This is a genomic window from Arthrobacter sp. T2-23, assembly GCF_055398325.1.
Map to the genome: position 1 here is coordinate 793,486 of NZ_AP027917.1, position 54,284 is coordinate 847,769.

54 protein-coding genes (2 of these 54 only partly in view) are annotated in these 54,284 nt (G+C 68.8%); 12 read left to right on the top strand and 42 right to left on the bottom strand.

All coding sequences use genetic code 11. The annotated features are described in order from the left end of the window. Positions 1 to 707, bottom strand: the 5' portion of a protein-coding gene (locus ACZ5Z0_RS03655) for a histidinol-phosphate transaminase (protein ID WP_464109927.1). The gene continues 412 nt to the left of window position 1, outside the view; 707 of the gene's 1,119 nt are visible here — the first part of the coding sequence; its start codon is at positions 705 to 707; its stop codon lies beyond the left edge, outside the window. Between the two features lie 68 nt (positions 708 to 775). After that, positions 776 to 1,234, bottom strand: a complete 459-nt coding sequence (locus tag ACZ5Z0_RS03660) for a LysM peptidoglycan-binding domain-containing protein (protein WP_464109928.1) — start codon at positions 1,232 to 1,234, stop codon at positions 776 to 778. 383 nt (positions 1,235 to 1,617) lie between these two features. Here ACZ5Z0_RS03660 and lexA point away from each other — a divergent pair, with 383 nt between their 5' ends. Next, complete coding sequence (lexA, locus tag ACZ5Z0_RS03665; RefSeq protein ID WP_464109929.1) at positions 1,618 to 2,367, top strand: transcriptional repressor LexA; 750 nt, start codon at positions 1,618 to 1,620, stop codon at positions 2,365 to 2,367. 81 nt (positions 2,368 to 2,448) lie between these two features. Here lexA and ACZ5Z0_RS03670 read toward each other — a convergent pair whose 3' ends face one another. Both ACZ5Z0_RS03670 and hflX read right to left on the bottom strand, forming a co-directional pair. After that, positions 2,449 to 4,557: an ATP-dependent DNA helicase gene (locus ACZ5Z0_RS03670; protein WP_464109930.1), complete on the bottom strand. Its 2,109-nt coding sequence runs from the start codon at positions 4,555 to 4,557 to the stop codon at positions 2,449 to 2,451. After that, positions 4,550 to 6,127: a GTPase HflX gene (gene hflX / locus ACZ5Z0_RS03675; protein ID WP_464109931.1), complete on the bottom strand. Its 1,578-nt coding sequence runs from the start codon at positions 6,125 to 6,127 to the stop codon at positions 4,550 to 4,552. Before hflX ends, ACZ5Z0_RS03670 begins: the two co-directional genes overlap by 8 nt. Before the next feature lie 511 nt (positions 6,128 to 6,638). On the opposite strand from hflX, the gene ACZ5Z0_RS03680 reads away from it, so the two are divergent. After that, positions 6,639 to 7,253: a class I SAM-dependent methyltransferase gene (locus tag ACZ5Z0_RS03680; protein WP_464109932.1), complete on the top strand. Its 615-nt coding sequence runs from the start codon at positions 6,639 to 6,641 to the stop codon at positions 7,251 to 7,253. On the opposite strand, the gene dapF is transcribed toward ACZ5Z0_RS03680, so the two are convergent. The 6 genes from dapF to ACZ5Z0_RS03710 form a co-directional block, all read right to left on the bottom strand. Beyond that, the gene (dapF, locus tag ACZ5Z0_RS03685) at positions 7,234 to 8,190 is read right to left on the bottom strand and encodes a diaminopimelate epimerase (RefSeq protein ID WP_464109933.1); all 957 of its coding nucleotides are present in this window, start codon (positions 8,188 to 8,190) and stop codon (positions 7,234 to 7,236) included. The two genes, ACZ5Z0_RS03680 and dapF, sit on opposite strands and share 20 nt — an antisense overlap. Before the next feature lie 52 nt (positions 8,191 to 8,242). Further along, the gene (gene miaA, locus ACZ5Z0_RS03690; protein WP_464109934.1) at positions 8,243 to 9,145 is read right to left on the bottom strand and encodes a tRNA (adenosine(37)-N6)-dimethylallyltransferase MiaA; all 903 of its coding nucleotides are present in this window, start codon (positions 9,143 to 9,145) and stop codon (positions 8,243 to 8,245) included. A 3-nt stretch (positions 9,146 to 9,148) separates the two neighbouring features. After that, complete coding sequence (gene miaB / locus ACZ5Z0_RS03695; RefSeq protein ID WP_464109935.1) at positions 9,149 to 10,714, bottom strand: tRNA (N6-isopentenyl adenosine(37)-C2)-methylthiotransferase MiaB; 1,566 nt, start codon at positions 10,712 to 10,714, stop codon at positions 9,149 to 9,151. Between the two features lie 59 nt (positions 10,715 to 10,773). Continuing rightward, a complete protein-coding gene (locus ACZ5Z0_RS03700) occupies positions 10,774 to 11,244 on the bottom strand; it encodes a regulatory protein RecX (RefSeq protein WP_464110703.1) in 471 nt (156 codons plus the stop codon). Between the two features lie 169 nt (positions 11,245 to 11,413). Continuing rightward, positions 11,414 to 12,463, bottom strand: a complete 1,050-nt coding sequence (recA, locus tag ACZ5Z0_RS03705; protein WP_138769744.1) for a recombinase RecA — start codon at positions 12,461 to 12,463, stop codon at positions 11,414 to 11,416. 203 nt (positions 12,464 to 12,666) lie between these two features. Continuing rightward, a complete protein-coding gene (locus ACZ5Z0_RS03710) occupies positions 12,667 to 12,888 on the bottom strand; it encodes a DUF3046 domain-containing protein (RefSeq protein ID WP_138769745.1) in 222 nt (73 codons plus the stop codon). 41 nt (positions 12,889 to 12,929) lie between these two features. Here ACZ5Z0_RS03710 and ACZ5Z0_RS03715 point away from each other — a divergent pair, with 41 nt between their 5' ends. Beyond that, positions 12,930 to 13,451, top strand: a complete 522-nt coding sequence (locus ACZ5Z0_RS03715) for a MarR family winged helix-turn-helix transcriptional regulator (RefSeq protein ID WP_464109936.1) — start codon at positions 12,930 to 12,932, stop codon at positions 13,449 to 13,451. 92 nt (positions 13,452 to 13,543) lie between these two features. On the opposite strand, the gene ACZ5Z0_RS03720 is transcribed toward ACZ5Z0_RS03715, so the two are convergent. From ACZ5Z0_RS03720 to ACZ5Z0_RS03750, 7 genes are all read right to left on the bottom strand, one after another. After that, complete coding sequence (locus ACZ5Z0_RS03720) at positions 13,544 to 13,996, bottom strand: helix-turn-helix domain-containing protein (RefSeq protein WP_138769747.1); 453 nt, start codon at positions 13,994 to 13,996, stop codon at positions 13,544 to 13,546. 138 nt (positions 13,997 to 14,134) lie between these two features. Continuing rightward, positions 14,135 to 14,665, bottom strand: a complete 531-nt coding sequence (locus ACZ5Z0_RS03725) for a CinA family protein (RefSeq protein ID WP_464109937.1) — start codon at positions 14,663 to 14,665, stop codon at positions 14,135 to 14,137. Then, positions 14,662 to 15,234: a CDP-alcohol phosphatidyltransferase family protein gene (locus tag ACZ5Z0_RS03730; RefSeq protein ID WP_395858434.1), complete on the bottom strand. Its 573-nt coding sequence runs from the start codon at positions 15,232 to 15,234 to the stop codon at positions 14,662 to 14,664. The genes ACZ5Z0_RS03725 and ACZ5Z0_RS03730 overlap by 4 nt, the downstream gene beginning before the upstream one ends. 91 nt (positions 15,235 to 15,325) lie before the next feature. Then, on the bottom strand, positions 15,326 to 18,271 hold the full coding sequence (locus tag ACZ5Z0_RS03735) for an FtsK/SpoIIIE family DNA translocase (protein ID WP_464109938.1): 2,946 nt from the start codon (positions 18,269 to 18,271) through the stop codon (positions 15,326 to 15,328). Positions 18,272 to 18,482: 211 nt separating this feature from the next. Beyond that, entirely contained in the window at positions 18,483 to 20,171 is a 1,689-nt protein-coding gene (locus ACZ5Z0_RS03740) for a ribonuclease J (RefSeq protein WP_464109939.1), read from the bottom strand. Between the two features lie 61 nt (positions 20,172 to 20,232). Further along, entirely contained in the window at positions 20,233 to 21,141 is a 909-nt protein-coding gene (gene dapA, locus ACZ5Z0_RS03745; RefSeq protein WP_138769752.1) for a 4-hydroxy-tetrahydrodipicolinate synthase, read from the bottom strand. Between the two features lie 58 nt (positions 21,142 to 21,199). Next, on the bottom strand, positions 21,200 to 21,652 hold the full coding sequence (locus ACZ5Z0_RS03750) for a hypothetical protein (protein ID WP_464109940.1): 453 nt from the start codon (positions 21,650 to 21,652) through the stop codon (positions 21,200 to 21,202). A gap of 276 nt (positions 21,653 to 21,928) precedes the next feature. Between ACZ5Z0_RS03750 and rox the strand changes: the two genes are divergently transcribed. Beyond that, on the top strand, positions 21,929 to 23,365 hold the full coding sequence (gene rox / locus ACZ5Z0_RS03755) for a rifampin monooxygenase (RefSeq protein ID WP_464109941.1): 1,437 nt from the start codon (positions 21,929 to 21,931) through the stop codon (positions 23,363 to 23,365). A gap of 90 nt (positions 23,366 to 23,455) precedes the next feature. Beyond that, a complete protein-coding gene (locus ACZ5Z0_RS03760) occupies positions 23,456 to 24,715 on the top strand; it encodes a heparan-alpha-glucosaminide N-acetyltransferase domain-containing protein (RefSeq protein WP_464109942.1) in 1,260 nt (419 codons plus the stop codon). Positions 24,716 to 24,728: 13 nt separating this feature from the next. Here the strand turns inward: ACZ5Z0_RS03760 and ACZ5Z0_RS03765 are convergent, their stop codons facing one another. The 7 genes from ACZ5Z0_RS03765 to ACZ5Z0_RS03795 form a co-directional block, all read right to left on the bottom strand. Continuing rightward, the gene (locus ACZ5Z0_RS03765; protein WP_464109943.1) at positions 24,729 to 25,217 is read right to left on the bottom strand and encodes a hypothetical protein; all 489 of its coding nucleotides are present in this window, start codon (positions 25,215 to 25,217) and stop codon (positions 24,729 to 24,731) included. Then, positions 25,217 to 25,975, bottom strand: a complete 759-nt coding sequence (gene dapB / locus ACZ5Z0_RS03770) for a 4-hydroxy-tetrahydrodipicolinate reductase (protein ID WP_464109944.1) — start codon at positions 25,973 to 25,975, stop codon at positions 25,217 to 25,219. Before dapB ends, ACZ5Z0_RS03765 begins: the two co-directional genes overlap by 1 nt. A 105-nt stretch (positions 25,976 to 26,080) precedes the next feature. Continuing rightward, positions 26,081 to 26,548, bottom strand: a complete 468-nt coding sequence (locus ACZ5Z0_RS03775) for a molybdenum cofactor biosynthesis protein MoaE (RefSeq protein WP_464109945.1) — start codon at positions 26,546 to 26,548, stop codon at positions 26,081 to 26,083. Continuing rightward, positions 26,538 to 27,050: a MogA/MoaB family molybdenum cofactor biosynthesis protein gene (locus tag ACZ5Z0_RS03780; protein WP_464109946.1), complete on the bottom strand. Its 513-nt coding sequence runs from the start codon at positions 27,048 to 27,050 to the stop codon at positions 26,538 to 26,540. Before ACZ5Z0_RS03780 ends, ACZ5Z0_RS03775 begins: the two co-directional genes overlap by 11 nt. Further along, positions 27,047 to 27,547, bottom strand: a complete 501-nt coding sequence (gene moaC, locus ACZ5Z0_RS03785) for a cyclic pyranopterin monophosphate synthase MoaC (RefSeq protein WP_464109947.1) — start codon at positions 27,545 to 27,547, stop codon at positions 27,047 to 27,049. Before moaC ends, ACZ5Z0_RS03780 begins: the two co-directional genes overlap by 4 nt. Further along, positions 27,535 to 28,752 (bottom strand): molybdopterin molybdotransferase MoeA, encoded by a 1,218-nt coding sequence (locus tag ACZ5Z0_RS03790; RefSeq protein ID WP_464109948.1) that lies wholly within the window; start codon positions 28,750 to 28,752, stop codon positions 27,535 to 27,537. Before ACZ5Z0_RS03790 ends, moaC begins: the two co-directional genes overlap by 13 nt. A 27-nt stretch (positions 28,753 to 28,779) precedes the next feature. Beyond that, positions 28,780 to 30,291: a molybdopterin-dependent oxidoreductase gene (locus ACZ5Z0_RS03795; RefSeq protein WP_464110704.1), complete on the bottom strand. Its 1,512-nt coding sequence runs from the start codon at positions 30,289 to 30,291 to the stop codon at positions 28,780 to 28,782. Between the two features lie 138 nt (positions 30,292 to 30,429). On the opposite strand from ACZ5Z0_RS03795, the gene moaA reads away from it, so the two are divergent. The 3 genes from moaA (at position 30,430) to ACZ5Z0_RS03810 (ending at position 32,222) form a co-directional block, all read left to right on the top strand. Continuing rightward, positions 30,430 to 31,560 (top strand): GTP 3',8-cyclase MoaA, encoded by a 1,131-nt coding sequence (moaA, locus tag ACZ5Z0_RS03800; RefSeq protein ID WP_464109949.1) that lies wholly within the window; start codon positions 30,430 to 30,432, stop codon positions 31,558 to 31,560. Between the two features lie 7 nt (positions 31,561 to 31,567). Further along, positions 31,568 to 31,834, top strand: a complete 267-nt coding sequence (locus tag ACZ5Z0_RS03805; RefSeq protein WP_464109950.1) for a MoaD/ThiS family protein — start codon at positions 31,568 to 31,570, stop codon at positions 31,832 to 31,834. A gap of 106 nt (positions 31,835 to 31,940) precedes the next feature. Beyond that, positions 31,941 to 32,222, top strand: coding sequence for a hypothetical protein (locus ACZ5Z0_RS03810; RefSeq protein ID WP_464109951.1), 282 nt, complete (start codon positions 31,941 to 31,943; stop codon positions 32,220 to 32,222). A 32-nt stretch (positions 32,223 to 32,254) separates the two neighbouring features. On the opposite strand, the gene ACZ5Z0_RS03815 is transcribed toward ACZ5Z0_RS03810, so the two are convergent. The 8 genes from ACZ5Z0_RS03815 to ACZ5Z0_RS03850 form a co-directional block, all read right to left on the bottom strand. Further along, a complete protein-coding gene (locus ACZ5Z0_RS03815; RefSeq protein WP_464109952.1) occupies positions 32,255 to 33,160 on the bottom strand; it encodes an alpha/beta hydrolase in 906 nt (301 codons plus the stop codon). Continuing rightward, positions 33,157 to 33,849: a TetR/AcrR family transcriptional regulator gene (locus ACZ5Z0_RS03820; RefSeq protein WP_464109953.1), complete on the bottom strand. Its 693-nt coding sequence runs from the start codon at positions 33,847 to 33,849 to the stop codon at positions 33,157 to 33,159. Before ACZ5Z0_RS03820 ends, ACZ5Z0_RS03815 begins: the two co-directional genes overlap by 4 nt. Beyond that, positions 33,846 to 35,447: a class I adenylate-forming enzyme family protein gene (locus tag ACZ5Z0_RS03825; RefSeq protein WP_464109954.1), complete on the bottom strand. Its 1,602-nt coding sequence runs from the start codon at positions 35,445 to 35,447 to the stop codon at positions 33,846 to 33,848. The genes ACZ5Z0_RS03820 and ACZ5Z0_RS03825 overlap by 4 nt, the downstream gene beginning before the upstream one ends. Then, positions 35,444 to 36,676 (bottom strand): branched-chain amino acid ABC transporter permease, encoded by a 1,233-nt coding sequence (locus tag ACZ5Z0_RS03830; protein WP_464109955.1) that lies wholly within the window; start codon positions 36,674 to 36,676, stop codon positions 35,444 to 35,446. Before ACZ5Z0_RS03830 ends, ACZ5Z0_RS03825 begins: the two co-directional genes overlap by 4 nt. After that, positions 36,673 to 37,548, bottom strand: a complete 876-nt coding sequence (locus ACZ5Z0_RS03835; protein WP_464109956.1) for a branched-chain amino acid ABC transporter permease — start codon at positions 37,546 to 37,548, stop codon at positions 36,673 to 36,675. Before ACZ5Z0_RS03835 ends, ACZ5Z0_RS03830 begins: the two co-directional genes overlap by 4 nt. Next, entirely contained in the window at positions 37,545 to 38,318 is a 774-nt protein-coding gene (locus ACZ5Z0_RS03840) for an ABC transporter ATP-binding protein (RefSeq protein ID WP_464109957.1), read from the bottom strand. Before ACZ5Z0_RS03840 ends, ACZ5Z0_RS03835 begins: the two co-directional genes overlap by 4 nt. Next, positions 38,315 to 39,079 carry an ABC transporter ATP-binding protein gene (locus ACZ5Z0_RS03845; protein ID WP_464109958.1) on the bottom strand — a complete coding sequence of 255 codons (765 nt, stop codon included), beginning with the start codon at positions 39,077 to 39,079 and terminating at the stop codon, positions 38,315 to 38,317. The genes ACZ5Z0_RS03840 and ACZ5Z0_RS03845 overlap by 4 nt, the downstream gene beginning before the upstream one ends. Before the next feature lie 63 nt (positions 39,080 to 39,142). Continuing rightward, positions 39,143 to 40,339 (bottom strand): substrate-binding domain-containing protein, encoded by a 1,197-nt coding sequence (locus ACZ5Z0_RS03850; protein ID WP_464109959.1) that lies wholly within the window; start codon positions 40,337 to 40,339, stop codon positions 39,143 to 39,145. Positions 40,340 to 40,624: 285 nt separating this feature from the next. Between ACZ5Z0_RS03850 and ACZ5Z0_RS03855 the strand changes: the two genes are divergently transcribed. Continuing rightward, positions 40,625 to 41,098 carry a DUF1579 domain-containing protein gene (locus tag ACZ5Z0_RS03855; RefSeq protein WP_464109960.1) on the top strand — a complete coding sequence of 158 codons (474 nt, stop codon included), beginning with the start codon at positions 40,625 to 40,627 and terminating at the stop codon, positions 41,096 to 41,098. Between the two features lie 57 nt (positions 41,099 to 41,155). Here ACZ5Z0_RS03855 and ACZ5Z0_RS03860 read toward each other — a convergent pair whose 3' ends face one another. The 6 genes from ACZ5Z0_RS03860 to ACZ5Z0_RS03885 all read right to left on the bottom strand — a co-directional run bounded on the left by ACZ5Z0_RS03860 (position 41,156) and on the right by ACZ5Z0_RS03885 (position 48,747). Continuing rightward, the gene (locus ACZ5Z0_RS03860; protein WP_464109961.1) at positions 41,156 to 42,499 is read right to left on the bottom strand and encodes a M16 family metallopeptidase; all 1,344 of its coding nucleotides are present in this window, start codon (positions 42,497 to 42,499) and stop codon (positions 41,156 to 41,158) included. A 122-nt stretch (positions 42,500 to 42,621) separates the two neighbouring features. Further along, positions 42,622 to 44,871, bottom strand: coding sequence for a polyribonucleotide nucleotidyltransferase (locus ACZ5Z0_RS03865; RefSeq protein WP_464110705.1), 2,250 nt, complete (start codon positions 44,869 to 44,871; stop codon positions 42,622 to 42,624). A gap of 245 nt (positions 44,872 to 45,116) precedes the next feature. Further along, complete coding sequence (rpsO, locus tag ACZ5Z0_RS03870) at positions 45,117 to 45,386, bottom strand: 30S ribosomal protein S15 (RefSeq protein ID WP_138769772.1); 270 nt, start codon at positions 45,384 to 45,386, stop codon at positions 45,117 to 45,119. Positions 45,387 to 45,580: 194 nt separating this feature from the next. Further along, on the bottom strand, positions 45,581 to 46,870 hold the full coding sequence (gene kynU, locus ACZ5Z0_RS03875) for a kynureninase (RefSeq protein ID WP_464109962.1): 1,290 nt from the start codon (positions 46,868 to 46,870) through the stop codon (positions 45,581 to 45,583). Continuing rightward, positions 46,867 to 47,721: a tryptophan 2,3-dioxygenase gene (gene kynA / locus ACZ5Z0_RS03880; protein WP_464109963.1), complete on the bottom strand. Its 855-nt coding sequence runs from the start codon at positions 47,719 to 47,721 to the stop codon at positions 46,867 to 46,869. The genes kynU and kynA overlap by 4 nt, the downstream gene beginning before the upstream one ends. Before the next feature lie 21 nt (positions 47,722 to 47,742). Beyond that, positions 47,743 to 48,747 (bottom strand): bifunctional riboflavin kinase/FAD synthetase, encoded by a 1,005-nt coding sequence (locus ACZ5Z0_RS03885; RefSeq protein WP_464109964.1) that lies wholly within the window; start codon positions 48,745 to 48,747, stop codon positions 47,743 to 47,745. 260 nt (positions 48,748 to 49,007) lie between these two features. Here ACZ5Z0_RS03885 and ACZ5Z0_RS03890 point away from each other — a divergent pair, with 260 nt between their 5' ends. Next, entirely contained in the window at positions 49,008 to 49,811 is an 804-nt protein-coding gene (locus ACZ5Z0_RS03890) for a DUF937 domain-containing protein (protein WP_464109965.1), read from the top strand. Between the two features lie 232 nt (positions 49,812 to 50,043). Here the strand turns inward: ACZ5Z0_RS03890 and ACZ5Z0_RS03895 are convergent, their stop codons facing one another. Continuing rightward, positions 50,044 to 50,604 carry a P-loop NTPase family protein gene (locus tag ACZ5Z0_RS03895; protein WP_464109966.1) on the bottom strand — a complete coding sequence of 187 codons (561 nt, stop codon included), beginning with the start codon at positions 50,602 to 50,604 and terminating at the stop codon, positions 50,044 to 50,046. A 111-nt stretch (positions 50,605 to 50,715) separates the two neighbouring features. Between ACZ5Z0_RS03895 and ACZ5Z0_RS03900 the strand changes: the two genes are divergently transcribed. Continuing rightward, the gene (locus ACZ5Z0_RS03900) at positions 50,716 to 51,165 is read left to right on the top strand and encodes a hypothetical protein (RefSeq protein WP_464109967.1); all 450 of its coding nucleotides are present in this window, start codon (positions 50,716 to 50,718) and stop codon (positions 51,163 to 51,165) included. A gap of 19 nt (positions 51,166 to 51,184) precedes the next feature. Here ACZ5Z0_RS03900 and ACZ5Z0_RS03905 read toward each other — a convergent pair whose 3' ends face one another. Both ACZ5Z0_RS03905 and ACZ5Z0_RS03910 read right to left on the bottom strand, forming a co-directional pair. Continuing rightward, the gene (locus ACZ5Z0_RS03905; RefSeq protein ID WP_464109968.1) at positions 51,185 to 51,733 is read right to left on the bottom strand and encodes a hypothetical protein; all 549 of its coding nucleotides are present in this window, start codon (positions 51,731 to 51,733) and stop codon (positions 51,185 to 51,187) included. Positions 51,734 to 51,795: 62 nt separating this feature from the next. Then, on the bottom strand, positions 51,796 to 52,551 hold the full coding sequence (locus ACZ5Z0_RS03910; protein ID WP_464109969.1) for a class I SAM-dependent methyltransferase: 756 nt from the start codon (positions 52,549 to 52,551) through the stop codon (positions 51,796 to 51,798). Positions 52,552 to 52,676: 125 nt separating this feature from the next. On the opposite strand from ACZ5Z0_RS03910, the gene ACZ5Z0_RS03915 reads away from it, so the two are divergent. Continuing rightward, a complete protein-coding gene (locus ACZ5Z0_RS03915) occupies positions 52,677 to 52,940 on the top strand; it encodes a hypothetical protein (RefSeq protein ID WP_464109970.1) in 264 nt (87 codons plus the stop codon). Here ACZ5Z0_RS03915 and ACZ5Z0_RS03920 read toward each other — a convergent pair. Further along, positions 52,930 to 54,284 carry the 3' portion of an HNH endonuclease signature motif containing protein gene (locus ACZ5Z0_RS03920; protein ID WP_464109971.1) on the bottom strand. It continues 235 nt past the right edge of the window, so only the last 1,355 of its 1,590 coding nucleotides appear in the window; its start codon lies off the right edge, out of view; its stop codon occupies positions 52,930 to 52,932. The genes ACZ5Z0_RS03915 and ACZ5Z0_RS03920 overlap by 11 nt on opposite strands.

A 54,284-nucleotide genomic window follows, 5' to 3' on the forward strand; every position in this document is an offset into this window, starting at 1 on the left:
CCGGCCAGGGCAAAGGCCTTGCTCATGGTCCGGGACACGATCAGCCGCTCGCGTCCGGGCAGCAACGTCAGGGCGCTGGGCGTTCCGTCATGGGCGAACTCGTGGTACGCCTCGTCGACAATCACGATGGTCTGGCTGGCTTCCCCGGCCTCGTAGACGGCCTCGACGACGTCGAGACCCAGGCCGGTGCCCGTGGGGTTGTTCGGAGAGCAGAGGAAAACAACGTTGGGTTTTAGCTCCCGGACCTGCCGGGCGGCCGATTCGGCACTGAGCCCGTAGTCGTCGGCACGCACCCCCACGATGTACTCGGTGTCCGTGCCGGCGGCCAGCAGCGGGTACATGGAGTACGTGGGAGGGAACCCGAGCGCAGTGCGACCCGGACCGCCGAAGGCCTGGAGGATTTGCTGGAGGACTTCGTTGGAGCCGTTGGCGGCCCAGATGTTGGCGGCGTCGAGGCCGTGGCCGAGGTACTCCGCCAGCCCTTCCCGCAATTCGGTGAACTCGCGATCAGGGTACCGGTTCAGTCCGGCGGCAGCCTCGGTCACTGCCTCTGCGATGGCCGCGCGGACGTCGTCCGGGACGCCATGGGTGTTTTCGTTGACGTTCAGCAAGATCGGAACATCCAGCTGGGGCGCGCCGTAAGGCCGCAACCCCCTCAGATTGGTCCGGAGGGGCAGTCGGTTGAGGCGCTCTAGCTGGTCGGTCACGTGCCTAGTTTAAGTGAGACCACGCCCGGCCCCGAAACTGTGACCCCCAGAGGGCGGCCGGGGCCGTATTACTTGGAGGGCACGTAGAGCTGCTGGCCGGGGATAACGCGGGCGGCATCGAGGTTGTTGAGCTGCACAATGTCGGCGACCACGTCGCGGGGGTCGCGCTGCGGTGCCACGGCGCCGGCGATGGCCCACAGCGACTCCCCCGGCTGGACCGTCACGGTGACCGTAGGGGTGAGCGAGAGCTCCGCGGTCGAGTCGGCGGCTTTGGCCGGCGCGTTCAGGAAACCGGCGAGCGAAAGGACGAGCGCAGCCAGCAGAATCAACGGCAGGCCGAAGAAGACGAAGCGGCCCCGGCGGGTCAGCCGCAGCGGCGCCTGCCTGGGCGCGGCGGCAGGCACAGCCCGCTGCCCGCGGCCCGCTTCCTGCCCGTCGAAGATGCCGTGCGGGCCGAAAGCCTCGAACCGTGACGCCTGCACGGGAACGGAAACCAGTGAACCGGAAATAGCGCTTACTGCTGACATGAACTGAGCCCTCCTGGACTTATCTGTGCCGCCCGGCGTACTCCACGTACTCGCCGCCAATCGGCCGAACCATCTAAAGCAAACCTGGACCGCAAATCTTGATCACTACGTTCGAACACAGAACCGAACCGCATGATCCCGCTCCTGCGACTCACTTCGAACACATATTCGAACTTTGTAGTTTCTGTTTTAGCACTTATGAACGAACATTGTCGAGACTCGCTAGAACAAATGTTTGAAAAAGCGTGTCTGCTGGCCTACTTTTGAACCAGCAGAACCACTTGTGGTGATCAACAGCAGTTGATCAGCGGGGTCTGACATTTTCAGACCAGTTGGTCCCGGCAGCCCACGGCGGCCGGGCGGATCGGAAAGGCGTGGCGAACATGGCAGCACAAGCCGCCGGCGGGAGGGCCGCCCAGCGGAGCCCCCAGACCGGCCGGGCGCCGAAGGGCCTCACCGTCCGGCAAAAGAAGATCCTGGAGACCATCCAGCGGTCCGTGACGGACAACGGCTACCCGCCTTCGATGCGCGAGATCGGCGACACCGTCGGCCTCGCCAGCCTCTCCAGCGTCACCCATCAGCTCTCGCAGCTGGAAAAGCTCGGTTACCTGCGGAGGGATCCCAAAAGGCCCCGCGCCATGGAAGTCCTTTTGCCTCTGACGCTCGACGAGGGCGCTACCAAGGTCTCCGGGGTGGCGAAGTCCACCGGCCTGCGGGCCGTCGGCGGCGTTGCGGTCTCGGAACTCGCCAGCGCCACCGACACCGCAATGGTGCCCTTCGTGGGCCGGATCGCCGCCGGAGGCCCGATCCTGGCCGACCAGGTGGTGGAGGACGTGATGCCGCTGCCGCGCCAACTGGTGGGCCACGGCGAATTGTTCATGCTCCGGGTCGCCGGCGACTCGATGATCGACGCCGCCATCTGCGACGGCGACTGGGTGGTCGTCCGGCGCCAGAACGACGCCGTCAACGGCGACATTGTCGCTGCCCTGCTCGACGACGAGGCAACGGTCAAGACGTTCCGCCAGCGCGACGGCCACACCTGGCTGCTCCCGCAGAACACCCAGTACGAACCGATCCTCGGCGACCATGCCGTCATCATGGGCAAAGTCGTCTCGGTGCTTCGCTCCCTCTAGCGCCGCCGGCAGGCTGCGCCCGGCACAGAGAGGCCCCGTCCGAGTTTTCCGGACGGGGCCTTCGTCGTTGGGTGACCGGGGCTAGGTGGCCGTCTCCTTTGCCGGGGCTTCCTTGGCCAGGCGTGCGAGGGCGGCCAGGGCCACCGCCGGGTCGGTGGTGGGCCAGAACGGCGGCAGCGCGGCGCGCAGGAACCCGCCGTAGCGCTCGGTGGACAGCCGGGAATCCAGGACAGCCACCACGCCCTTGTCCGACGTCGAGCGGATCAGCCGGCCGGCGCCCTGGGCGAGCCGGATGGCCGCGTGGGTTGCAGATACACTCATGAAGCCGTTACCGCCGGCTTGGGCCACGGCCCGGGAGCGGGCGGTCATCAGCGGGTCATCCGGCCGCGGGAACGGGATCCTGTCGATGACCACCAGCCGGCAGGAGTTTCCGGGCACATCGACGCCCTGCCAGAGCGACATGGTGCCAAAGAGGCAAGTGTCAGGCTCGTCGGCGAACTGCTTTACGAGTGCCGTCATGGTCGACTCGCCCTGGCAAAGGATATTGAGGCCCAGCCGTGGCCGCATGGCCTCGGCTGCTTCTTCAGCGGCACGCCGGGAGGAGAAGAGGCACAGCGCGCCGCCGCCGGAGGCCCGGATCAGTTTTTCGAGCTCGTCGAGGGCTTCGGGGGACGTCCCGCGGCCCGGCTTGGGCAGGTGCTTGGCGACGTAGAGGATGCCCTGCTTCGGATATTCGAAGGGGGATCCGACGTCGACGCCGGTCCAGCTCGGTGCGCCGGGACCGACCAGGCCCAGGCCTCCGGCCGCCGGTTCGAAGGCCGAGCCGATGGCGAGGGTTGCCGAGGTCAGCACGACGGTGTGGTCGGCGAACAATCCCTCGCGCAGCCGCCCGGCGACGCTGAGCGGGGCGATGTTGATCAGCGCCGGCGCGGAGTCATCAGGCTGCGAATAGCCCTGTTGCGGGTCGAAGCTGCTGTTGCGGGAGAACCAGACCACCTCGCGGTTCTCCTTGGCCGCCAGGAGCCGTTCGCAGAGTTCCAGGATCACCATCAGGCGGGAGCGGGCGAGCTGCCGCCCGCCGTCGGCGGTGTTGGCGCTGTCCCCCTTGGAGTCCGAAAGCGCGGCGCGGCAGGCGTCACGCAACTGGTCCACGCAATCGAGTTGTTCGCTGTTCAGACCGTTCGGCATCAGCCCGCTGGGCACGCCCTCAATGGCGAGTTCGAGGTTGGACGCGGCATTATTCAGCGCGTCCACGGTGATTCCGGCGTGCTTGCGGGCGCCCGACGCGGCAGCGTGCACCATGGCGACGGACAGCTGTCCGGACACGGCGCCGGTCACCCGGTCCTGCAGTTCGTGGGCCTCGTCCACCACCACGACGTCGTACTCCGGCAACACCGCGAGGCCTTCGAAGGCGCTGACGGCCAGCATCGCGTGGTTGGTGACCACGACGTCGGCGTCGGCGGCGTTCTGCCGGGCCAGTTCGCTGAAGCATTCGGCGGCGAGCGGGCACTTCTGCGCGCCCAGGCACTCCATGGAGGTGACGGAGACCTGCCGCCAGGCGCGGTCGGTCACCCCGGGCATCAGTTCGTCGCGGTCCCCCGTCAGGGTGTCCTCGGCCCAGTCGCGGAGCCGGACCACTTCCTTGCCGAGCTGGGACGACGGTCCGCCCATCGCGGCCGCGAAGTGCGGCACGGAGGTGTCCTCGCCGAGGGAGAACAACTGGCCCTCGGACGGTTCCTCGGACGGGAAGCCGCCTTCGAGCTTGTGGCGGCACACATAGTTGGAGCGGCCCTTGACCAGGGCGACCTTCACCGGCCTGTCCAGGGCCGGGGTGATGGTCTTGAGCAGCCGGGGCAGGTCGCGGCCAACAATCTGGGTCTGCAGAGCCAGGGTGGCGGTGGAAACCAGGGTGGGCTTGTCGCTGACCAGCGAGTGGGCGATCAGCGGAATCAGGTAGGCCAGGGACTTGCCGGTGCCGGTGCCAGCCTGGACCAGCAGGTGGTCGCCGGTCTCTATCGCGCGGGCCACGTGTCGTGCCATTTCGTGCTGGCCGTCGCGGCTCTGGCCGCCCATGCCGGCGACCGCCCGGTCGAGCAGTTCAACCACGAACTGCTCGCCGGACGGGCTGCTGCCGGACGGGCGACTCTCGGACGGCGCGGCCTCCCCTTCGGCCACCGCTGGTTCAGTCATTGCTGACGAAGGAATCCAGTTCGGCGGCGAGCCCCTCGCGCACCATCACCACGGCACGGGTACCGGTCTCCTCGTGGTCGAGGCTGATGATCTCCGCGTCGGTGTCATGCAGCTTGCTGAGCAGGTCCCCACGGTTGTACGGGATCATCAGTTCCAGCTTCACGCTGGGCCGCGGGATGCCCTCGCTGATGGCCTTGAGCAGTTCCGGGATGCCTTCGCCGGTGCGGGCAGAGACCACAACATGGCGGGGCTCGCGCTGCTTGAGCCGCTCAATCACAAACGGGTCGGCGGCGTCGGCCTTGTTCAGGACGATGATTTCGGGCACCTTGCGCGCGTCGACTTCGCTGAACACCGCGCGGACGGCCGCGATCTGACCCTCCGGGTCGGGGTGGGAGACGTCGACGACGTGCAGGATCAGGTCCGAATCCGCGACCTCCTCCAGGGTGGAGCGGAAGGCCTCCACCAGCTGGGTGGGCAACGAGCGGACGAATCCGACGGTGTCGGCGAGGGTGTAGCCCAGCCCGTCCGAGGTTTCGGCCTTCCGGACGGTTGGATCCAGGGTGGCGAACAGCGCGTTCTCCACCAGGACGCCGGCGTCGGTCAGCCGGTTCAGCAGCGAGGACTTTCCGGCGTTGGTGTACCCGGCGATGGCCACCGACGGAACGGCATTGCGACGGCGGTTGGCCCGCTTCGTCTCCCGGGCCGGCTTCATCGCGGCAATTTCCCGCCGCAGCTTGGCCATCCGGGTGCGGATCCGGCGGCGGTCCAGCTCGATCTTGGTTTCACCGGGGCCGCGTGAACCCATGCCCGCTCCGGCGCCGCCCACCTGGCCACCGGCCTGGCGGGACATCGATTCACCCCAGCCGCGCAGGCGCGGAAGCAGGTATTCGAGCTGGGCCAGTTCCACCTGGGCCTTGCCTTCGCGGCTCTTGGCGTGCTGGGCGAAGATGTCCAGGATCAGGGCCGTGCGGTCGATGACCTTGACCTTGACGATGTCTTCGAGGCCACGGCGCTGGGAAGGGGCCAGTTCCGCGTCGACCACGACGGTGTCGGCGCCGGTGGACATCACGATGTCCTTGAGCTCCTGGGCCTTGCCGGAGCCGAGGAACGTGCCCGGGTCCGGCTTGGCGCGGCGCTGGACGAGCCCGTCGAGAACCTCGGAACCGGCGGTTTCGGCCAGGGCCGCGAGCTCGCGCAGGGAGTTTTCGGCGTCGGCGAGGGTGCCTTCGGTCCAGAGCCCTGCCAGCACGACGCGTTCGAGGCGCAGCTGGCGGTATTCGACTTCGGTGACGTCTTCGAGTTCCGTCGACAAGCCGGCGGTGCGGCGGAGCGCGTGGCGCTCCTCGAGGTCCTGCTGGTCGCCGTCGTAGCTGCCGTGTTCCTCGTCCAGCCGCGAGATTGCTTGCGCCTTGCCGAACACCGCCTTCGACTCGCCGGGGTGCCCGGTGCCGGGGCCGGCCTTGGGGGCGGGGGCGTCTTTGGAGAGGATCCGGTCGATGACAGCCTGAATTTCCGCAGGGGTCATGTCCTGGGAGGCTGAATCGGGTCCGGTGTTGGGCTGACTGGTCATGGTCTCCTTTGAAGGGTTTGCCCTTCCAGAATAGTGCTGTTCGGTGTCTTGTGGCGCGGTATTCGCGCTGGGCTGACGGCTGGGGGTCATGCGTGCCTCCTGGCGTGCCTGCGGCGGCGGTGCTGCAGGCTGGGGCGTTCTCCGAGTAGGAGCGCTGGGAAAAGGGAAAGGAACAGGCGTGGTGGCGCCGTGGGGAGGGAGAGACTGTCCGCCCGGCCGGGCTCGGGTGAGCACTGCCAAACTCCAAGGTTCGGGCGCCGTCGGTGGGTCCAGTTGAGGACGATCACGGGGGGCGCACAGAGCGGAAGGTGACTACCTGCGTCGCTGCGGGGACGGGACCTCGGCGAAGATGGGAGGCCCGTGCCGGCTACTTGAAGTTCAAGAACATGTCTTTAACGTTAGCAGACCATTCCCTCGCCCCGGACGGGCCGGGCCGCGGGTGACCGGCGTGTCTCCGGCGGGTCAGGGCCGGTTTCCCATACCGCCGGAGGGCCAACTAATCTGGCCAGTTATGGAGTCTGCACACTATTTCAGCGCCCAGCCGGCCGGGCCGTTCACCCGCAAGCCCTTGACCGTGGAGCTGGCCGGCGCGCAGCGGACATTGCAGACGTCCTCCGGAATTTTCAGCCCGGACGGCATCGACAAGGGAACCGCGGTCCTGCTCGCGGACGTCCCGGCCCCCGCGCCGCAGGGGAACCTGCTGGACATCGGGTGCGGCTGGGGTCCGATTGCGCTGACCATGGCCCTGAGGGCACCGCATGCCCGGGTCTTCGCGGTGGATGTGAACGAACGCTGTGTCACCCTGACGAATGAAAACGCCGCCCTGTTGGGGCTGGAAAACGTTACCGCCAGCGCCCCCGGGGATGTGGATCCGGAGCTGCGCTTCGACACCATCTGGTCCAACCCGCCCATCCGGATCGGCAAGGACGAACTCCACGCCCTGCTGCTCCTGTGGCTGCCGCGGCTGGCGCCGGGCGGTTCAGCGTGGCTGGTGGTGCAGAAGAACCTTGGTTCGGATTCGCTTCAGCGCTGGCTCGCTGCCGAGCTGGACAGCAGCTTCACCGTCACCCGCGAGAGCACCTCAAAGTCCTTCCGCATCCTGCGGGTCAGGAAAGCATCCCGCTAGCGACGATCACGGCGGGGCCGCTAAGTTCCACGTGCTCATGGCCGTCCGCGGCCATGAAGAACTTCACGCCGACGACGCCGCCGGGAACCTTAACGTTCCAGGCGTCCGGAGCGCCCGAGCCGGCCCAGTGCCGGATCGCGACGGCGGCGGCGCAGGCGCCGGTGCCGCAGGACAGGGTCTCCCCCACTCCCCTTTCGTGCACGCGCATGGTGATGGTCCCGACGCCGTCGTGGACGAGCGGTTCGGACGGGACAACGAATTCCACGTTGGTGCCGTGCGGCGGCGCGGGATCGACGCGGGGCGCCCTGAACAGTTCCGTCGAGTCGAGCTCGGCCAGCTCGGCCAGTGCGACGACGGTGTGCGGGTTGCCCATGCTCACGGACAGCGCGGGCCTGGCGACTTCCAGTCCGTCTGCGCTGACCAGTGAGTCCATGGCGCGGGCGGTGGCCTCGCCCGGGAAAATGAATTCCCAGGGTCCCATGTCCACGGCGTAGCCGGACGCGGTGCGCACCACGGTCTTGACGCCGCCGCGGGTTCCGATGGTCAGCGACTCCCCCGCCGGCAGGTCCACGAGGCCCTCATGGATGAGGAAGTGGACGAAGACTCGGACGCCGTTGCCGCACATTTCCGAGAGTGAGCCGTCACCGTTGCGGTAATCCATGAACCATTCCGCCGCGGGGTGCTGGTCGAGCAGCTCCCGTCCTTCCGGAAGCAACCGGGAGGGCACTGCGCGGATGAGGCCGTCCGCGCCGATGCCGCGGTGGCGGTCGCAGATGGCGGCAACCTGCTCCGGGATGACGGAAAGGGCGCCGTGCGGATCCGCAATCAGGACAAAGTCGTTGCCCGTTCCGTGCCCTTTCGAGAACTTCAGGCCGCCGAGTCCGGCGGTGTCTCCGGCGGCAGGGTGGTCAGCGGCCGCGGCAAGGGTTTCGTCCATGCTCCAAGGTTACCGGTCCGGCCGTGCCGGAACGGAAACGGCGGCGCCGGGCTCAGCGGCAGAGCGCCACGGACTTGGCCAGCAGCTCGGGGTCCTGCCAGTCCAGCCAATTGATTCGCGGGTCGGCGCGGAACCAGGTGAGCTGGCGGCGGGCGAACTGCCGAGTCGCGACGATGGTTTCCTCCGCGGCCTGCGCCACGTCCGACTCGCCGTCGACGACCTTGAGGAACTGCGCGTAGCCCAGGGCCCGGGAGGCGGTCTTGCCGCGGCGCAGGCCTTCGGCGTCCAGCCGCTGCACTTCCGCCAGGAGCCCCTGCGCCACCATGGTGTGGACGCGGGCGGCGAGGCGCCCGCGCAACTGGTCGCGGTCCACCTCAAGCCCGAGCTGCACGGCGGGCCGGAAGTACTCGCGGGAGGGCATAAGAGAGCTAAAGGCCCGCCCGGTGAGTTCGAAGACCTCCAGGGCACGGATCACCCGGCGCGCGTCACCCAGCCGGCCCGCGGAGATCGGATCCACTTGTTCCAGCCGGGCCCGCAGGGGGGCGAGACCGGCCGTGGCCTCCTCTTCCTCGAGGCGCCGCCGGATCGCCGGGTCGGTGCCCGGGAACTCGAGCACGTCGAGGGCGGCACGGACATACAGGCCGGAGCCGCCGGCGAGGACGGCCCGTTTGCCCCGGGCATGGATATCCGCGATCACGGCACGGGCGCGCTGCTGGAAGTCCGAGACGCTGGCCTCTTCGGTCACGTCGAGGATGTCGAGGAGGTGGTGCGGCACACCCCTGCGCTCAGCTTCGGTGATCTTCGCGGTTCCGATGTCCATACCGCGGTAGAACTGCATGGCGTCGGCGTTGACCACTTCCCCGTCGAGGGCAAGGGCCAGCGACACGGCGAGATCCGATTTTCCGGATCCTGTGGGTCCGACGACGGCGATGACCGGAGCTGTGGAAGTGTCCACGGACTAGCGGGCGCGCAGGGGCAGGCTTGGCATGCCCAGGGAAACGCCGGAGGTGCCACTGGACCTGCCGCCGGCTCCGGCTCTGGCTCCGCCGGGTGCCGGGGCGCCGCAGGAGTCGGCCTGGGACCTGTCCCAGGCGTCGCCGGCGCGGGAGCGGCGGAGGCTGTAGTCCTCTACCGACGCCGGGTCGGCGACGAGGTGGAACGCCGCGGCCTCGGTGATGGTCACGGTGACGAGGTCCCCGGGGCGGGGCGTTTCGGCGCCGGCCGGCACGGAGAAGTGCACGAGGCGCTGGTCCCGGGCGCGGCCGGAGAGCCGGTGGGTTTCCCCCGCCTTGCGGCCGGGCTGCGCGGTGACCATCACCTCGACTCGGCGGCCGAGCTGGCGGGCGTTCTCCTCGGCGGCGATCCGGTCCTGCAGAGCGGTGAGCCGTTCGAAGCGTTCCTGCACCACGGCCTTGGGCAGCTGGTCCGGGAGCTCAGCGGCGGGGGTGCCGGGCCGCTTGGAGTACTGGAAGGTGAAGGCGGTGGCGAAGCGGGACTTTTCCACGACGTCGAGCGTGGCTTGGAAGTCTTCCTCGGTTTCGCCGGGGAATCCGACGATGATGTCGGTGGAGATCGCCGCGTGCGGGATCTTCTCCCGGACTTTGTCGAGGATGCCAAGGAACTTGGTGGACCGGTAGGACCGCTTCATCTCGCGGAGCACCTTGTCCGAGCCGGACTGGAGCGGCATGTGCAGCTGCGGCATGACGTTGGGAGTTTCGGCCATGGCGTCGATGACGTCGTCGGTGAAGGCCGCCGGGTGCGGGCTGGTGAACCGGACGCGTTCCAGGCCGGGGATCTCGCCGCAGGCGCGCAGCAGCTTGGAGAACGCCTGCCGGTCGCCGAACTCGACGCCGTAGGAGTTCACGTTCTGGCCCAGCAGGGTGACCTCGATGGCGCCGTCGTCGACGAGGGCCTGGATCTCGGCAAGGATGTCGCCGGGCCGGCGGTCCTTTTCCTTGCCCCGCAGCGCCGGAACGATGCAGAAGGTGCAGGTGTTGTTGCAGCCGACCGAAATGGAGACCCAGCCCGCATAGACCGAGTCGCGTTTGGTGGGCAGCGTGGAGGGGAAGACGTCGAGCGATTCGAGGATTTCCAGCTGCGCCTCGTTGTTGTGGCGTGCCCGTTCCAGCAAGGCCGGCAGGGCCCCGACGTTGTGGGTCCCGAAGACCGCGTCGACCCAGGGCGCCTTCTGAAGGATCGTCTCGCGGTCCTTCTGCGCGAGGCAGCCGCCGACGGCGATCTGCATTCCCGGGTTGGCTTCCTTGACCGGGCGGAGAATGCCGAGGTTGCCGTAGAGCTTGTTGTCGGCGTTTTCCCGCACCGCGCAGGTGTTGAAGACAACGACGTCGGCCAGCTCGCCGTCGGAGCGCACGTAGCCGGCGGCCTCGAGCATGCCGGCCATCCGCTCGGAATCGTGGACGTTCATCTGGCAGCCGAAGGTCCGCACCTGGTAGCTGCGGGCCGGGGCCGTCTCATCCGGGAAAGGGTTTCCGCCGGGGGCTGGGGTAGGAATGGTCAGACTCACCTGTTAAGGGTACCGGGTCGCTGCGGCCGCTTTCGCGGGCCATGCTGCCGCTGGCGCCCTCAGGCCTCGCCGTCCCGTTCTTCGAGGGACGCGTCGACGGCCGCACCGACGATTCGGAAGGCCTGGGAGGGCTGGTAGCCCTTGCGTGCGAGCATCGAGGCCAGCCGGCGGACGGCCTTGTCCCGCTCCGCGCGGTCTTCCAGGCCCCGGGCGTTGCGCAGCTTGCGCTCCACGAGTTCCCGGGCCGCGGCTTCCTCGTCCTCATCGCTGAGCTGCTCGAGTGCGCCGGCGGCAGTCTCCTGGTCGATGCCCTTCTCAGCCAGCTCGCGGCGGAGCGCACCCTTGGCAAGCTTGCGCGTCTGGGCCCTGCTGCGGACCCACATGTCGGCAAACTCGGCGTCGTCGATCAGGCGGACCTCTTCGAAACGGTCAAGGACAGCCTCGGCGACGTCTTCGGGGATGTTGCGCTCGGCCAGCTTGCGGGAGAGCTGCAGCCGGCTCTTGGGCGAGTTGGTCAGCTGCCGCAGCACGACGGCTCGGGCGACAGCGGCGGGATCCGCGTCGGCATCCTGCTCCGGTGCCGGCGGAGCCGCCGGGGCGAACGGGCCGGGGTCGCCGGGGCCGTCAACGACGCCGGGGCCAGGATTCCGGGAAGGGAATCCTGACCCCTTGCGGCGTCGCGCGGCGGAGGCCCGGCTGTTAGAAGCCGTCAACGGCCTTCAGCTTCGGTGATTCCTCCGGGTCCGCGGCCTTGACCCCGACGCCGAGCTTTTCCTTGATCAGGCGCTCGAGTTCGGCAGCGAGCTCCGGGTTGTCGCGCAGGAAGCGGCGGGAGTTCTCCATGCCCTGGCCCAGCTGGTCGCCGTCGTAGGTGAACCACGAGCCGGACTTCTTGATCAGGCCGTGCTCGACACCCATGTCGATGATGCCGCCCTCGCGGGAGATGCCCTGGCCGTAGATGATGTCGAATTCGGCGATCTTGAAGGGCGGAGCCATCTTGTTCTTGACGATCTTGGCCTTGGTGCGGTTGCCGACGGAGTCCGCGCCCTCCTTGAGGGTCTGGATACGGCGGACGTCGATGCGGATCGAGGCGTAGAACTTCAGCGCCTTACCACCGGTGGTGGTTTCCGGCGAGCCGAAGAAGACACCGATCTTCTCGCGGAGCTGGTTGATGAAGATCGCGGTGGTCTTGGTCTGGCTCAGCCGGCCGGTGATCTTACGCAGCGCCTGGCTCATCAGCCGTGCCTGCAGGCCGACGTGGCTGTCGCCCATGTCGCCTTCGATTTCGGCGCGGGGCACCAGGGCCGCCACGGAGTCGATGACGATGACGTCCAGCGAGCCGGAGCCGATCAGCATGTCCATGATTTCAAGCGCCTGCTCACCGGTGTCCGGCTGGGAGACGAGGAGCGCGTCGGTGTCGACGCCGAGCTTGGCGGCGTATTCCGGGTCAAGCGCGTGTTCGGCGTCGATGAAGGCGGCGATGCCGCCCTGGCGCTGCGCGTTGGCCACGGCGTGCAGGGCAACTGTGGTCTTACCGGAGGATTCGGGGCCGTAGATCTCGACGACGCGGCCGCGGGGCAGGCCGCCAATTCCGAGGGCTACGTCCAGCGCGATGGAGCCGGTTGGGATGACCTCGATGGGCGCGCGGACTTCATCGCCCAGGCGCATGACGGAGCCTTTGCCGAACTGCTTGTCAATCTGGGCAAGCGCTGCGTCGAGCGCCTTCTGGCGATCCGGGGCTGCGGCCATGATTCACACCTCTAATACTTTCTCGCTGGAGAGTGGCCGTCGTGGCCGTTGCTATGTCATCACTGACGCTAGTGGCAGCCACTGACAAAGTTGCTGCCGTCGTCGCGTATGTGGAAAACGCTCTGAAAAAAGCATAGCCGGACCCGAACAGATATTCGAACAATCCTGCGGCGTGTCAGGCGGGAACCCGGGCGGGTCCGGACCTAGCCGCGCGGCTTGACGTCGCGGCCGAGCCGCCGCTCGGCAGGGACGTCCTGGACGTCGCAGAGCGCCAGCCAGACCTGCCGGGGCGGCACCCCGTCGCTGAGGGCCTGGTCCGCGGTGCGCCCACCGACGCCGGCGAGCACTAGGGAGCTGCTCAGGACACGGGAATATCCAGCCCCGAACTCGTCGTCCATCAGCCGCCAGAAGTCACTCAATCTCACCGGTCAAGTCTCTCACGGGCGCGGACCCTAGAATGGTTGCTATGAGCACCCCACGCGACGCCGCCCCGGACCCGGCGCGAATTTCCGGGACCGGCGAGGCCTCCCCCGAGGAGGCCCTGGCTGCCGTCGAACACCAGTTGAGCCTGCTCTGGCGGCGTGCCCGTTCCATGTCGCAGCAGCTCTCCCGGCAGGTCCACCCCGAGATGGAGCCCGCCGCCTACGGCCTGCTGTCCGTGCTGCGCACCAAGGGTCCGATCCGGCTGACCGAGCTGGCGTCCTGCATCGGCGTCGGCAAGCCTTCGGTGAGCCGCCAGGTCGCGTTCCTTGAAGGCCTCGGGCTGGTCTCGAAGCAGGCCGATCCGCTGGACGGCCGGGCCCAGGCCATCAGCCTGACGACCAAGGGCGAGGAGAAGATGCACCTGGTCCAGGATGCCCGCCGCGAGGTCTTCCGCGAGCGGCTGGCGGAGTGGCCCGCCGGGGAACTTGAAGCCTTTGCCGCCTACATGGCGAAGCTGAACGCCACGTACGAGCGCGACGGCTTCCCTCGGGACGAAGCCCTCTAAACAGCTCCGGCCCTTCGACAAACCGGCCACAACACGGAAAAGGTCCCCGGCACACCGCCGGGGACCTTCCCTTTGAAGGTAATGGACTGGGGCTAGCGCGCCCCGGAGAGCAGGCCGGTGGCCAGCTCGTCGTTCAGCTCGGTGTTGAGCTCACGGTCGAGGTCACGGCCATAGCGCTGCGCGAATTCCTGGGGCACGGTGTCCGGTACAGCGACACCCTCGGCCACGGCAACGCGGTCGCTGACTTCGCGGAGCATGCTGGACAACGGGACGTCGAGGGCCGAGCAGATCGAGGAGAGCAGCTCCGAGGAGGCTTCCTTCTGGCCGCGTTCCACTTCACTCAGGTAGCCCAGGGATACACGGGCACTGTGCGAGACTTCGCGGAGGGTACGGCCTTGGCGTTGGCGGACATCGCGCAGGACATCACCGATTTCGTGACGAAGTACAACCATCTTGCGCTCCTTCTGTTCGCTCTTAGCCTGATCGGCGAGGCCCACATCCTTCCAGCGGACAACGCCGTTTACGGATACGGGCTGCTTTACCATCTGTATCGCCTTGCTCCCTCGTATGTTTGGTTCGCTGTTGAGGGCGAACATTGTAATGACTTCATCCTAGGCGCCACCCTTATTCCGGGGCGACACAATGTAACAACTATTCGGAATCAACTTTTGTTCCCGGCAACTTTACCCGCGGTAGCTTGCCGCGGACAGGGCTTCGAGCAGGCGTTCCAGGGCGGCGCCACACGCCAGCGCCCGGATCTCCTGGCGGGATCCCTCGAAGCGGTACGCGAACGACGTCGCGCCCTCAGCGGTGGCGAGGCCGATGTAGACGGTGCCCACGTCCTTGCCGTCGTGCGGCTCCGGGCCGGCCACGCCGGTGGTGGCGATCCCGACGTCGGCTCCGCACGCGGCGCGCGCGCCGGCGGCCATCGCGGCGGCGACCTGACCGTCCACCGAGCCGGCCGCGTCGAGGATGTCGCGGGACACCCCGAGGACGTCTGCCTTGACCGAGTTCGCGTAGGCAACGACGCCGCCTTGCAGCATCGCCGACGCACCGGGCGTGTCGGCCAGCACTGCGGCCACCATACCGGCGGTGAGGGACTCCGCCGTGGCCACCGTCAGTCCGTGCTCAATGGCGGTGGCCACGGCCTGTTCGGCGAGGCGGTGGAGATTGGGGTGGAGCCCCGGGTGGGGGCTGGGCTGCTGAGTACTCATGGCGTTCCCTCCTGGACCTGCTGCTTGCGGGCCCGGATGCCGCTGGCACGCAGCTTGAGGGCCTCGATGACATATTCGCCACCGGTCCAGACCGTGATCGCCAGGGCCGCCATCATGACCGCGAAGGCCACGAATCCCAGCCAGGGCGCGATTGCGGCGAGCGGCATGACGTAGAGGAAGATCGCGGCGGTCTGGACCACGGTCTTGAGCTTCCCGCCGCGGGAGGCGGGGATGACGCCGTAGCGGATGACGAAGAAGCGCAGCGCCGTGACGCCCCACTCGCGGACCAGGATCAGGACCGTGACCCACCACGGCAGCTCGCCGAGCAGGGAGAGCATCACCAGGGCCGAGCCGATCAGCAGCTTGTCCGCGATCGGGTCGGCGATCTTTCCAAAGTCGGTGACGAGGCCGCGGCTGCGGGCGATGTCGCCGTCGAGCTTGTCGGTGTAGATCGCCACCGCGAAGGCGACGACGGCGGCCCAGCGCCACGGTCCGTTCTGTGCAGTCAGGCCCGGAGCGTCGGCGACGAGGAACCAGACGAAAAAGGGTACCAGCGCGATTCGCAGCATCGTGAGGATGTTGGGCAGGTTCCAGATCCGCGGGGCGGACCCGGCGTTGGTTTCGGCGCTAGTCACCTTCCTAGGCTACCGTCTTCGCCGGTTACCGTCCGGTGAGCGACCAGGCATCCTCGGAGCCGTCCTGGTCATCGGAGCCGCCGTCAGCGCCGTCGTGATAATCGATCGACTGGGTACGGTTGTCCAGGTCCGCGGCGACCAGGTCCTCCGCATAGCCGCCCTGGGCGATGTTGGCGTTGGCGTTCTCGCTCAGCGCAGCCGTCTGGGAATCCGCGGCGACCGGTCCGTCCTGGCCCTTCATGGCGGCCAGGACCGCTGCCAGGTCGTCCGGCTTGACGAGGACGTCGCGGGCCTTGGAGCCCTCGGAGGGTCCCACCACTCCCCTGGACTCCAGCAGGTCCATCAGGCGGCCGGCCTTGGCGAAGCCGACGCGCAGCTTGCGCTGCAGCATCGACGTCGAACCGAACTGTGTGGTGACCACCAGCTCGGTGGCCTGCAGCAGCACCTCGAGGTCGTCCCCGATGTCGTCGTCGATCTGCTTCTGCTGCGCCTCGGGCGCGACGTCGTCGCGGTAGACGGCCTTGAGCTGGCCCTTGACGTGCTCGACCACCTTGTGGATTTCGGACTCGGTGACCCAGGCGCCCTGCACGCGCATCGCCTTGGAGGCGCCCATCGGCAGGAAGAGCGCGTCGCCCTGGCCGATCAGCTTCTCGGCGCCCGGCTGGTCCAGGACCACGCGCGAGTCCGTTACGGAGGACGTCGCGAACGCCATACGGGACGGCACGTTGGCCTTGATCAGGCCGGTCACCACGTCCACGGAGGGCCGCTGCGTGGCGAGCACCAGGTGGATACCGGCGGCGCGGGCAAGCTGGGTAATGCGGACGATGGAGTCTTCGACGTCGCGCGGGGCCACCATCATCAGGTCCGCGAGTTCGTCCACGATCACCAGCAGGTACGGGTACGGCCGGATGACGCGCTTGGAGCCCTCCGGCGGGTGGACCTTTCCGGCCCGGACCGCCTTGTTGAAGTCGTCGATGTGCTTGAAACCGTAGTTCGCGAGGTCGTCGTAGCGGGCGTCCATTTCGCGGACCACCCATTGGAGGGCCTCGGCGGCCTTCTTGGGGTTGGTGATGATCGGGGTAATGAGGTGCGGGACACCCTCGTAGGCGGTCAGCTCCACCCGTTTGGGGTCCACCATGACCATGCGGACCTCGTCCGGCGTGGCGCGCATCAGGATCGAGGTGATCATCGAGTTCACGAACGAGGACTTGCCGGCACCGGTGGCGCCGGCCACGAGCAGGTGCGGCATCTTGGCGAGGTTGGCCACGACGTAGCCGCCCTCCACGTCCTTGCCGACGCCCATGACCATGGGGTGGTCGGTGCGGCGGGCGTTCTGGCTGCGGAGGACGTCGCCGAGCGAGACTGTCTCGCGGTCAGTGTTGGGGATCTCGATGCCGATGGCGGACTTGCCCGGGATGGGGCTGAGGATTCGCACGTCGGAGCTCGCCACGGCGTAGGAGATGTTCTTGGACAGGGCGGTGACGCGTTCCACCTTGGTGCCCGGGGAGAGTTCGATCTCGTACCGGGTGACGGTGGGGCCGCGGCTGAAGCCGGTGACCTGCGCGTCCACGTTGAACTGGTTCAGCGTCTCGGTCAGGGAGGCGACGATCGCGTCGTTGGCCTCGGTGCGTTCCTTGGGGATGGAGCCGGGCGTGAGCATGTCCGACGCCGGCAGGGTGTAGGTGACGTCGCCGGCGAGCGAGAGCTGTTCGGTGCGCTGCGGGATCGGGGTCGGCAGCGGGGCGGGAGCGACGGGGTTCGCCGGCACCTTCGGAGCGGCTGCGCCGGCGTTTGCAGAAGGGTTCAGGGAGCCGGCGGCAATCATGCCCGGGGTGACCAGGGGAATCGCCTCGGTGGCGTCCCCCACGGCGCCGGCAGCGCTGGCTGCCGCGCTGCCGAGCCCCTGGGCCGCCTTGATCTTCTCGACGGCGATCTCGGCCTGGGTGGGCCGCCGCACGCCCGGCGCCACGGCCTTGGCGCCCTTGCCGGGTCCCTTGGCGCCGCTGCCGCCGCCCTTCGCGTCGCCGGGCTCGTCGCCGTCGACGACGGCGTGTTCGAAGGCTTCGTCGCCGACGTAGCCTTCCAGCCGGGCGTCGGCGTCGTCGTCCTTGCCGAAGAGGCGCCTGCGCTTCTTTTTGGGCGCGGGGGCGTCGTTTTCGTACAGGTAGCTGCGGTCGTGGCCGCCCTGGTCTTCGTCGTACTCCTGCAGGTCGATGCCCATCAGGTGCTCGTAGGCGCCGCGGATGCGGGACGGGATGGCCCCGAACGGGGTGGCCGTAACGATCAGAAGCGAAGTGAAGGCCAGAAGGGCGTAGAGGGCAAGCGGCACCGCGGCGTGGATGGTGGCCAGCGGTGCGGCGGCGAGGTAGCCGAGCATGCCGCCGGCCCGGCGCAGGCCGTCAAAGCCGTCGGCGACGGTCGGCTGGCCGCCGATGACGTGCGCCAGGCCGCAGCCTGCGACGGTCATGATGAGGAAGCCGATGCCGATCCGGTTGTTGCCGCGGCCGTCGATCGGCTGGCGGAAGAGCCGGAAGGCGCAGACGAAGAGCATCAGCGGCAGCAGCAGGGACATCCAGCCGAAGGTGCCGTTGACGATCCCGAAGACCGCGTCGGGGAACCAGCCCTTGAAGCCCCACCAGGCGAAGGTGGCAATGAACGCGCCGAGGGCGAGGTTGAACAGCGCGGCGCCGTCGCGGCGGTCCGCGGGGTCGAGGTCGCTGACGTCATGGCCGATCCGGCGGACGCCGGCGCCCACCACGTGGCCAATCCCCAGCCAGGCCCCGGCCACCACCCGCACCAGCCAGGGCTGCCGCGGTTCGACGGCGGCCATCTGCCGGGTGCGCGCGGTCCCCTGCGTGCGGCTGGTCTTGGACGCAGCTGCGCCGGAGCTCCGGCCGGAAGAACTGCCGGTGTTGCCCTTTGAGCTGCCGCTTGAGTTGCCTCTAGGCGCGGAGGAGGTGCGTGTCGCCATACCCGCAACGGTACCGGACACCGGGCGGAAAACCGCGGATTTCCGGGGCGGGCGGGGATCATGTTGAACCCCCGGCCCGGGCGGATCCCGGCCGCGGGGCCGGGGCCTACAACGGAAACGGCCTCCCCCGTCGGCTCCGCGGAAGGCGGGGCCGGCGGGGAAGGCCGGTTCGGGCGGTGAATCTTGCCCGGGCTGGTGCCGGGGCTGGTGCCTAGGCTTCCAGGACCACCGGGATGATCATCGGCTTGCGGCGCAGCTTGCGGTTGACCCAGGTGCCGACGACGCGGCGGACAACCTGCTGGAGCTGGTGCGAGGTGTGGTCCCGGTTCTGGACGGCTTCCTCGAGGGCGGCGTTGATCTTGGGGATGATCTCGTCGAAGACCGAGTCGTCCTCGGCCACGCCGCGGGCGTGGATTTCCGGCCCGGAGACAACCTTGCCGGTGGCCCGGTGGATGACCGTGATGATGGAGATGAACCCTTCATCGCCCAGTGTCTGGCGGTCCTTGAGGTCCGCTTCGGTGACTTCGCCGACGCTGGAGCCGTCCACGTAGACGAACCCGACCTCGACCTGGCCGACGACGTCGGCCTGGTGGTCGCGGAGGTCGATGACCGTGCCGTTGTCCGCCAGCAGGATGCTCTCCTCGGGAACGCCCGATTCGAGGGCGATCTTGCCGTTTGCGATCAGGTGGCGGGTCTCGCCGTGCACCGGCATCGCGTTGAGCGGCTCGAGGATGTTGTAGCAGTAGAGGAGCTCGCCCGCGGCGGCGTGGCCGGAGACGTGCACCTTAGCGTTGCCCTTGTGGATGACGTCCGCACCGAGCTTTAGCAGGCCGTTGATGATGCGGAAGACGGCGTTCTCGTTGCCCGGGATGAGGCTGGAGGCCAGGATCACGGTGTCGCCCTGGCCGACGACGACGCGGTGGTCGCCGTTCGCCATCCGGGACAGCGCGGCCATCGGCTCGCCCTGGGATCCGGTGGACATCAGGACCACGCGGTTGTCCGGCAGGTTGTCGATGTTCTTGATGTCGACCAGGATGCCGGCCGGGACCTCCAGGTAGCCGAGTTTCGCGGCGATGGCCATGTTGCGGACCATGGACCGGCCCACGAAGGCCACCTTGCGGTTGTGGTTCGCGGCGGCGTCGAGGACCTGCTGGACGCGGTGGACGTGCGAGGAGAAGGAGGCCACGATGATGCGCTTGGAGGCCTGGCCGAAGAGCCGGTCCAGGGTGGGGCCGATCTCCTTTTCCGCGGTGGTGAACCCGGGGACGTCGGCGTTCGTGGAGTCGGACATGAACAGGTCCACGCCTTCTTCGCCGAGCTTGGCGAAGTGGCGCAGGTCGGTGATCCGGCCGTCGAGCGGAAGCTGGTCCATTTTGAAGTCGCCGGTGTGCAGCACGGTGCCGCCGGCGGTGCGCAGGAACACGGCGAGGGCGTCCGGGATCGAGTGGTTGACGGCCACGAATTCGCATTCGAAGGGGCCGAACGTCTGGACCTGGCCCTCGCTCACGATTGTGGTGTTCGGCTTGATCCGGTGCTCCTGGAGCTTCGCTTCGATCAGGGCCAGCGTCAGCTGGGAGCCGACGACGGGGATGTCGTTGCGCAGGCGCAGCAGGTACGGGACCGCGCCGATGTGGTCCTCGTGGCCGTGCGTGAGGATGACGGCGAGGATGTCGTCAACGCGGTTCTCGATGTAGGAGAAATCGGGCAGGATCAGGTCGACGCCGGGCTGCGTCTCCTCGGGGAAGAGGACGCCGCAGTCGACGATGAGCAGCTTGCCGTCGATTTCGAAGACGGTCATGTTGCGGCCGATCTCCCCGAGGCCGCCGAGCGGCACGATCCGCAGGGTGTTCTTGGGCAGTTTCGGCGGCGTGACAAGGCCGGGAAGGGCGGTTTGGGTCATAGTGCACTACTTTCCAGGCGGAGCAGGAGGTGTCGGTTCCTGACCAGGCATGGCTGCCGGATCAGGAGTAGACGAGTCCCGCTTCCGCCAAGTCCTCGCGGATCGTTTCGATCTCGGCTTCGCCCGGCTCCACGAGGGGCAAACGGACAACCGAGTTGGGCAGGACTCCCTGCCACTTAAGAACTTGCTTCGCAGCAACAGCTCCCTGGATATGGGTCATCACTGCACGGACCACGGGGTCCAGTTCGAAATGTATGGTGCGGGCGGTGGCAAAATCGCCTGCAAGTGCGGCATCGATCATCGCACGGAACTGCTTGGTGGCCACGTGTGCCGAGACGCTGACGAGTCCGACGGCGCCGGCGGCCATCCAGGGCAGGGTCAGTCCGTCGTCGCCGGAGTAGACGTCCAGCTCGGTGTTCGCCATCACACGGGTGACGGCGGCAAAGTCGGCCTTGGCATCCTTGAGCGCGACGACGCGGGGGTGGTCCGCGAGCCGGATCATGGTTTCGGGCAGGATCGGCACACCGGCACGGCCCGGGATGTCGTAGACCATAACGGGAAGGTCTGCCGCGTCGGCAACGGCTTCGATGTGGGCCTGGATACCGGCCTGGCTCGGCTTGTTGTAGTACGGGGTGACGATCAGCTGGCCGTGGGCGCCGGCCTTGGCGGCACGCTTGGCCATCTCGATCGAGTGCGAGGTGTGGTTGGTGCCGGTGCCGGCGATGACCTTGGCCCGGTCCCCCACGGCCTCGACGATGACGCGGAAGAGCTTCTCTTTTTCGTCGTCTTCCAGCGTGGAGGTTTCCCCCGTGGTGCCCGAGATAACGAGGGCGTCGTTGCCGTCGTCGACGAGCTTGGTGGCCAGTTCCGCGGACTGCTTAAAGTCGACCTCGCCGTCGTTGGTGAACGGGGTGACCATGGCGGTCACGAGGGTTCCAAACGTGTAAGAGCGAATGTCAGAGTCGGCCATAGGAAAAACGTTACCCTGTCCCCGGCTTGTTAGGACAATGGCGGCGGCGTGATGCGCGTCAAATTCGGCCCTCCTGCGCTGTGGCTGTCGGTGGTACGGGATGCGACGGCGGAACGGCGCAGTAACGGCTGACGGCGTCTTCCCGCAGGGCCTCCGCCCAGGCCGACAGCCGCTGGGCGGCGCGGACGTAGTGGAACAGTTCCGTGGGGGTGAGCGCCTCGAGGTCCGTTTCCGCTAGCCGGCGGGCCAGTTCTGCGCCGGGAACCTGAACGGACAGGGCCGTGCCTTCCTGGTGCCATTGGACGTCCTCCGCCGACTCCCCCGCGACCAGCCGCCGGAAGAGGAAATCGACGACGCCGGGGCTCATCGCTTTGAGGACGCCGTTCGCCTCGGCGGCGCCGGGGGCGCCGCCACCCTTAGCGCTGCCGGCCGGGTTCGAAAAGGCGTCTGGCTTTGAGAAACGGTCTGTATTTGAAGAACCGGTGGGAGCCGGCCCTGATGTGTGGTTCATGGTGCCATGCTATTCGAACATATATTCGAATACAAGATGTTCGAAGCGTCAGCCCGGTTCCACCCGGACAGCCCTGGCGGCTGTTCGAAGCCAAACATGCGCCCTGCACTTTCAGGATATGGCCCGGCAGGGGGCTTGCCGCAAGGGCCCTCCCACCGGCCACAATGGGTGGCCCGGCAAACGTGCGGGAGACGTTCAGTCCCGGCGGCGCCGCCAGCGAATCTGCCGGGCGCAGCGGCCGGGTCTGGAAGTGACTTTGAGGATAAGGGGTGGCGCATGGTCGACGTGATCATTAGCGGTGGCGGGCCCACGGGGATGATGCTGGCAAGTGAGCTGCGGCTGCACAACGTGGATGTGCTCGTGCTGGAGCGGGACGCGGAGCCGAGCCAACAGGTCCGCTCGCTCGGCCTGCACCCGCGCAGCATCGAAATCATGGACCAGCGCGGGCTGCTGGAAAGGTTCCTCGCGCACGGGAAGCAGTATCCCGGCGCCGGCGGCCGCTTCGCAGGCATCGACAAACCCCCGCCGGAGAACCTGGACACCGCACACGGCTACGTCCTCGGCCTGCCCCAGCCGGTCACCGACCGCCTGCTGGCCGAGCGCGCCGTCGAGCTCGGCGCACAGGTCCGCCGCGGCTGCGAGGTGGCGGGTTTCGAGCAGGACGCGGAGGGGGTGAGCGTCGACCTCGCCGATGGCACCCGGCTGCGCTCGGGCTGGCTGGTCGGCTGCGACGGCGGACGCAGCCTGGTGCGCCAACTGCTCGGTATTGGTTTCCCCGGCGAGCCGGCCAAGACCGAGTGGATCCTCGGCGAAGTGGAGGTGACCGCGCCGCCGGACGAACTCGCGAAGGTCGTCGACGAGGTCCGCAAGACCCACAAGGGTTTCGGCGTCGGCCCGGCCGGAAACGGCCTGCAGCGCGCCGTCGTCCCCGCGGCGACCGTTGCCGAGGACCGCTCGGTCCCACCGACACTGGCGGAGTTGCGGACGCAGCTGCGGGCGTTCGCGGGCACGGACTTCGGCGCCCACTCACCGCGCTGGCTCTCGCGCTTCAGCGACGCCACCCGGCTCGCCGACGACTACCGGCGGGGCAGGGTGCTGATTGCCGGCGACGCCGCGCACGTCCATCCACCGCTCGGCGGGCAGGGATTGAACCTCGGTATCCAGGACGCCTTCAATCTCGGCTGGAAACTCGCCGCCGAGGTCAACGGGTGGGCACCAGACGGGCTGCTGGAGAGTTATGGGGCCGAGCGCCGCCCGGTTGCCGAAGATGTGCTGTCCATCACGCGGGTCCAAAGCGAGCTGCTCTCTGCCGACCCCGGCCCGCGTGCTGTGCTGCGGCTGCTGACCGAGCTGATGGACTTTGAGGACGTCCGGCGCTTTGTGGCCGAGAAGATTACCGCGATCGGGGTGCGCTACGACTTCGGGGCGGGGCCTAGCCTGCTGGGCAGGCGCCTGCGCGACATACCGCTGCGGCGGGGCCGGCTTTACGAACTCACCCGGGAAGGCCGCGGTCTCCTGTTGGACCAGACCGGCGGGCTCTCGGTGACCGGATGGACGGACCGGATCGACTACGTCGCGGACGTCAGCGCGGAACTGGACTCGCCGGCGGTCCTGCTCAGGCCGGACGGCCACGTGGCATGGATCGGCGCCGACCAGGACGAGCTGCGCCGCCACCTGCCGACGTGGTTCGGATCCGCCACGGAGGGACGATAGGGCCGCCTGCGCGGCGCCACCCGTCGTCGTCGCGGCGCCATCCGTCGTCGGCGCCGTCGCCGGTCCGGCCGGACATGAGACGATCGTCAGATGACCTCGCGCGGAACGGCTCCAAGCTCCAGGACCGCCAGGGCCAAGGGCGCCGCGGCCCGGCTTGCGGGCGTTGATGCAGCCCGGGGCCTCGCGCTGCTGGGCATGATGGCGACCCACGTGCTCCCTACGTTCGAATCCGATGCACAGCTCACCCCCACCTGGATCGGCTTGACCTTCTCCGGACGTGCGGCGGCCCTCTTTGCCGTACTCGCCGGAATTGGCCTGGCGCTGTCAACCGGGAAGGAACGTCCCCTCGAGGGGCCGGAGTTGTGGGCGGCCCGCCGCGGCATCGCGCTCCGGGCCCTCGTGGTGGGGGCGGTCGGGCTCTCGCTCGGCGGACTGGACATCAACATCGCGGTCATCCTGGTCCATTACGCCCTGCTGTTTCTCTGTGTGCTGCCTTTTATCGGGCTGCGTCCGAGGCGGCTCTGGGCGCTGGCCGCGGGCTGGCTGCTGGCCACCCCGGTCCTGGCCTACCTGCTGCGGCCGTGGCTGCTGGCCGCCGACCCGCCCCTGCAGCTCGGCCACAACCCCGATTGGGAGGACCTGGCCACTCCGGCCCGGCTGCTCGGCGACCTGTTCCTGACCGGTTATTACCCGGTCCTGCAGTGGCTCGCCTACCTGCTGATCGGCCTGGCGATCGGCCGGCTCGCCCTCTCGACGACGGCGGTTCCGGCGCTGCTGCTGGCGGCCGGGACCATCACCGCGGTGCTCGCCAAGTGGTTGGGCGTCGTGCTGATGGAGGATTTGGGCGGCAGGGCGGCGTTGCAGGCAACGCTGGGCGACCCGGCGTATCCGCTGGAGAGCCTGTTGCAGGTCAATCTCGCGGGCATCGACCAGTCCGGTTCCGCCTGGTGGCTGGCCTCAAGTGCCCCGCATTCGGGCACTACGCTGGACCTGCTGCACACCTCCGGGGTCGCCGCAGCGGTGGTGGGCCTCTGCCTGCTGCTGGGTCGGCTCGGCGGCTGGATCCAGCTGGACCTGCTGCTTCCCATGCGCGGCGCCGGTGCATTGACGCTGAGCCTCTACGCGGCACACCTGTGCGTGATGGCATCCCTGTACGGGCATCCCCTCCCCGCGGGCTGGACCGTGGACGGGGTGTACTGGGCACAGGCCATCGCGGTACTGGGCCTGGGCGCCGCCTTCGCGGCGCTCTCCTGGCGCGGACCGCTGGAATGGCTGGGGCACGCGGCAAACCAACTGGGGCGTGGCCAACCGGGCCGAGGCCAACTGCGGAGTGCCCGGCGCGCCGGTTAGGTGCGCAACGCTGCTAGGCGCCGGCCGCTGGTGAACCGGCGCGGAAGAGACGGACGGCGTCGCGCATGGACGCGCGGGCCCGCTTGCGGTCTCCGGCGGCGTCGTAGGCACAGCTAAGCCGGAACCAGGATCGCCAGTCCCCGGGCGCCGCTTCGGCTTCCGCCCGGTACTTCTCAAACTCCAGGTCCGCGGCTTCGCGGATAATCCGGCCGGCCGGGGTGCGCGGCAGGGTGTCCTCGGGCAGGCCGCCTTCCGCCTCCAGGATCTTGGCCAGCCGCTCGGTCCGGGCGCCGAAGAGGAGTTCGCGCACCAGGGCCCAGGCTCCGACCATGGGCAGCACCAGGTAAGCCAGTCCGAGGGCTTTCGCCACCGGATTGGCATCGGAGAGCAGCAGCAGGGACCGCTGCAGGGACACCACCAGGTAGAACACCAGCAGGAGCGTCACCGCGCCCACCCAGATCTTGGTGCGGTTGGCCTTGAAGGACGACAGGACGTTGGCCATCAGAGACCCAGGTCCAGGTAGCCGTCCAGGCCCACGGTGAGCCCCGGGTGCGCCGCGACGTTGCGGACGCCCAGCAGCACGCCGGGCATAAAGGAGGCCCGGTCGAAGGAATCGTGGCGGAAGGTCAGCTGCTCCCCCGGGCCGCCCAGCAGGACTTCCTGGTGCGCGACCAGGCCCCTCAGCCGCACGCTGTGGACGCGGACGCCGTCGACTTCGCAGCCGCGCGCCCCCGGGCGTTCGCTCGTGGTGGCGTCAGGGCTCGCGGCGACGCCGGCACCGGCGCGCTCCGCGGCGATCAGCTGGGCGGTGCGCACGGCGGTTCCGGACGGCGCGTCGACCTTGTCCGGGTGGTGCAGCTCAATGATTTCGACCGATTCGAAGTACCGGGACGCCTTCGCGGAAAAGGCGGAGGCCAGGACCGAGCCGAGGGCGAAGTTCGGGGCAATGAGGACACCCACGCCGGACCGGCCCGCGAGGAGCGCCTCAAGGCGTGCCAGCCGCTCGGCGTCCCATCCGGTGGTGCCAACGACGGCGTGCATGCCGTGGTCGACCGCGAAGTGGACGTTCGCTTCGGTGCTTTCGGGCACCGTCAGGTCCACCACGATGCGGGCGCCGGAGTCCACCAGCGTGTCCAGCGAGTCATTGCGGCCCAGGGCGGCGACGAGCTTCAGGTCAGGGGCGGTTTCCACGGCTTTGACGGCCTCGGCGCCCATGCGCCCGTTGGCGCCCAGGACGGCGACGGCGAGTTGTTCGGTCATGCCACCAACCCTACCGCCGGGGCCCGCTCCCACCGGAACCGGGACGGCCGCGTTACCGCCTGCGGAGTCGGCCAGGTGGAGGTTACCCGCCGGCGCCGGCTGGTCTTACCCGCCCGCACCGACCCACTCAACGGTGCCGTCAGCGAAGAACTGTTCCTTCCAGATCGGCACCTGCTCCTTGATCCGGTCCACGAGTTCCGCGCACACCGCGAACGCCTGGCCGCGGTGCGCCGCCGAGACGGCGCAGACCAGGGCGGGGTCGCCGATCTCCAGCGTGCCGGTCCGGTGCGCGGCCCAGATCCGGACCGGCTGGGCCGGCCCGTCCCCCGCCGCGGGAGCGTGCTCGGCGACGAGCTGCGCGACGACGTCGGCCATCACCTGGTGTGCCGTGGGATGGGCGCTGTAGCCGAGCCGGACCACCGGTTTGCCGCCGTCGTGGTTGCGGACGACGCCGCTGAAGCTGACCACGGCGCCGGCCGTGTCCGATTCGACCGCGGCGATCGCCTGGTCCACCGAGATGGGCTCGGCGCTGAGGACGGCGTGTACAACTTCAAATACGGATTCAGTGCCCATGGCTGCCTTCCAGCTGGTCGCAGAGGTGTCCAATGATCGGGTCCAGCACGCCCAGGCCGTCCATAACGCCCTGAGGGGATCCGGGGAGGTTGACGACGAAGGTGCTGCCGGCGGCGCCGGCGTGGCCGCGGCTCAGCATGGCCATCGGCGTTTTGGCCGTGCCCGCGCTGCGCAGCCCCTCCATAATCCCGGGAATCTCCCGGTCCAGCAGCGGCAGCGTCTGTTCCGGGGTGGCATCGGTGGGGCTGAGGCCGGTGCCGCCGCTGGTGATGATGACGGCCGGGCGCTGGGTCAGCAGGGCGCGCAGGGCGGCGCCGACGGGCTCGCCGTCGGGCACCACGAGCGCGGGGAAGACCTCGAAGCCGTGTTCGGTCAGCCAGTCGACGATGACGGGGCCGGTGAGGTCTTCATAGACCCCGGCGGCGGCGCGCGTGGAGGCGATCACGATGCCGGCCTTCCGGCCGGTCGCCTCGCCGTGGCGGTGCGGTTCAGCGGTGCTCACAGTGTCCAGTCCCCGCTCTTGCCGCCGCTCTTGGCCAACACCTTGATGTCGGTCAGGACCGCGTGTTTGTCCACGGCCTTGATCATGTCGTACACGCTCAGGGCCGCGACGGTCGCCGCGGTGAGGGCTTCCATCTCCACCCCGGTCACGCCGCGGGTCTTGACCGTGGCGAACACGGTGACCGACGCGGCGTCGAGCTCGAAGTCCACGGTGACCTTGGCGATCGGCAGCGGGTGGCAGAGCGGAATGAGGTCCGGAGTCTTCTTGGCGGCCAGGATTCCGGCGACCCGCGCGACGGCCAGCGCGTCGCCCTTGGGCAGCTCGCCGGCGCCGAGCAGGGCCAGGACCTCGGCGGTGCTGTTGACCGTGGCGGTGGCCGTGGCCTCCCGCGTGGTCTCGGCCTTGTTGGACACGTCGACCATCTGGGCGGTGCCGTCCTGCCGGAGATGGGTCAGCACGGGTTTGTCGGGGGTATCTGCTTCGTTCACAGGATCCATACTTCCACCTCGTCGCCCTCGGCGAGCGCCGCGGTTCCCACCGGCACCTGCACCAGGGCGTTGGACAGGGCCAGGGCGTGCACCAGGTGCGATCCGGCGCCGCCCTCCAACCGGACCGTGCCGTCCGGGCTGAGGGTGCCGCGCCGGACCTGATGTTTGGCTTCCGGGGAGGTCAGTGCCTCGGCAAGCCGGGCCCGGACCACGGTGCGGGGCGCCGGCGAGCCGAACAGTTCGGCCAGGACGGGCCGGAGGAACATTTCGAAGGAGACAAGGCAGCTCACCGGGTTCCCCGGGAAGCCGAGGAAGGGCACGCCGTCAAAGCTGCCGATGCCCTGCGGGCCGCCCGGCTGCATCGCCACCGGGCCGAATTCGACGTCGTGTCCCGCCAGCGCCTGCCGGACCACCTCGTAGGCGCCCTTGCTGACGCCCCCGGTGGTGATCATCAGGTCCACGTCGGGCGCGTGCCGGTGCAGCAGGGCCGCGAGTTCCTCGGGGTTGTCGGCGGAGATGCCGGTCCGCGTCACGCGCAGGCCCGCCTGGCTCAGCGCGGATTCGAGCAGGGTGCCGTTGGCGTCGTAGATCTTCCCAGGCTGCAGCGGGCTGCCCGGTTCCACCACCTCGTCGCCGGTGGTGACCAGCAGCACCGCCGGCACGGCGTGCACCGGTACCTGGGTCAGGCCCAGCGCGGCCAGGAGCCCCAGCTGCCCCGGCCCCAGGAAGGTCCCGGCGGCCAAGGCGGGCTCCCCGGCGGCGATGTCGCTGCCGGCGTCGCGGACGAAGGTGCCCGCCGCCGCCGCGGGCAGGCGGACCGTGGCGGCTGCCCCGGGCTGGGGGAAGGAATCGGGCACGGCCTGCTCGATGGGGACAACGGCGTCGGCGCCGGGCGGGATCATGGCGCCGGTCATGATGGGCGCGGCGGTGCCCGGGCGCAGGGGCGCGGGCTCGGCGCCGGCCGGGACGGGGGCAACAACGCGCAGCTCCGCGCCGCCGTCGGGAACATCAGCGCTGCGGATGGCGAAGCCGTCCATCTGTGAGTTGGCGAAGGGCGGCAGGTCCAGCGGGGCCGCGACGTCGGCAGCCAGTCCGCGGCCCAGCGCCTCGCGGAGCGGGACCGTGTCCATGCGGGCGGCGAGCGGGGCCAGCAGCGCCCGGACCTTGTCCCGGTGCGCTTCGACGGTGGCGGGCCTGTTCGCGGTGCGGTGCATACGGTTCGTGACCTTCGGCTCGGCGGGCTAGGACTTCACGTCAACTGTAACCGTGTGGTAGCCGGTGGCCCCGCTGGGCGCCGCCGGGGCGCGCTCCTCCACCTGCACGGCGCCGTCCAGGTCGGTGGCACGGACCTGGACCTCGTACTGCCCCGGGCCCAGCGGCAATGCGAGCTTCCACTGCCGCCAAGTGTCCGTAGAGATCGCGGGCGCCAGTTCGGCCTGCTTCCAGTCGCCGCGGTTGACGCGCACTTCCACCCTTGCGATGCCGCGGTGCTGGGCCCAGGCCACGCCGCCAAAGTCCACCTTCCCCGCGCCGACACTCCGCCCGGACCGCGGCACATCGATCCGCGACGACGTTTTGATCGGTCCGCGCGCGCTCCAGCCGCGCGGCGTCCAGTAGGCGACGTCGTCCGCGAACCGGGTCACCTTCAGCTCGGTCACCCATTTGGTCGCCGAGACGTAGCCGTAGAGCCCCGGCACAACAAGGCGGACCGGGAAGCCGTGTTCCAGCGGCAGCGGTTCCCCGTTCATCCCCCCTGCCAGCAGCGCGTCCCGGGCGTCGGTCAGCACCTCCAGCGGGGTTCCCGCCGTCCAGCCGTCGGCGCTGCGTGAGAGCACCATGTCCGCCCCCGGCTTCGGCCCGGCCTGCGCCAGCAGTTCCCGGACCGGCCAGCCGAGCCAGCGGGCGTTGCCGATCAGGTCACCGCCCACCTCGTTGGAAACGCAGGCGATGGTGATGTACCGCTCGGTCAGGGGCTTGGCCAGCAGGGCCGCGAAGTCCAGTTCGACTTCGCGGTCCACTAGGCCGGTGACTTTCAGCTTCCAGTCGCGCGGATCCACCAGCGGGACGCGCAGCGCGGTGTCGATCCGGTAGAAATCCTTGTTCGGGGTCACCAGCGGGCCCATCCCGGCCAGGGACAGCTCGGCGCCTGCCGGTAGCGGCGGCGCGCCCGATGCCGGGGCCGGGAGCACGACTTTGCCGCGAAGCTCCGCAACGGCGGCCGCCGCCCCACGCACGGTGGACGCCAGCACTCCCCCGACGGCGACGACGGCGCCGGCGACCCCGAGGGACTGCAGGAACCGGCGCCGGGCGGGGCCTTCCGTTAATCCGGACCCCTGCCAGTCCCGCAGCTTCCGGATCAGCCAGCGCAGCAGCATCATGCCCGCCGCGGCGTCGAGCAGCGGAACGGGCACGGCGATGGGAGTGGCCTCCGCCCGGCCCAGCACGGCCGCGGCGCCCGCCAGCCCGAAGACCGCGACGACGGCCAGTCCGGCGAAACGGCGGCGCCACTCCAGGACACCGGCCAGCGCCGCCACCGCGGCGATCACCAGGGACATACCGACGAGCAGGGCGAGTTTGTCCGCCGTGCCGAACAGCGAGACCGCCCAGTCCTTGACACCCGGCGGAACGGCGTCGATGACTGCCCCGCCCACGGCTGTCACGGGTGAAACGGAAGGGCTGACCAGCGCGGCCGCCAGTTCGCCCAGCACGAGGCCGGAGCCGACGGCGGACACACCGGACGCGGCGGCCCACAGTTGCGGGCGCCGCCGGGCCGGCCGCGGGGTTCCGCTGGGGGCCGCTGCCGGAGCGGCCCGGGACGTGTTCACCCTTCCAGCATAAGTTCGCAGGGCCGCGGGCGTGATGCCGGGCCCGCAGTGGCGTAGCCTGACTTTATGAGTGTTCAGCTTGGCATGCCCCAGCCCCGCGCAGAAGGCGGCCCCGGCGCGCCGGCGCCGCAGCTGGCCGGACGCCCGGCCGGCCTCCCCGCCGGGCTGCTCGACCGCTACGGCCGCCGCGCCACCGACATGCGCCTCTCGCTGACGGACAAGTGCAACCTGCGCTGCAGCTACTGCATGCCGGCCGAGGGCCTCGAATGGCTGTCCAAGCAGGCCGTCATGACCGCGGATGAGATCGTGCGGATCGTGCGGATCGGGGTCGACATGCTGGGCGTGCGGGAGCTCCGGCTGACCGGCGGCGAGCCGCTGGTCAGGGCCGACCTGCTGGACATCATTTCCGCCCTCCGCCAGGGGCACCCGGACCTTCCGATCTCCATGACCACCAACGCCGTCGGACTGGACAAGAAGGCGGCAGCGCTGAAGACGGCCGGCCTCACCCGGATCAACGTGTCCCTGGATTCGCTGCATGAGGAAACCTTCACCAAGCTGACCCGGCGCCCGTTCCTGGACCGGGTCCTCGCCGGGGTCGACGCCGCCTGGGCCGCCGGCCTGGGCCCGGTGAAGCTCAACGCCGTCCTGATGCGCGGCATCAACGACGCCGAATCCCCCTCGCTGCTGGCCTGGGCGCTGGACCGCGGCTACGAGCTTCGCTTCATCGAACAGATGCCCCTGGACGCGGACCACGGCTGGACCCGCCGGAACATGATTACCGCCGCGGAGATCAGGTCCCTTCTCTCCGTCGACTATGTGCTCGGCACGGATCCGCGGGAGCGCGACGGCGCCCCGGCCGAGCGGTTCGAAGTCCGCGCCCGCGTACCGGGCACGGACGAGGCCACCGGCCCGGTGCTGGGCACCGTGGGAATCATCGCCTCGGTCACGGAGCCGTTCTGCTCGGACTGCCGCCGCACCCGCATCACCGCCGAAGGCAAGATCATGAGCTGCCTCTTCTCCCGAGAGGAAGTCGACCTGCTCGGTTTGCTCCGCGAGGGCGCCAGCGACGAACAGCTCGCCGAGCGCTGGCAGGACGCCATGTGGCTCAAGCCCAAGGCCCACGGCATGGACCACGTCGGGCTGGACGCTCCGGACTTTGTCCAGCCGGACCGCAGCATGAGCGCCATCGGAGGCTGAACCGCCCGTGAACGTACGCTACTTCGCTGCCGCGCGCGCTGCCTCCGGGATGGATGAGGAGAAGTTCGACCTCGCCGACGGCGCCACACTGGCCAGCCTGCTGGAGGCGATCCTCGCCGTCGAGCGTCCCGAGCCGCCGGCCGGGACTCCACCGCTGACGCGCATCCTGTCCCGGTCCAGCTTCCTGCTCAACGAGGTGGCGGTCCGGAACCCGTCGGCGGCATTGTCCCCGGACGACGTGGTCGACGTGCTGCCGCCGTTTGCCGGCGGCTAGCCTCCCGCAGCCGACCGGAGTTTTGGGATACCGCACGCCCCCTGCCGCGCGTAGCTTGGAAGCATCCCGTCAACCCCGGGACCTGCAGCCGGAAGGATAGATAGCGATGTACACCTTGCAGATAGAACACGCAATTACGGACTTCGACGTGTGGAAGGCCGCGTTCGACCGCGACCCGGTGGACCGTGCCGCGTCTGGAGTCACCGCACACCGGGTCAGCCGCCCGGTGGACGATCCGCACTCCGTGGTGGTCGAACTTGATTTTGAGCAGCGCGCCCAGGCTGAGTCGCTGCTCGCGAACCTGCAGACCAAGGTCTGGAACTCTTCCGAAGCGGCACCGGCGCTCAAGGGTGCCCCGAAGACCCGGATCCTCGAGTCCGCCCCCTGACCCGTCAACGATCCAGCTTCAGCGCACGTCCACTACGCTACGGCAAGCGCCTCCCGGACGGCGTCCGCGACGGCTCCGGCGCCGGCCTCGCCCATCACGATCGTGTAGTGGTTGACGTCCGGCACCTCGCGCACCCGCAGGGACCGCAGCTTCTCCGCCCAGGCGTCCAGGTAGCCGGGCGCGTAGAGGGCGGCCGGTTCGTTGAGCAGGCCGCGCGGTGCCCGGAGGACCACGGTGTCCACGGCGAGCTCATCCAGCGCCTTCAGCAGCGAGGCGCCGCGGTGCAGTTCCGCGGTGTCTTCGGCCATCGCCTGGTAGCGGGTGGCGGGCCGCAATTCCGGTTCTTCACCGGTGAGGTCGTAGTCCACGTAGGCCTCGATGAGCGGACTCCAGTCGCCGCTGAAGGCCGGGTGCTGCCGCCAGAACGAGCGGTACACCTCCCGGCTCGGGAACGTGGCGTTGAGGCGCTCGGCCGCAGGCCCCAGCACCGAGGAGATGACCTCGGCGTCGGAAATACCCTCCGGGACCTGGAGCGGCAGGCCTCCGTCCACCAGCACGAGCGAGCGGACGCGCTCCGGGAACATGTTCGCGAGGACCAGCGAGGCGAAGGCGCCCATCGAATGGCCCACCACGACAACCGGCCCGGACGCCAGCTCCGCGAGCACGGCCGCGAGATCTTCAGCGTGCGAGGGCATGCCGTACGGCGCGGGCAGGCCATTGCTGCGGCCGCGGCCTCGTAGATCCGGGGCGATGATCCGCACGTCCGGCAGCGCCTCGGCCAGGTACGGCCAGGCCTTGTGCGAGGCGGTGACCCCGTGGACGGCCAGGATGGTCGGCGCGGCGGGGTCGTCCGGGCCCCAGATCGCGGTGTGAAGTGTGCCGCCGCGGACCTCCACTTCGGCGGTGCGGTAGGTTTCCTTGCTGGCTGTCTGGGTCATGGGGCTGTCCCTTCCTGGGGCGGGGTGGGGTTCGCGGGGGTTGCTGTTGGTGCTGGCGATGCCGGCGGTGCCAGGGCGGGCGCGAGCGCCCGTTCGATGAACTGCATCATTTCCTCGAAAACTTCTTCCGGCACCTCCGGCCGGGGGCCGGCGGCGGGTTCGGCGCCCTCCTCGTCCCAGAGGACCCAGCGCATGCCGATCAGCTCGCCGATGCCCATCAGGGCCCAGGCTGCCACGGTAGGGTCCATCTCCCGGACCTCGCCGCTGAGCTGGGCCTCCTTCAGGCCCTCGATGTAGCCGTTGACGATCCGGGTGTAGTGCAGCCGCAGGGCACCCGGCGAGACGAACTCGGCCTGGCGGATGATGCGGTACAGGGCGGGGTGCTGGGCGGTGAAGCGGAAGAACGCACGGAAGCCGGCCCGCTCCGCCTCCAACCGGGTGCCAGCGCTCCTGGCGGCGTCGGTCATGGCGTGGCGGACCCGCCGGTTCAGGTCCTCGACCACTTCGTCGAAGATGGCCTGTTTTCCGTCGAAGTACAGGTAGAAGGTGCCGAGGCCAACACCCGCGGCTTCGGTGATCTTGACGATTGAGGCCTCGTGGTAGCCCACGGACGCGAAGACCGACTCCGCGGCCTGGAGGAGCTTGGCGCGGGTGCGGGTCCCCCGGGCGGTGCGCGGTGCGGCGCTCATGCCCGGCCCCTTTCTGCCGATACGCGACCGGCGAGATCCTGGCGCAGCTTGGCCCGGAGCACCTTGTTCAGCGCGGTGCGGGGCAGCGCCGGGACCATCTCGATCCGGGCCGGAACCTTGAACCGGGCCAGCAGGGAGGCGCAATGCTCCAGCAGTTCCTGCTCGTCGGTGGCCATGCCGGGACGGATCACCACAAAGGCCATCCCGCTTTCACCCCAATGCTCGTCTTCCACCCCGACGACGGCGGCCTGCGCCACCGCGGGATGGGCCAGCAGCGCGGCCTCGACCTCGGACGGCGCGACGTTCTCGCCGCCGGAAATGTAGATGTCTTTGAGCCGGTCCACCACTTTGATGTACCCCTCGGCGTCGCGCTCCACAAGGTCTCCGGTGCGCAGCCAGCCGCCGGCGAGGACAGCCGCGGTGGCGTCAGGGTCACGGAAATAGCCGGCAAAGACGCCGGGTCCTCCCACCAGCAGTTCCCCGGTGGCGGCGCCGTCGAGGATTTCCCCGGTGACGGGATCCGCCACGGCGACGGCGACGTGCGGGTAGGGCTTGCCCGAGTACCCCACCATCCGTTCGGCATCCTCATTCGGCAGACACAGCACATTCGGGGAGGCCTCGGTCAGGCCGTAGCCCTGGCTCAGCGCCACTCCCCTGCGGTGCCAGATCCGCAGCAGCGGCGCCGGCATCGGCGCGCCGCCGACCACCGCGTGGCGCAGGCTGCCCAGTTCGGCGGGGGCAAAGTCGGGGTGTTCGGCCAGCATCAGGTACTGGGTGGGGACGCCCATCAGCATGGTCACGCCACGCTCAGCGATCAGCTGCAGGACCCGGCCAGGATCGAAGCCGCGCTCCAGCACCACGGTGGCTCCGGTCCACCAGGCCAGCAGCGGCTGGATGTTCCAGCCGCCCACGTGGAACTGCGGCAACACGGCCAGGACAACATCGCTGCTGCCCATATCCAGGGTGCGGGAGAGCGAAAGGTTGTTCCAGAAGCAGTTGGCGTGGGTCAGGACGGCGGCCTTGCTGGCGCCCTCGGTGCCCGAGGTGAAAATCATCAGGAGGGCATCGTCGTCGCGCACCTCCCGGCGCGGAGCGGCGGATCCGTCGAGCGGCTGCGGCGCTGCCGGGTGCACGCGGGTGGGCGGCGGCACCGACTTTTCGACGCCGCCGGGTCCCAGGGCCGCTGTCCGGGGCCGGTGCGGCAGCAGCGCGCACGCGGCCGCGCCGAGCCCGTCGAGCTCGCCCTCGACGAGCAGCAGCTGGGGTTCGGCGAGTTCCAGCTGGGCGGCGAGTTCCGGGGGTGAGAGCCGCCAGGACAGCGGGACCAGGACGAGCCCGGCCTTGGCGCAGGCGAAGAAGGCCACCACGTGGTCCGAGCTGTTGCCGGTCAGGCTCGCGATCCGGTCCCCGACCCCGTACCCGGCGGTCCGGAACCCGGCTGCCAGCGCCGAGGCACGGCGTTCGAGCTCGCTGTAGAGCAGGGTGCAGCCGCGGTCGTCGATGGCGACCCGGTGCGGGGTGGCGAGGCTGCGGTCCGTGGTCCAGCGGCCCAGGGTGTGCAGTCCGTCGGCGGCCCCGGTGCCGGCCGGCCCGCTCATGCGGCGTCCTCGAGGAGGTCGCCCGGGGTGCGGGCATCGTGGGTCGCGGCACGCTGGCCACGGTTTCGGCGTTGCGCCAGCCGCTCGGCGGTTCCCGCGATGCCGCCGGGCAGGAAAATCACCACGAGGATGAACAGCGTGCCGAGGATGAACAGCGGCTCGGACAACGGCACCCGCAGGACGTCCGGGAGGGACTTGACTGCCTCCGAGTTGGCCAGCGTGGTGAGGCGCTGGTCCAGGATCGTATAGAACACGCCGCCGATGACGGCACCCCAGCGTGAGCCGACCCCGCCCAGTACCACCATCACGAGCAGGGTGACAGTGAGGTCCGAGGACACTGCCCGGGGCACCGCCCCGCTCTGCAGCAGCAGGAAGACCATCCCGATGATGCAGACCAGCACGGCGGAGACCACGAAGATCAGCAGCTTCACGAGGTACGGCTGGAGCCCGAGCACGCGGACCCGCAGCTCGTTCTCCCGCACGGCAGCCGCGGCGTGGCCGGCCCGGGAGGACTGCACCCAGGTGACGACGAGGAAGACCGCCACCAGCACGGCCAGCGCCAGCCAGTACAGGTTACGGGTGTTGACCACGCCCACCAGCACGTCGGGCAGGTTGTCGGTGCGCAGCGTCAGCCCTTCGTCCCCGCCGGTCTTGCCCTCGGGGTTGCGGCCCACGATCACCGAGCCGGCCTGGGCGAAGGCGAGGGTGACCATGGCGAACGGGATGCCGCTGACCCGGAGGCTGATACTGCCCACCACGTGGGCCAGCACGATCACGATCAGCAACGTGAGCCCCATGGCCGGCAGCAGCGGGATGTCCAGGTTCTGCAGGATGATCGCGAGCCCGTAGACGCCCGCGCCAAAGTAGAGGGCGTGACCGAAGGACAGCAGCCCGGCCACGCCCAGCAGCAGGTGGTAGGTCAAGGCCGCGGCGGCCATCAGCATGCACATGGCGAGCAGCTGGAGGGACCCGGGGGTGTAGCTGGGGCCAGGGAGCACACCGGGCAGCGAGATGTTCAACAGCGGCAGCAGGACCAGGAGCAGCACGCCGGCCGCTCCTGCAGCCCACGCCGCGAGCCGGCGGCCGGTGATGCCGGCGCGGGCGGGGCGCGGTGCGCTGCCGGGTGCTCCGTGCCCGTCGTGCTTGCGGGGCCGGCGCCCGCCGTCGGCCCCCGGCCGGTCCTGGCTGGCGGTGCCGTCGGTGCTGGAGGTGTCGGTTTCGGTGGTCATGCGGTTCTCCCGAGCAGGCCGGTGGGACGGAACAACAGTACGAGTGCCAGGGCCAGCACGACGACGAAGTCGCCGGTGCCGCCGAGGTAGAAGTTCGCGAACTGCTGCAGGACGGCTACGGCGACGGCGGCGATGGCAGCTCCGGTCAGCGAGCCGAGGCCGCCGATCACCGTGACGATAAAGGCGAAGATCAGCAGCGAGCCGCCGAGCATGGGCGAGACGTAGCCGAAGTAGTGCGAGGCCAGGACGCCGCCAAGGCCGGCCGCCGCCCCGCCGATGGTGAAGACGAGGGTGAAGGCCTTGCGGACGTCAATCCCCAGGGCCGTGACCATGGACCGGTTTTCCACGCCGGCGCGGATGATCATGCCGTAGCGGGTCTTCTGCAGGAAGAACACCAGGGCCAGCAGCACCAACACCGCGGCAACGATGCAGACGAACCGGTCGTTCGGGATCCGGGCGCCCAGGATTTCCGTCGTGTCCTTGAACCAGGCCGGGCCCTGGATATACACCGGATCGGTGCCCCATACGCCGTCAAAGAGTGCCACGGCCGCGAGCGAGAGGCCCACCGTGACGAGCACCTGTTCAATGTGCCGCTGGTAGAGGCGGCGGATCAGCACGAACTCGGTAAACGCGGCGAATGCGGCGCCGGCGGCGGCTCCGATCACGAGCGAGAGCAGGAATGTTCCCCAGTTATCGGAGCCGGTGCGCCGGGCGACTTCCCAGCCTGTGAAGGCCCCCAGCGTCAGGAAGGCGCCGTGCGCGAAGTTCAGCACGCCCATCAGCCCGTAGATCAGGGACAGCCCGGCGGCCACCAGGAAGTACAGGGCTCCCAGCCCGAGGCCGGTGAACAACAACAGGACCAGGGTGCTCACAGGGCAGCCCCTTTCTCGACCGGATTCCCGGAGGGGGCCGAGTCCGTGGACACACCAAGATGGCGCTGGATCAAGCCGGCGTCGTCGAGGAACTCAAGGGCCGGGCCGGTGTGGACCACCCGCCCGCCGGAGAGGACGACGGCGCCTTCGGCCAACTGGCGGACGACGTGCAGGTTTTGCTCGACGAGCAGGATAGGGACGGTCTTGGCTGCCTCCGCCAGGGTCTCCGCCACCTCGCCGACAATCTTGGGCGCCAGGCCCTTGGTGGGCTCGTCGACGAGGAGGATCTTGTTGGTGTTCAGCAGGGCGCGGGCCAGCGAGACCATTTGCTGCTGGCCGCCGGAGAGCGTTCCGGCCATTTGCGCGGACCGGGCCAGCAGGTCGGGGAAGAGCTCCTCGACCAGCTGCCGGCGGGGCGCGGCGTCGCGCTCGGCGAGCCGGAGGTTCTCCGCCACGGTGAGCTTGGAGAAGACCTCGCGGTCCTCCGGGACGTAGCCCACGCCGCTGCGGATGATCTTGAAGGTGGCTTCCTTCTCGATCCGCACGCCGTCCAGTTCCACGGTGCCGGTCCGGTCGATCAGGCCGATGATGGCTTTGATGGTGCTGGTCTTCCCGACGCCGTTGCGGCCCAGCAGGGCGGTGATCCCCGTAGCCGGAACGCTGAAGGAAACGTCCTCCACCACCTGCTGGCCGGCGATGGTGGCGAACAGGGACTCGACCCTGAGGACGGGCCGGGGTTCGGTGGCGCGGCTTTGCGCTGCGGTGCTCATACGGGGTCTCCGAGGTAGGCGCTTTGCACGGTGGGGTTGGCCATGACGGCGTCCGGGCTGTCCAGGGCCAGCAGGCTGCCGTGGTGCATCACGGCCACCCTGTCCACCAGGCCAAGGACCACGTCCATGTGGTGCTCCACCATCATGATGGTGCAGCCGCGGTCCCGGTGCATTCCGCGGATGATCGAGGTGAGGGACGGGACGTCCCCCGACGCCACCCCGGCCATCGGCTCGTCAAGCAGGACGACGGCGGGATCCGTCGCCAGCAGCACGGCGATCTCCACCTTGCGCTTCTCACCGTGCGAGAGGTCCCCGGCCGCCGTCGTGAGCTGGCTGGTGAGCCCGACCTCGGCGATGGTGCCGCGGGCAATGCGGGAGGCCTCATCCGAGGCCGAGGGGAAGCGCAGGATGCTGAAACTGCCGCCGAGTTTCGCTTGGGCGGCGAGCCGGACGTTTTCCAGCACGCTCAGCCTGGGAAACAAGTTGGAGGTCTGGAAGGTCCGTCCCAGCCCTGCCCGGGACCGGCGGTGGATGGGCGCGGCCGTGATCTCCCTGCCGTTCAGCATGATGCTGCCCGCGGTGGGGCGCATGACGCCGGAAATCAGGTTGAACAAGGTGGTCTTGCCGGCGCCGTTCGGGCCGATGACGCCGATCATTTCACCGGCGCCGACCTCGAAGCCCACGTCCTGGAGGATGCGGGCACCGCCGATCTGCAAGCCGAGGCCGTCCACCGCGAGGGCGGGCAGGGCTGGGGTATTCATACGGGTCCTTCGTTTCTCGCGAGCTGGTTCAGGAAGCAGGCCTGGAGCTGACGCTCCGGGCGGCTACTTCTTCTCCGGCGGCGCGACGGTGTCGCCGGGAACCACCTTGATGAGCTCGGGAGCCCAGGTGTCGCCCTTCTGGACAAGCTTGGCCTGGTACATGTCCTGGATCAGCGCGTGGTCCGAAGCCCGGACGGTTTCCTTGCCCTTGGGTCCGTCGAAGCTGAAGCCTTCCAGCGCCTTGACCATGGCGTCGGGATCGGAGCCGCCGCCCTTGATGGCCTGGACGATCATCTGGCCGGCGACGAAGCCGTCCGGGGTGAACAGGTCGGCCTTCTTACCGGCCTTTTCGACGGCGGCGATCATCTTCTTCTCAACGTCCGTGCCTGAGGCGCCAGGGAAGTAGTGGTTCAGGAAGCTGATCTTGGAGCTCGCTGCGCCGTAGGCACCGAAGCTGGACGCGTCACCGAGTCCGGTTACCACCGGGGCCTTGTCAAAGACGCCCTGCTGGCTCAGGGCCTGCCACATGCTGCCGGTCGTTGCCCCGGCCCAGGCCACGAAGACCATGTCCGGCTTGGCGTCGATGAGCTGGCGCGCGAACGGGGTGAGCTCCTGTCCGTCCGCCACGAGGATGGACTCCACCGTCGCGCCCTTGGCGCCGAGGACGGCCTTGACCGCGGCGACGTTGCCCTGGCCGAAGGCGTTGTCCTGCGCGAACACCAGGATCTTCTTGCCCTTGATGTCGATAAAGCTGCCGGCGGTGGCAACATCCTGCAGGCTTTGGCGGCCCGAGCGGAAGGTGTACTTGTTGATGCCCTGGATCGCGTCGGTGGCGGCAGGACCGGAGATGTACAGCACCTTGTTCTGCTGGGCCTGCTCCGCGAGCTTCAGGGCGATGCCCGACGACGCGGTTCCGCCGATGACCTTGTAGCCCTTGCCGATCAGGTCTTTGGCCGCGGTGACGGCCTTGTCCGGGTCGCCGCCGTCGTCGGCGTAGGTGAGGTTGAGCTTGGCGCCGTTGACCTCGCCGGTTCCGCCGGTGGCGTAGTCGATGCCGGCTTGGAGGCCCTCGTAGTAGGTGGCGCCGTAGGCTGCCAGCGGACCGGTCTTGGAGTAGATGATGCCGACGTTGACCGGTTCGGCTGCCTTGGTGCCACCGGAGCCCGCCGGCGCGGCGGAACCGGCAGTGGGCGCACAGGCGCTGAGGGCGAGCCCGGTGGCCATCACGGCGGCCATCAGGAACTTCTTTGTATCCTTCACGGGATGCCTTTCGTTGAGAATCCGCGGAATCTGGCAGGAGATCTGGGTAGAACCTGAAAGGTGATTCAGATTACGGCAAATCTATGATGCGGATCACACCATGTCAACGGGCCTCTTGGGAAGCTGTGCAACGAATCGGCAACGTTTTCGGGTGGAGTGGCCGCCGCGTGTGACCATCCCGCGGGCCAGAGCGGGTGCGATCCTTTACAGCCACGGGACACGGCGTGATGATGGTGGCGGGGTGAGTCGGACGGAATCCCCCTCGGAGGAAGCATGGATCGACCGTTGCCAGGCAGCGCACACGAGGCCCTGGAGTCGTTTCTGGGGCATTGGAGCGGCACCACCCAATGGGAGGCCACGGCTTGGGGCCCGGCCCGCACGGCCGCGGCCGAGGTTGTTTTCGCCCGCGCGGCTGCCGGTTTGGCGGTGACCATGAGCTACCGCCACACGGACGCAGGCGGCGCTAAGACCGAGGGCGTCGGCGTTTTCACCATGGACCCGGACCGTCCCGACACACTCTGGTACCACGTCAACAGCATGGGCCTGCCCCCGGAGGCGCCCGCCCGCGCCAGCTGGCACGACGGCACGCTGACCATCGAACGGCGCAGCGACCGCGGCACCGCCCGCCACACCCTGCGGGTCGAGGACGGCCAGCTGACCCATGCGGCCGGGCTGCGGCTCGGGAGCGCGAGCGAGTTCAGCCCCTTTATGACCACGGTGTGCCGCCGCGTCCCCGAACCCGCACCCGTCCCCGCCTGAGCTGCGGGAGCGTCGGCAACTCCCCCGCCGGATCTGCGGGAGCGTTCTGAGGGCTATTTAGAGGCCGAAGGTCTCGGTTTCTTCGAACGGACCCACTACCGTGACGGTGCGCGGGGCGGCGGCGAGTTCGCGCGCCAGCTCCTGGACCTCGGCAACGGTCACGGCCTTGATCTGGCGCAGCGTCTCGTCGATGTCCTGGTATTCGCCGGAGACCAGCTCCGCGCGGCCCAGCCGGGACATCCGGGAGCCGGTGTCCTCGAGGGCCAGGACGATCCCGCCGCTGAGCTGGCCGACGGCCTTGCGCAGTTCCTCTTCGGTGATGCCGTCCTCGGCCAGTTTGTCCAGTTCGGCGCCGAGCAGCTCCAGCACCTGCCGGACCTTCGACGGCGTGCAGCCGGCATACATGCCGAAGTAGCCGGCGTCGGCATAGGAGGAGGCGAAGGAGTACGTCGAGTAGACCAGGCCGCGCTTCTCGCGGACCTCCTGGAACAGCCGGGAGGACATGCCGCCGCCCAGCACGGCGTTCAGCACGCTCATCACGAAGCGTCGGTCATCGGTGGCGACCAGGGACGGGCAGCCCATGATGATATTGGCCTGCTCCACCGGGCGTTTGACCACGTGCAGGCCTGCGGTGCCGGTGATCGAGGCGCGCTCGGTCGGGCGGCGCTGCACCGGGGCGGCGTCGTGCTCGAGCTGCCAGCCGGCGGAGTGCAGGGCGTCCACCACAAGCCCGCAGACGACGTCGTGGTCCAGTCCCCCGGCGGCGGTGATGACGAGCTCGTCCGGGCGGTAGTAGCGGCGGTAGTGGTCCCAGACGGAGTCGCGGGCGACGGCGCGGATGGCCTCCGGGGTGCCGCCGATGGGGCGGCCGAGCGGGTGGGTGCCCAGGACGGCGGCGACGAAGTGTTCGTGCGCAACGTCGGTGGGGTCGTCGCTGTCCATCGCGATTTCCTCGAGGATGACGTCCCGTTCCTGCTCCATCTCCTGAGGGTCCAGCACGGCGCCGGTGATCATGTCCGCGATGACGTCGATGGCCATGGGCAGGTCCGTGTCCAGCACCCGGGCGAAGTAGCAGGTGCTCTCCTTGGCGGTGGCGGCGTTGGACTCCCCGCCGACCTCGTCGAAGGCCGAGGCGATTTCCAGCGCGGTGCGCCGCTGGGTGCCCTTGAACAGCAGGTGTTCCAGGAAGTGGGTGGAGCCGTGCTGGCCGGGGGCCTCGTCGCGCGAGCCGACGCCGACCCAGAAGCCAATGGTCGCCGAACGCTGCCCCGGCATGGCCTCGGTCAGTACCCGTACGCCGCCGGGCAACACCGAGCGCCGCACCTCCGAGCCGCCGTCGGCGCCGTGGATGAGGGTGTCAGCGTGCTGGTTCTGCTCAAGCGGCAGGGGGACGACAGTCATTAAGGCCTTTCAATAAAACCGTCACAGGAAGTGTGCCAAATCTGCCTGCAATCCTACCTGCCTTTAAAGGCAGCGGGGCCGGTGGACGAATCCACCGGCCCCGCTGCTTGGGTCAGGAAAGACTACTCTGCGGCCTCCGCGGAGACCTCAGCGTTGTCCGCGTCAGCGACCCCCGCCTCGTCGGCCACGACGGGCGAGAGGGAGAGCTTTCCGCGGTCATCGATCTTGGTGATTTCCACCTGGATCTTCTGGCCCACGGAAACGACGTCCTCGACGTTGTCCACGCGCTTGCCGCCGGCGATCTTGCGCAGTTCGGAGATGTGCAGCAGACCGTCCTTACCCGGGGTCAGGGAAACGAAGGCGCCGAAGGTCGTGGTCTTGACGACCGTACCCAGGTAACGCTCGCCGATTTCCGGGACCTGCGGGTTGGCGATGGCGTTGATCGCGGACCGTGCTGCGTCGGCAGACGGGCCGTTGGTGGCGCCAATGTAGACAGTTCCGTCGTCCTCGATCGAGATGTCGGCTCCGGTGTCTTCCTGGATCTGGTTGATCATCTTGCCCTTCGGGCCGATGACCTCGCCGATCTTGTCTACCGGGATCTTGACCGCGATGACGCGCGGCGCGAACTCGGAGAGCTCGTCCGGGGTGTCGATCGCGGAGTTCAGGACGTCCAGGATGTGCAGGCGGGCTTCGCGGGCCTGCTTCAGGGCGGCGGCCAGGACAGAGGCCGGGATGCCGTCGAGCTTGGTGTCCAGCTGGATGGCCGTGACGAACTCGGAGGTACCGGCAACCTTGAAGTCCATGTCGCCGAAGGCATCTTCGGCGCCGAGGATGTCGGTCAGCGCGGCGTAGCGGGTCTGGCCGTCAACCTGGTCGGAAACCAGGCCCATGGCGATACCGGCAACAGCGGCCTTCAGCGGCACACCTGCGTTGAGCAGGGACAGTGTGGAGGCGCACACGGAACCCATCGACGTCGAACCGTTGGAGCTGAGAGCCTCAGACACCTGGCGGATCGCGTAGGGGAATTCCTCACGGGACGGCAGCACCGGCATGATGGCGCGCTCTGCGAGGGCACCGTGTCCGATTTCGCGGCGCTTCGGCGAACCGACGCGGCCGGTCTCGCCGGTGGAGTACGGCGGGAAGTTGTAGTTGTGCATGTAGCGCTTGCGCGTCACGGGGGACAGCGAGTCGATCTGCTGTTCCATCTTGAGCATGTTCAGCGTGGTGACACCCATGATCTGGGTCTCGCCGCGCTCGAAGATGGCCGAGCCGTGGACGCGAGGCAGGACCTCGACCTCCGCGGTGAGCTGGCGGATGTCCGTCAGGCCACGGCCGTCGATGCGGATCTGGTCCTTGAGGATGCGCTGGCGCACAACCTGCTTGGTGACGGAGCGGAAGGCTGCGGACAGTTCCTTCTCGCGGCCTTCGAACTGGCCGGCCAGGGAGGAGGTGACCTCGTCCTTGAGCTCGTCGGAGGCGGTGTCGCGTTCCTGCTTGTCGGCGATCTGGAAGACAGCAGCCAGCTTCTCGGCGGCGGCGGACTCCACTGCGGCGTAGACGTCGTCCTGGTAATCCAGGAAGACCGGGAATTCGACGGTCGGCTTGGCGGCGCGGGCTGCCAGGTCGGACTGCGCTTCGCAGAGTGCCTTGATGAACGGCTTGGCGGCTTCGAGGCCCTCCGAGACAACCTCTTCGGTCGGGGCGGTGGCGCCCTGTTCCTTGATGAGGTTCCAGGAGTTGTCGGTCGCTTCGGCTTCAACCATCATGATCGCAACGTCGTCACCGGCGATGCGGCCGGCGACGACCATGTTGAAGACGGCGTTCTCCAGCTGGGAGTGCTTCGGGAACGCAACCCACTGCGAGCCGTGCTCGTCGGCGACGAGGGCAAGGCGGACGCCGCCGATCGGACCGGAGAAGGGCAGGCCGGAGAGCTGGGTGGACATCGAGGACGCGTTGATCGCGACGACGTCGTAGAGCTCGTCCGGGTTGATGGACAGCACGGTGACAACGATCTGGACCTCGTTGCGGAGGCCCTTCACGAAGGCGGGGCGCAGCGGGCGGTCCATCAGGCGGCAGGCCAGGATGGCTTCCGTCGAGGGGCGGCCTTCGCGGCGGAAGAACGAGCCCGGGATGCGGCCCGCGGCGTACATGCGCTCTTCGACGTCGACGGTCAGCGGGAAGAAGTCAAAACCTTCACGCGGGTGCTTGCCGGCGGTGGTGGCGGACAGCAGCGCGGTCTCTTCGTCGATGTAGACCATGGCTGCGCCGGCTGCCTGCTTGGCAAGACGGCCGGTTTCAAAGCGGATAACCCGCTTGCCGAAGCGGCCATTGTCAATGACGGCTTCTGAGAACTGGATTTCGGGACCCTCCAAGAGAGTCACCTCCGTTTCTTGTTTCACGGAGCCCAGCCGCATCAACCCAGCCCAGCATCTGTCTACTGGCCTGCACTGCACCCGGTCATCGATCGAGACCCACGGGCCACGGCTTCAGTCCTTGAAGCCGTTCCCGGAGATCACTACCGAGGACCGCGAATGCGTGATGCGGTTGATCCTCCTGTTGAGTTTTGTTTGAAGAAGGCGGCCCTTTCCAGAGGGAAAGGGCCGCCCCTTAGAGCTGACTAGCGGCGCAGGCCGAGGCGCTCGATGAGCGCACGGTAGCGGTTGATGTCAGTGTTCTTGAGGTAGGTGAGCATGCGCTTGCGACGACCAACCATGGCCAGCAGACCGCGCTGGGTGTGGTAATCGTGCTTGTGCTCCTTCATGTGCTCCGTCAGATCCTTGATCCGCTGGGTCAGGACAGCAACCTGGACCTCCGGCGAACCGGTGTCGCCCTCGGACGTTGCGAAATCCTTCATGATGGACTGCTTTACAGCGGCTTCAAGTGCCACGTTAACTCCTAGAGATGTGCCGTGAGGCCCGAGTCAGTAATTCACTGCCGGGGGTGCCGCGCCGGAAATCCCAGCCCCTTGGGAGGGCCTCCACAGCACAACAAGAGCCAGCCGCCACGGACTGCAGCCGGATCCAACGTTTAGTTTACTGGCACGCCGCCGAAGTTGTCTAAACCATGCGGCGCGGCGGCCGGCTACTCTGAGCCGACGGAGCCGGCCAGCAGCCCGCGGATCGCCGCGACGCCCTGGTACAGCTCGGCAAACGAGGTACTTAGCGGTGACAGCCCGATCCGGATGCCCTGCGGCGCACGGAAGTCCGGGATCACGTCCTGTTCCCACAGCGCCGCCGTCATTTCACGGAAGGCCGGGTGGTCCACGGTGATGTGGCTGCCGCGCTGTTCCGGGTCCCGCGGGGTGGACAGCCGCACCCCCGCCGGTTCCAGCCAGGCGTCATGGAGTTCGACGGCGAACGCGGTCAGGAGCCTGGACTTCTCCCGGACGGCGGCCATGCCGACTTCCTCAATCAGGTCCAGGGTGCCACGCATGGCCAGCATGCCGAAGACGGCCGGCGTCCCGCTGAGGAAACCCCGGATGCCGGGGGCGGCCTCGTAGCCGGGACCCATTTCGAAGGCGTCCTTGCGTCCCATCCAGCCCCAGATGGGCTGCCGCAGCCCGGCCAGGTGCCGGGCGTTGACGTAGGCGAACGCGGGCGAACCCGGGCCCCCGTTCAGGTACTTGTAGGTGCAACCCGCCGCGAAGTCGACGCCCGCGGCGTCCAGGCCGATCTCGACCGAACCGGCGGAGTGGCACAGGTCCCACACGACCAGGGCGCCGGCGTCGTGCACCGCGGCGGTGATGCCGGGGAGGTCCGCAAGGAAGCCGGAACGGTAGGCGATCTGGCTCAGAACCACGACGGCGGTGGCCGGGCCGGTCGCGGCCCGGACTTGCTCGACGGTCACGCCGGAGACAGGGTCGGCGTCGATCCAGCGGAGTTTGAGGCCTTCCTCGCGGGCGATGCCTTCGACGAGATAGCGGTCGGTTGGGAAGTTGTCCGTGTCCAGCACGATCTCGGTGCGGGCCGGATCGGTGACGGCGGCCAGCGCGGCGCGGATCAGTTTGTAGAGCACCACCGTGGTGGAATCGGCGATGATGGTCTGCCCCGGGCCGGCGCCGAGCACGGCGCGGCCCAACTGGTCCCCGATGGCCTGCGGCAGTTCCAGCCACTCCTCGTCCCAGCCGCGGATCAGGCGGCCGCCCCAGCTGTCCTGGATGAAGGTGCTGATGTCCGTGACGGTGCGCTTCAGCGGCCGGCCCAGGGAGTTGCCGTCGAGGTAGGACAGCGCCGTGTCCGTGCCGATGAAGTGCTCCCGGTAGCTGGCGAGGGGGTCCGCGGCGTCGAGGTCCCGGGCGCGCTGCCACAGGACTGCGTTCTCGCCGGCGGTGCCCGCGGAAGCCTCGGACGCCTGCGGGTTGGGGGCGCTCATTGGCCGATCTCCGTGCGGACCGCGAAGAGCTCGGGGAAGAAGGTCAGCTCAAGGGCCTTTTGCAGGAACGCGGCACCACTGGATCCGCCGGTCCCGGCCTTCATGCCGATGGTCCGCTGCACCGTGCGCAGGTGCCGGAAGCGCCAGAGCTGGAAGTTGTCCTCGAGGTCCACGAGTTCCTCGCAGGCCTCGTAGGCGCCCCAGTTGCTGGCCGCGTTTTCGTAGATGTGCTTGAACACCGGGACCAGCTCGGGGCAGAATTCGTGGGCCTGGCTGACATCGCGGCCCAGCACCGACGCCGGAACGTCGAAGCCCTGGCGCTTGAGGTAGGCGAGGAAATCGTCGTAGATGCTCGGGGCTTCCAACAGCTCCAGCAGCATCGCGTGGGCTTCCGGGTCGGATTCAAACACCGGCAGCATCTTGCGGTTCTTGTTGCCCAGCAGGAATTCCACTGCCCGGTACTGGCTGGACTGGAATCCGGAGGAGTTGCCCAGGAAGCCGCGGAACTGGGAATACTCGGTGGGCGTCAGGGTGGCGAGCACGGACCACTGCTCGGTCAGGGTCTTCTGGATGTGCTTGACCCGGGCGATCGCCTTGAGCGCTGAGCCGAGGTCGTCGGCACGGAGCCAGGCGGCCGCGCTGCGGAGTTCGTGCAACACCAGCTTGAGCCACAGCTCAGTGGTCTGGTGCTGGATGATGAACAGCATTTCGTCGTGGTGCTCCGGCGCGCTGACCGGCTGCTGGGCGCTGAGCAGCGTCGGCAATTGCAGGTAGGAGGCGTAGCTCATCCGGGAGCTGAAGTCGCGGACGATGTCCTTGTCCAGCTCGCGCGTGTTTTTCTCAATGGTCACGGGTCGTGCCTTTCCTTAGCCTCAGCGCGCGGTCAGGATGTCGTGGGCCTGGACAACGTCCAGCCGCATCTGCTCGACGAGCGCTTCAGGGCCACGGTACGCGACCATGCCCCGCAAACGGGCCACAAACTCGACGACAACTGTCTGGCCGTAGAGATCGAAGTCCTCGACTGCCTCTTCCGGGCGGTCGATTACATGCGCCTCGACCTGCCGGCTGACGCCGTCGAAGGTCGGGTTGGAGCCGACGGAAATGGCGGCCGGCCAGCGGGTGCCGGCCTGGTCAACGAGCCAGCCGGCGTAGATGCCGTCCGCCGGGATGTATCCGGTGGCGTCGGCGGAGAGGTTGGCGGTGGGGAAACCGAGGTCGCGGCCACGGGCGGCACCGTGGACCACTTCGCCGCGCATCCGGTGCGGCCGGCCGAGGACGGCGGCGGCGGTGGCGACGTCGCCCTCCCGCAGCGCTTCCCGGACCCAGGTTGAGGAGCAGCGGCGGTCCCCTGCGCCGGCGGCGGGGGCGTCCCCGGGGTGGCCGTGCAGCGGGTAGCCCTCGGAACCGAACTCGCTGATGACCTGGACGTCGAAGCCCAGCTTCTCCCCCAGCTCCTTCATGGTGTCCAGGTCCCCGGAGTTGCCGCGGCCGAAGCGAGCGTCGTGGCCGATGACGACGTGGCTGGCCTTGAGCGCGTCGACGAGCACAGAGGATACGAACTCCTCCGGCGTGAGGCTGGCCAGTTCCAGCGAATACTTCATCACCAGGACGGCGTCCAGGCCCACTTCGCCGAGGGCAACGAGTTTGTCCTCCAGCCCCATGATGAGCTCGGGGGCGGAATCGGGGCGGTGGACCTGTGCCGGGTGTGGGTCAAAGGTGATGGCGACAGCGCGGGCGTGGTTAAGGCGTGCGGTGCGGATGAGCTGCGAGAGCACCTGCTGGTGGCCGCGGTGCACGCCGTCGAAGTTACCGAACGTGACCACGGACGGGCCGAAGTCCGCCGGGACTTCGGACGGATCGTTCCAGATGTGGACCATCTACCTCGCCTTTTGCTGCCTGCCATGAACTCCTCCGGAGGGGCAGGGCCGGCTCCGGAACTCTCTAAGATTACCCGCAATCGTCCCGGTTCCCGGACGGCGCCGGGGCACGTCGGGGGCGCCGGCAGGCGCCTTCCCGGCTGCCCCTCCCCCACCGCGGGGCACCGGGCTACGATGCAAGGGCAGCAGTTCGGCGACGGCAATGCGGCCGGCGCCGCCACGAATGTCCGCGGCGCGGTTCGCGGGTGAAGGAGAACGCCATGACTGAGCTCCAAGACATCCTCGGGGAGATCCCGGTGGACCAGATCGCCGACCTGCTCGGCACCGACCGGCAGAGCGCCCAAGCCGCAGTGGAGGCCGCCGTGCCCACGCTGCTCGCCGGGCTGCACAGCAATGCGCAGGCGCCCGAGGGCGCGGCCGCGCTGGAGTCAGCCCTGGGCCAGCACCGGGACGGACTGGTCGACGGCGGCGTCGACGCGGCCCAGGTGGACACCGCCGACGGCGAGAAGATCGTGAACCATGTCTTCGGCGGCCGGCAGGACCAGGTAGCCAACCAGCTGGCAGGCACTGCGCAGCTGGGCGGGGTCGGCGGCGACCTGGTCCGCAGACTCCTTCCCCTGCTGGCCCCGATCGTGATGTCGTACCTCGCCAACAAGGTCCTGGGCGGCCGCGGACAGGCCGGCGGCGGTGCGGGTGGCGGCGGCCAGGGCGGCGCCGGGGGTATCGACCTGGGCGGCATCCTCGGCGGGATTCTGGGCGGGGGTGGAGCCGGCGGCGGCCTCGGCGACGTGCTGGGCGGCATCCTGGAAGGCCGGCAGCAGCGGACCGCCGATGAGGGTGCTGCCGCGGACTCGGTGACCCCTGATTCCAGCACAGTGCCGGAGCCCCTGCCCCAGGCTGTCCCGCAGGGGCAGCAGGGCGACGGCGCACCGCGCCCCGGCGAGCTGATCGACGTCGATCTCCCGGGGCAGCAGGAAGAAGCGCCGGTGGACCGGCAGGAAGACCCGCGGAAGAACGAAGGAGGCCTCGGCGGCCTGCTGGGCGGCCTGTTCGGGAAAAAATAGGGCCTGCGAACGTCGGCGGACCTTCGGATCGATGATGGTGGACGCCTTCAACCGCGGGATCAACGATGCGGGCCGGGCGGCCAAGCTGAGGGAGTGGAATCACAACCCCGCCTGACCGGATCACTCCGTCGTCATCATCGACACGGCGACGAATCGCGTGATCGCGGATTTCCGCGTCGACGAGCGGGGCGAACCGGTCCGCTGATGCAGGATCCGGCGCCGGTCCGCCGCCCTACCGGGTGGTTTGGGGATCCCCCTGTGGGAGCCGCTGAAGCCACGCATCGAGTTCGCGGGGCCGGCGGAAGATGAGGACCTCGGCCGTGCCGGGGGCGCTCTTGAGTTCGCGCATGACCCGCCGTTTGCGGCTGAATGAGCGGAAGTGCCAGCCGATGATTGAGTCGGGGGCGATGAGGCGGCCGAACGTTTCCCGGTTCCCGTTGCAGACTTCCTCGCGGGCAACGACCCGGCGCAGGGAGCGGCGCACCAGCCTGAGCAGCGAGAGCCAGCGCGGGTAGTCCAGCCCCACGATCAACTCGGCGCGCGGGACCACCAGGTCGCGCCAGACACCGTAGGCGCTGTCGAGCACCCACTGATCCTGGCCGGCGATACGCGCCGCGAGCTCCCGCTGCTCCTCGGTGCTCGGCTGACGCCAGCCCGGAAGCCAGCCAATGTCGTCGTCTGCGGAGTACTCAGGGAGGCCCGTCCGGGCCGCGTAGGCGCGGGCAGCCGAGGACTTGCCGCTTCCGGTGACACCGTAGAACAGGACGCGCGACGGGGCTGCGGGCGGGTTCACGGGTTGCACGGGATTCAGCATGCCACACTGATTCGATGCCTGGGCACCCTGCAGCGGGCAGCGTGTCCGCAGTCCATGGACGGCGATCCTGCCGGCGGCTAGGGTTCGATCATGCGGAGACTCGCGGAGTTGACGACCATCGGAGTTCTGCTGTGTGGGCTGCTTTGCGGTTGCTCGCTGCTGCCGGGCTCCCGCACGGACACCTGCGTTGATTGGGTCCGGTTCGAGACGATGCAGCAGCGCTTCGACCACGCCGGCGCGGTTCTGGTTGGCACCCCGCTGAAGCGCGACGGTGAGGTCCGGATTTACGGGTACCAGGCCAATGTCCATGTGGTGGAAGTGGAGCAGGTGCTCAAGGGCGGTCTTGGCGAGGGGACCGTGCGCATCGCATCGATGCCGGTCACGTGCGGGGCGTCCTACCCCGACGGCGACCCGCTCGACGCCGGCGGCCGCCAGCTTTTCTTCCTCACGCAGCAGAACGGCGGATGGTTCACCATGACGCCGGACCAGGGCGCCGTTCCATTCCCGGAGGGCACCCCGATCCCCTTCACGACGGGCTGAGCCGGACCGTCTCCTTGGCTCAGCCGCCGGTGATCCTGATCCCGGCGACCGCCCCGGTCCAGGCTTCCGTGGGGTCGCGGCGCCCCAACAGCTGAGCGGCGATGTACCCCGTCTGGAGCTGGATGACTTGCGTCCGGGTTCCCGAGCAATCGACTTCGAACACCTGATGATCGGTGTCGCCGGGGATCCCTTGGGAGAGGTAGATCTGGGCGCGCGGGATGCCGAGGCACGCCGTGGTGACGGTGTATGGTCCGGCAGTCGTGACGGGGGCAGCTTTGCGGAAGCCGACGCCGGGCCCGTCGGCGGGGCCGGCATCGGCCAGCAGGACTGATCCGGGGGCCGTACCCAGGCGCTGTTCGAGTTCTACATAGTTGCGTGCTTCCGCGGCCAGCACGTCCGGGTCCTTGGCGGGGAGGGTGGGCGCGGGCCGGGGGCCTTCGCTCGCTGCCGTCGGCTGCGGATCTCCTTCGTCCTCGTACGCGCAGGCGGCCAGGCTACCGGCCAACGACACGCCCATCATGAGCACCACAACGCAGCGGACTGTTTTCGCTCCCCCAAGACCAGACATGTGGCCGATTCTATGGCCCGCCTGCCGGATGGCAAGTCATCCGCCTTCATTCCTGCACGAGTTTAATCCTGCCTGAGCCGGTACACCGAAACGTGGCTGCGGGAATCCGCGGTGAATTCGCTGCGGTCCCAGTCCGCCCATCTGGATTCCAGCTCGAACCCGGCCAGCCGGGCCATCAGGTCGAGCTCGCTCGGCCAGATGTACCGGTGTGGCGTCCGTCCGATCCGGGCCTCCCGCCCGTCGGAAAGGTCCGGGCCGAACCGCACGTGGTGCGAGACAACGTGCTGATGCAGCACATCGTAGGTATCGACCAGCAGGTACCCGGGCCGGCTCACCTCAACCGTGCCCCCGTGTCCGTGTGGCAGCGATCGCAACTGCGGCACCCAGAGCTCAATCACGAAGCGGCCGCCGGGCGCCAGGTGACGAGCGGCGTTCTGGAAACACCGATCCTGCTCATCCTGTGTCAGCAGGTTCGCGATCGTGTTGAACACCAGGATCGCCAGCGAGAAATCCTCGCCCGCAACTTCCTCGGTCATGTCGCCCTGGACGACGGGAATCTGGTCCTCGGTGACCTTCTCACGCAGGCGGGAGATCATCGCATGGGACAGTTCGATGCCGCTGACCTGGACCCCGGCGTCCCCCAGGGGGATGGCCACCCGGCCCGTGCCGATGGCGAACTCAACGGCCCGGCCCTCGCCTGCGAGTTCTGCCAGAACTTTGACCGTCGGACCGATTACTTCGGGCGAGAACATTCCCTCGCCCGGAGTGTCGTAGTGCCTCGCGGCCTCGTCGTCCCAGAGCTGCTGCTGGTTGATCATCCGGCCACTATTGCATCCGATGCGCCGATCACCTACCTCCGGGGCCGGCCCGGGGCGATTCCTCGACTTCTCTGACGCGCCTTTTTGGCTGCCCGGACCGGCTCATCGCCCGAATGAGCGCCACGATGCGTTCGATAAACCGAGGAATGATCGTCCTCGGAGCTCCCTGGGGCGGCATCATAGCCATCGTGGCGGGCACCGACACGGCGCTCTGGGCGGCCGCAGCCTTCCTGCTGCTGGCCTCTCTCGTGCTGCTCTTGACCGGGTTCCGAGTCGCGCGGATCGACGAACACCAACCTTCCGACGAAGGAGCACTGATTCCCTGGTCGGTGCCCAACCGTTTCCGACCGGCATCCCCCAGTCGGCTGGCAGCGTCCTTCACGATCTGAAGTAGGGGTTTCGCCGCGGGGTCTGGTGTGGGTCGAGGTGGGGTGGCGGGATGAACCACGAGATCCCGTTGCGGGGCCGGATGGTCCATTGTTCCTTGTGGATCAGGTGGTGATGGTGTGAACAAAGTAATGTCCCGTTGTCCGTGCTGGTGGTGCCGCCGCGGGACCAGTAGTCGATGTGGTGGGCTTCGCACCAGGGGACGGGGATGGTGCAGCCGGGGAACGCGCAGCCCTGGTCGCGGGCGGTGATGGCTTTGCGGATGTGCGGCGGGAAGATGCGGCTGGTGCGGCCGATGTCCAGGACCCGGCCACGGGATCCGAGCACAACGGGGATGATGTCGGCGTCGCAGGCAATTTTGCGGATGGTCGCGGCGGTGACGGGCCCGGTGAACGCCAATGTCCCGGTGCCGGTGAACCCGAACGGACCAGCACGCAGGATTTGCCCGGCCGGGTCGGGGTAGGTGCTGGCAGTGTCGGTCCGGCCGGGCGCGCCGGCCTCCACGGTGTCCCCGTAGCTGCGGAGCCGGTCGAGGAGGTCGCGGTAGTCGATGGTGACCATGACCTGGGGCCGGAGTCCGCCCGCGGCGGGCAGTCCGCCGGAGGCGAGGGCGACTTTGCAGCCGCCGACGAGGCCGTCGAGGAGTTTCTGCGGCCGGGACCGCCGGTCCAGCTGGTTCGGCACGAACCCGTCCGCTGTAGTGCCCGCCTCCGCGTCCGCGGCGGTGTCGCCGCCGGCTGCCGCCCTCTCACTGCCGCCCAATTCCCCCTCGGCTCCGCCAACACCACCGGCGGCCGGGGTGCGGGGGTTGGTGGCGGTGTTCATCACGGTGAGGAGATGTTCGAACTGTTCGGTGGTGGCGAAGATTTCCAGGTGCTGCAGGCCGTGGCGGGGTTTGCGGATGAAGGCGCCCTGGAGTTGGCGGAGGAGTTCTTCGGAGGGTTCGGCGCCGTCCTGGTCGATCGCGTCCACCCAGCGCCTCGCGATCCGGGCCAGGAAGTCCGAGTCGTGCTCGGCCGCGGTGCGGGTCAGGGCGTGTTCCATCCGGGCGGCCGTCTCCGCGTCGCAGACGCACCGCACCCGGCCCAGCGCCTGCGTGATGATGGTCGCGGACCGGGACTGCACGGACCCGCCGGCTACGGCGGCGGCGAGTTCCTCGTGCACGGGCGGGAGCGGCTGGCCGGTCATCCCGGTGCGGGGCAGCACGTCCCCGGCCAGGGACAGGCGCCGGTGGGCTTCGGCGGCGTTGATCTGCAACCGGTCCCGCAGAAACTCGGAGCTCTTGCGGTAGCCGTCATCGAGCACCGGGGCACTGCCGGCAGCGGCGGCTTCCTTGCGGGTGCGGT

What these genes read in the sequence shown, in the direction of transcription:
- ACZ5Z0_RS03660 (WP_464109928.1), bottom strand. Translation starts at nt 1,234, where the DNA reads ATGTCAGCAGTAAGCGCTATTTCCGGTTCACTGGTTTCCGTTCCCGTG.
- lexA (WP_464109929.1), top strand. Translation starts at nt 1,618, where the DNA reads ATGGCAGCACAAGCCGCCGGCGGGAGGGCCGCCCAGCGGAGCCCCCAG.
- ACZ5Z0_RS03670 (WP_464109930.1), bottom strand. Translation starts at nt 4,557, where the DNA reads ATGACTGAACCAGCGGTGGCCGAAGGGGAGGCCGCGCCGTCCGAGAGT.
- hflX (WP_464109931.1), bottom strand. Translation starts at nt 6,127, where the DNA reads ATGACCAGTCAGCCCAACACCGGACCCGATTCAGCCTCCCAGGACATG.
- ACZ5Z0_RS03680 (WP_464109932.1), top strand. Translation starts at nt 6,639, where the DNA reads ATGGAGTCTGCACACTATTTCAGCGCCCAGCCGGCCGGGCCGTTCACC.
- dapF (WP_464109933.1), bottom strand. Translation starts at nt 8,190, where the DNA reads ATGGACGAAACCCTTGCCGCGGCCGCTGACCACCCTGCCGCCGGAGAC.
- recA (WP_138769744.1), bottom strand. Translation starts at nt 12,463, where the DNA reads ATGGCCGCAGCCCCGGATCGCCAGAAGGCGCTCGACGCAGCGCTTGCC.
- ACZ5Z0_RS03715 (WP_464109936.1), top strand. Translation starts at nt 12,930, where the DNA reads ATGAGCACCCCACGCGACGCCGCCCCGGACCCGGCGCGAATTTCCGGG.
- ACZ5Z0_RS03720 (WP_138769747.1), bottom strand. Translation starts at nt 13,996, where the DNA reads ATGGTAAAGCAGCCCGTATCCGTAAACGGCGTTGTCCGCTGGAAGGAT.
- ACZ5Z0_RS03725 (WP_464109937.1), bottom strand. Translation starts at nt 14,665, where the DNA reads ATGAGTACTCAGCAGCCCAGCCCCCACCCGGGGCTCCACCCCAATCTC.
- ACZ5Z0_RS03730 (WP_395858434.1), bottom strand. Translation starts at nt 15,234, where the DNA reads ATGCTGCGAATCGCGCTGGTACCCTTTTTCGTCTGGTTCCTCGTCGCC.
- ACZ5Z0_RS03735 (WP_464109938.1), bottom strand. Translation starts at nt 18,271, where the DNA reads ATGGCGACACGCACCTCCTCCGCGCCTAGAGGCAACTCAAGCGGCAGC.
- ACZ5Z0_RS03740 (WP_464109939.1), bottom strand. Translation starts at nt 20,171, where the DNA reads ATGACCCAAACCGCCCTTCCCGGCCTTGTCACGCCGCCGAAACTGCCC.
- dapA (WP_138769752.1), bottom strand. Translation starts at nt 21,141, where the DNA reads ATGGCCGACTCTGACATTCGCTCTTACACGTTTGGAACCCTCGTGACC.
- ACZ5Z0_RS03750 (WP_464109940.1), bottom strand. Translation starts at nt 21,652, where the DNA reads ATGAACCACACATCAGGGCCGGCTCCCACCGGTTCTTCAAATACAGAC.
- rox (WP_464109941.1), top strand. Translation starts at nt 21,929, where the DNA reads ATGGTCGACGTGATCATTAGCGGTGGCGGGCCCACGGGGATGATGCTG.
- ACZ5Z0_RS03760 (WP_464109942.1), top strand. Translation starts at nt 23,456, where the DNA reads ATGACCTCGCGCGGAACGGCTCCAAGCTCCAGGACCGCCAGGGCCAAG.
- ACZ5Z0_RS03765 (WP_464109943.1), bottom strand. Translation starts at nt 25,217, where the DNA reads ATGGCCAACGTCCTGTCGTCCTTCAAGGCCAACCGCACCAAGATCTGG.
- dapB (WP_464109944.1), bottom strand. Translation starts at nt 25,975, where the DNA reads ATGACCGAACAACTCGCCGTCGCCGTCCTGGGCGCCAACGGGCGCATG.
- ACZ5Z0_RS03775 (WP_464109945.1), bottom strand. Translation starts at nt 26,548, where the DNA reads ATGGGCACTGAATCCGTATTTGAAGTTGTACACGCCGTCCTCAGCGCC.
- moaC (WP_464109947.1), bottom strand. Translation starts at nt 27,547, where the DNA reads ATGGATCCTGTGAACGAAGCAGATACCCCCGACAAACCCGTGCTGACC.
- ACZ5Z0_RS03790 (WP_464109948.1), bottom strand. Translation starts at nt 28,752, where the DNA reads ATGCACCGCACCGCGAACAGGCCCGCCACCGTCGAAGCGCACCGGGAC.
- moaA (WP_464109949.1), top strand. Translation starts at nt 30,430, where the DNA reads ATGAGTGTTCAGCTTGGCATGCCCCAGCCCCGCGCAGAAGGCGGCCCC.
- ACZ5Z0_RS03810 (WP_464109951.1), top strand. Translation starts at nt 31,941, where the DNA reads ATGTACACCTTGCAGATAGAACACGCAATTACGGACTTCGACGTGTGG.
- ACZ5Z0_RS03815 (WP_464109952.1), bottom strand. Translation starts at nt 33,160, where the DNA reads ATGACCCAGACAGCCAGCAAGGAAACCTACCGCACCGCCGAAGTGGAG.
- ACZ5Z0_RS03820 (WP_464109953.1), bottom strand. Translation starts at nt 33,849, where the DNA reads ATGAGCGCCGCACCGCGCACCGCCCGGGGGACCCGCACCCGCGCCAAG.
- ACZ5Z0_RS03825 (WP_464109954.1), bottom strand. Translation starts at nt 35,447, where the DNA reads ATGAGCGGGCCGGCCGGCACCGGGGCCGCCGACGGACTGCACACCCTG.
- ACZ5Z0_RS03830 (WP_464109955.1), bottom strand. Translation starts at nt 36,676, where the DNA reads ATGACCACCGAAACCGACACCTCCAGCACCGACGGCACCGCCAGCCAG.
- ACZ5Z0_RS03840 (WP_464109957.1), bottom strand. Translation starts at nt 38,318, where the DNA reads ATGAGCACCGCAGCGCAAAGCCGCGCCACCGAACCCCGGCCCGTCCTC.
- ACZ5Z0_RS03845 (WP_464109958.1), bottom strand. Translation starts at nt 39,079, where the DNA reads ATGAATACCCCAGCCCTGCCCGCCCTCGCGGTGGACGGCCTCGGCTTG.
- ACZ5Z0_RS03860 (WP_464109961.1), bottom strand. Translation starts at nt 42,499, where the DNA reads ATGACTGTCGTCCCCCTGCCGCTTGAGCAGAACCAGCACGCTGACACC.
- kynU (WP_464109962.1), bottom strand. Translation starts at nt 46,870, where the DNA reads ATGAGCGCCCCCAACCCGCAGGCGTCCGAGGCTTCCGCGGGCACCGCC.
- ACZ5Z0_RS03885 (WP_464109964.1), bottom strand. Translation starts at nt 48,747, where the DNA reads ATGGTCCACATCTGGAACGATCCGTCCGAAGTCCCGGCGGACTTCGGC.
- ACZ5Z0_RS03890 (WP_464109965.1), top strand. Translation starts at nt 49,008, where the DNA reads ATGACTGAGCTCCAAGACATCCTCGGGGAGATCCCGGTGGACCAGATC.
- ACZ5Z0_RS03900 (WP_464109967.1), top strand. Translation starts at nt 50,716, where the DNA reads ATGCGGAGACTCGCGGAGTTGACGACCATCGGAGTTCTGCTGTGTGGG.
- ACZ5Z0_RS03905 (WP_464109968.1), bottom strand. Translation starts at nt 51,733, where the DNA reads ATGTCTGGTCTTGGGGGAGCGAAAACAGTCCGCTGCGTTGTGGTGCTC.
- ACZ5Z0_RS03910 (WP_464109969.1), bottom strand. Translation starts at nt 52,551, where the DNA reads ATGATCAACCAGCAGCAGCTCTGGGACGACGAGGCCGCGAGGCACTAC.
- ACZ5Z0_RS03915 (WP_464109970.1), top strand. Translation starts at nt 52,677, where the DNA reads ATGCGTTCGATAAACCGAGGAATGATCGTCCTCGGAGCTCCCTGGGGC.